The organism is Lysinibacillus sp. NPDC097214, from assembly GCF_050277945.1.
Classification (GTDB): domain Bacteria; phylum Bacillota; class Bacilli; order Bacillales_A; family Planococcaceae; genus Lysinibacillus; species Lysinibacillus xylanilyticus_B.
The window spans coordinates 115,344-173,014 of record NZ_JBNNSS010000005.1 but is presented as its reverse complement, the minus strand read 5'-3'; the positions used below and the strand labels follow the sequence as shown (position 1 = coordinate 173,014).

At 36.7% G+C, this 57,671-nt stretch carries 61 protein-coding genes (2 of these 61 cut by a window edge); 16 read left to right on the top strand and 45 right to left on the bottom strand.

All coding sequences use genetic code 11. The annotated features are described in order from the left end of the window. From ACQKMI_RS13390 to ACQKMI_RS13360, 7 genes are all read right to left on the bottom strand, one after another. Positions 1 to 129, bottom strand: partial view of a 2-isopropylmalate synthase gene (locus ACQKMI_RS13390; RefSeq protein WP_427489634.1) — the start only. Its footprint begins 1,410 nt before the window's first position; the window shows 129 of its 1,539 coding nt (coding positions 1-129); its start codon is at positions 127 to 129; its stop codon lies off the left edge, out of view. Further along, complete coding sequence (gene ilvC, locus ACQKMI_RS13385; protein ID WP_323646745.1) at positions 116 to 1,150, bottom strand: ketol-acid reductoisomerase; 1,035 nt, start codon at positions 1,148 to 1,150, stop codon at positions 116 to 118. Before ilvC ends, ACQKMI_RS13390 begins: the two co-directional genes overlap by 14 nt. 98 nt (positions 1,151 to 1,248) lie before the next feature. Beyond that, the gene (gene ilvN / locus ACQKMI_RS13380; RefSeq protein WP_427414530.1) at positions 1,249 to 1,764 is read right to left on the bottom strand and encodes an acetolactate synthase small subunit; all 516 of its coding nucleotides are present in this window, start codon (positions 1,762 to 1,764) and stop codon (positions 1,249 to 1,251) included. Further along, positions 1,761 to 3,527: a biosynthetic-type acetolactate synthase large subunit gene (gene ilvB / locus ACQKMI_RS13375; RefSeq protein ID WP_427489632.1), complete on the bottom strand. Its 1,767-nt coding sequence runs from the start codon at positions 3,525 to 3,527 to the stop codon at positions 1,761 to 1,763. Before ilvB ends, ilvN begins: the two co-directional genes overlap by 4 nt. A gap of 467 nt (positions 3,528 to 3,994) precedes the next feature. Then, on the bottom strand, positions 3,995 to 5,665 hold the full coding sequence (gene ilvD / locus ACQKMI_RS13370; RefSeq protein WP_427489630.1) for a dihydroxy-acid dehydratase: 1,671 nt from the start codon (positions 5,663 to 5,665) through the stop codon (positions 3,995 to 3,997). A 352-nt stretch (positions 5,666 to 6,017) separates the two neighbouring features. Continuing rightward, entirely contained in the window at positions 6,018 to 7,340 is a 1,323-nt protein-coding gene (locus ACQKMI_RS13365) for a D-arabinono-1,4-lactone oxidase (protein ID WP_427489616.1), read from the bottom strand. Then, positions 7,328 to 8,503: an amino acid deaminase/aldolase gene (locus ACQKMI_RS13360; protein ID WP_427489614.1), complete on the bottom strand. Its 1,176-nt coding sequence runs from the start codon at positions 8,501 to 8,503 to the stop codon at positions 7,328 to 7,330. The genes ACQKMI_RS13365 and ACQKMI_RS13360 overlap by 13 nt, the downstream gene beginning before the upstream one ends. 442 nt (positions 8,504 to 8,945) lie before the next feature. On the opposite strand from ACQKMI_RS13360, the gene ACQKMI_RS13355 reads away from it, so the two are divergent. Together ACQKMI_RS13355 and ACQKMI_RS13350 are read left to right on the top strand one after the other, a co-directional pair. Beyond that, positions 8,946 to 9,491 carry a cysteine hydrolase family protein gene (locus tag ACQKMI_RS13355; protein ID WP_427489612.1) on the top strand — a complete coding sequence of 182 codons (546 nt, stop codon included), beginning with the start codon at positions 8,946 to 8,948 and terminating at the stop codon, positions 9,489 to 9,491. Positions 9,492 to 9,703: 212 nt separating this feature from the next. Continuing rightward, positions 9,704 to 9,961 carry a GlsB/YeaQ/YmgE family stress response membrane protein gene (locus ACQKMI_RS13350; protein ID WP_323646755.1) on the top strand — a complete coding sequence of 86 codons (258 nt, stop codon included), beginning with the start codon at positions 9,704 to 9,706 and terminating at the stop codon, positions 9,959 to 9,961. A gap of 473 nt (positions 9,962 to 10,434) precedes the next feature. On the opposite strand, the gene ACQKMI_RS13345 is transcribed toward ACQKMI_RS13350, so the two are convergent. Next, positions 10,435 to 11,130, bottom strand: a complete 696-nt coding sequence (locus tag ACQKMI_RS13345) for a lytic transglycosylase domain-containing protein (protein ID WP_427489610.1) — start codon at positions 11,128 to 11,130, stop codon at positions 10,435 to 10,437. A 170-nt stretch (positions 11,131 to 11,300) separates the two neighbouring features. Between ACQKMI_RS13345 and mscL the strand changes: the two genes are divergently transcribed. Then, complete coding sequence (mscL, locus tag ACQKMI_RS13340; protein ID WP_323646758.1) at positions 11,301 to 11,690, top strand: large conductance mechanosensitive channel protein MscL; 390 nt, start codon at positions 11,301 to 11,303, stop codon at positions 11,688 to 11,690. Positions 11,691 to 11,770: 80 nt separating this feature from the next. Here mscL and ACQKMI_RS13335 read toward each other — a convergent pair whose 3' ends face one another. Then, on the bottom strand, positions 11,771 to 12,319 hold the full coding sequence (locus ACQKMI_RS13335; RefSeq protein WP_427489608.1) for a short-chain dehydrogenase: 549 nt from the start codon (positions 12,317 to 12,319) through the stop codon (positions 11,771 to 11,773). A 200-nt stretch (positions 12,320 to 12,519) separates the two neighbouring features. Between ACQKMI_RS13335 and ACQKMI_RS13330 the strand changes: the two genes are divergently transcribed. Together ACQKMI_RS13330 and ACQKMI_RS13325 are read left to right on the top strand one after the other, a co-directional pair. Next, positions 12,520 to 13,635, top strand: a complete 1,116-nt coding sequence (locus ACQKMI_RS13330; protein ID WP_427489606.1) for a methionine biosynthesis PLP-dependent protein — start codon at positions 12,520 to 12,522, stop codon at positions 13,633 to 13,635. Between the two features lie 2 nt (positions 13,636 to 13,637). After that, the gene (locus ACQKMI_RS13325) at positions 13,638 to 14,801 is read left to right on the top strand and encodes an aminotransferase class I/II-fold pyridoxal phosphate-dependent enzyme (RefSeq protein ID WP_427489604.1); all 1,164 of its coding nucleotides are present in this window, start codon (positions 13,638 to 13,640) and stop codon (positions 14,799 to 14,801) included. Positions 14,802 to 14,865: 64 nt separating this feature from the next. Here the strand turns inward: ACQKMI_RS13325 and ACQKMI_RS13320 are convergent, their stop codons facing one another. Then, complete coding sequence (locus ACQKMI_RS13320) at positions 14,866 to 15,294, bottom strand: NUDIX hydrolase (protein WP_427489602.1); 429 nt, start codon at positions 15,292 to 15,294, stop codon at positions 14,866 to 14,868. 68 nt (positions 15,295 to 15,362) lie between these two features. Between ACQKMI_RS13320 and ACQKMI_RS13315 the strand changes: the two genes are divergently transcribed. After that, positions 15,363 to 15,851 carry an N-acetyltransferase family protein gene (locus ACQKMI_RS13315; protein WP_427489600.1) on the top strand — a complete coding sequence of 163 codons (489 nt, stop codon included), beginning with the start codon at positions 15,363 to 15,365 and terminating at the stop codon, positions 15,849 to 15,851. Between the two features lie 45 nt (positions 15,852 to 15,896). Here ACQKMI_RS13315 and ACQKMI_RS13310 read toward each other — a convergent pair whose 3' ends face one another. Further along, entirely contained in the window at positions 15,897 to 16,235 is a 339-nt protein-coding gene (locus tag ACQKMI_RS13310; RefSeq protein ID WP_427489598.1) for a cupin domain-containing protein, read from the bottom strand. Positions 16,236 to 16,297: 62 nt separating this feature from the next. Continuing rightward, positions 16,298 to 16,630, bottom strand: a complete 333-nt coding sequence (locus ACQKMI_RS13305) for a hypothetical protein (RefSeq protein ID WP_427489596.1) — start codon at positions 16,628 to 16,630, stop codon at positions 16,298 to 16,300. A gap of 343 nt (positions 16,631 to 16,973) precedes the next feature. Between ACQKMI_RS13305 and ACQKMI_RS13300 the strand changes: the two genes are divergently transcribed. From ACQKMI_RS13300 to ACQKMI_RS13285, 4 genes are all read left to right on the top strand, one after another. Further along, the gene (locus tag ACQKMI_RS13300) at positions 16,974 to 17,456 is read left to right on the top strand and encodes a CcdC family protein (protein WP_427489594.1); all 483 of its coding nucleotides are present in this window, start codon (positions 16,974 to 16,976) and stop codon (positions 17,454 to 17,456) included. Between the two features lie 402 nt (positions 17,457 to 17,858). Continuing rightward, positions 17,859 to 18,056, top strand: a complete 198-nt coding sequence (locus ACQKMI_RS13295; protein WP_427489592.1) for a hypothetical protein — start codon at positions 17,859 to 17,861, stop codon at positions 18,054 to 18,056. Between the two features lie 359 nt (positions 18,057 to 18,415). Further along, entirely contained in the window at positions 18,416 to 19,342 is a 927-nt protein-coding gene (locus ACQKMI_RS13290; RefSeq protein WP_427489590.1) for a serine hydrolase domain-containing protein, read from the top strand. Continuing rightward, positions 19,339 to 19,503 (top strand): hypothetical protein, encoded by a 165-nt coding sequence (locus ACQKMI_RS13285; RefSeq protein WP_427489588.1) that lies wholly within the window; start codon positions 19,339 to 19,341, stop codon positions 19,501 to 19,503. The genes ACQKMI_RS13290 and ACQKMI_RS13285 overlap by 4 nt, the downstream gene beginning before the upstream one ends. A gap of 226 nt (positions 19,504 to 19,729) precedes the next feature. Here ACQKMI_RS13285 and ACQKMI_RS13280 read toward each other — a convergent pair whose 3' ends face one another. The 9 genes from ACQKMI_RS13280 to ACQKMI_RS13240 all read right to left on the bottom strand — a co-directional run bounded on the left by ACQKMI_RS13280 (position 19,730) and on the right by ACQKMI_RS13240 (position 25,416). Continuing rightward, on the bottom strand, positions 19,730 to 19,882 hold the full coding sequence (locus ACQKMI_RS13280) for a YpzG family protein (RefSeq protein WP_075807286.1): 153 nt from the start codon (positions 19,880 to 19,882) through the stop codon (positions 19,730 to 19,732). A gap of 99 nt (positions 19,883 to 19,981) precedes the next feature. After that, entirely contained in the window at positions 19,982 to 20,767 is a 786-nt protein-coding gene (locus tag ACQKMI_RS13275; protein ID WP_427489586.1) for a nucleotidyltransferase domain-containing protein, read from the bottom strand. 27 nt (positions 20,768 to 20,794) lie between these two features. Then, positions 20,795 to 22,444 carry a sensor domain-containing diguanylate cyclase gene (locus ACQKMI_RS13270; protein ID WP_427489584.1) on the bottom strand — a complete coding sequence of 550 codons (1,650 nt, stop codon included), beginning with the start codon at positions 22,442 to 22,444 and terminating at the stop codon, positions 20,795 to 20,797. A gap of 125 nt (positions 22,445 to 22,569) precedes the next feature. Continuing rightward, positions 22,570 to 22,749 (bottom strand): hypothetical protein, encoded by a 180-nt coding sequence (locus tag ACQKMI_RS13265; protein ID WP_427489582.1) that lies wholly within the window; start codon positions 22,747 to 22,749, stop codon positions 22,570 to 22,572. A gap of 57 nt (positions 22,750 to 22,806) precedes the next feature. Continuing rightward, a complete protein-coding gene (locus ACQKMI_RS13260; RefSeq protein ID WP_427489580.1) occupies positions 22,807 to 23,055 on the bottom strand; it encodes a hypothetical protein in 249 nt (82 codons plus the stop codon). Beyond that, positions 23,048 to 23,551: an RNA polymerase sigma factor gene (locus ACQKMI_RS13255; protein WP_427490105.1), complete on the bottom strand. Its 504-nt coding sequence runs from the start codon at positions 23,549 to 23,551 to the stop codon at positions 23,048 to 23,050. The genes ACQKMI_RS13260 and ACQKMI_RS13255 overlap by 8 nt, the downstream gene beginning before the upstream one ends. 7 nt (positions 23,552 to 23,558) lie before the next feature. Further along, entirely contained in the window at positions 23,559 to 23,939 is a 381-nt protein-coding gene (locus ACQKMI_RS13250) for a group-specific protein (protein WP_427489578.1), read from the bottom strand. Between the two features lie 8 nt (positions 23,940 to 23,947). Further along, on the bottom strand, positions 23,948 to 24,697 hold the full coding sequence (locus ACQKMI_RS13245; RefSeq protein ID WP_427489576.1) for an ABC transporter permease: 750 nt from the start codon (positions 24,695 to 24,697) through the stop codon (positions 23,948 to 23,950). Beyond that, the gene (locus ACQKMI_RS13240; RefSeq protein ID WP_427489574.1) at positions 24,694 to 25,416 is read right to left on the bottom strand and encodes an ATP-binding cassette domain-containing protein; all 723 of its coding nucleotides are present in this window, start codon (positions 25,414 to 25,416) and stop codon (positions 24,694 to 24,696) included. Before ACQKMI_RS13240 ends, ACQKMI_RS13245 begins: the two co-directional genes overlap by 4 nt. A 271-nt stretch (positions 25,417 to 25,687) precedes the next feature. Here ACQKMI_RS13240 and ACQKMI_RS13235 point away from each other — a divergent pair, with 271 nt between their 5' ends. Further along, a complete protein-coding gene (locus ACQKMI_RS13235; protein ID WP_323646788.1) occupies positions 25,688 to 26,275 on the top strand; it encodes a hypothetical protein in 588 nt (195 codons plus the stop codon). 378 nt (positions 26,276 to 26,653) lie between these two features. Continuing rightward, complete coding sequence (locus ACQKMI_RS13230; protein WP_427489572.1) at positions 26,654 to 27,214, top strand: hypothetical protein; 561 nt, start codon at positions 26,654 to 26,656, stop codon at positions 27,212 to 27,214. 337 nt (positions 27,215 to 27,551) lie between these two features. On the opposite strand, the gene ACQKMI_RS13225 is transcribed toward ACQKMI_RS13230, so the two are convergent. The 10 genes from ACQKMI_RS13225 to ACQKMI_RS13180 all read right to left on the bottom strand — a co-directional run bounded on the left by ACQKMI_RS13225 (position 27,552) and on the right by ACQKMI_RS13180 (position 39,091). Next, positions 27,552 to 28,400, bottom strand: a complete 849-nt coding sequence (locus ACQKMI_RS13225; RefSeq protein WP_427489570.1) for a MerR family transcriptional regulator — start codon at positions 28,398 to 28,400, stop codon at positions 27,552 to 27,554. A gap of 1,143 nt (positions 28,401 to 29,543) precedes the next feature. Beyond that, on the bottom strand, positions 29,544 to 29,627 hold the full coding sequence (locus ACQKMI_RS13220; protein ID WP_427490103.1) for a hypothetical protein: 84 nt from the start codon (positions 29,625 to 29,627) through the stop codon (positions 29,544 to 29,546). Positions 29,628 to 29,994: 367 nt separating this feature from the next. Then, positions 29,995 to 31,287 (bottom strand): alpha/beta hydrolase, encoded by a 1,293-nt coding sequence (locus tag ACQKMI_RS13215; protein ID WP_427489568.1) that lies wholly within the window; start codon positions 31,285 to 31,287, stop codon positions 29,995 to 29,997. A 13-nt stretch (positions 31,288 to 31,300) separates the two neighbouring features. Further along, positions 31,301 to 32,380 carry a DUF1648 domain-containing protein gene (locus ACQKMI_RS13210; protein ID WP_427489566.1) on the bottom strand — a complete coding sequence of 360 codons (1,080 nt, stop codon included), beginning with the start codon at positions 32,378 to 32,380 and terminating at the stop codon, positions 31,301 to 31,303. A gap of 7 nt (positions 32,381 to 32,387) precedes the next feature. Beyond that, a complete protein-coding gene (locus ACQKMI_RS13205; RefSeq protein ID WP_427489564.1) occupies positions 32,388 to 32,765 on the bottom strand; it encodes a GntR family transcriptional regulator in 378 nt (125 codons plus the stop codon). A gap of 460 nt (positions 32,766 to 33,225) precedes the next feature. Next, entirely contained in the window at positions 33,226 to 33,603 is a 378-nt protein-coding gene (locus tag ACQKMI_RS13200) for a carboxymuconolactone decarboxylase family protein (RefSeq protein ID WP_427489562.1), read from the bottom strand. A gap of 211 nt (positions 33,604 to 33,814) precedes the next feature. Further along, entirely contained in the window at positions 33,815 to 35,188 is a 1,374-nt protein-coding gene (gene argH / locus ACQKMI_RS13195; protein WP_427489560.1) for an argininosuccinate lyase, read from the bottom strand. 286 nt (positions 35,189 to 35,474) lie between these two features. Next, positions 35,475 to 36,665, bottom strand: a complete 1,191-nt coding sequence (locus tag ACQKMI_RS13190) for an argininosuccinate synthase (protein ID WP_427489558.1) — start codon at positions 36,663 to 36,665, stop codon at positions 35,475 to 35,477. Positions 36,666 to 37,379: 714 nt separating this feature from the next. After that, positions 37,380 to 38,135 carry an SDR family NAD(P)-dependent oxidoreductase gene (locus tag ACQKMI_RS13185; RefSeq protein WP_427489556.1) on the bottom strand — a complete coding sequence of 252 codons (756 nt, stop codon included), beginning with the start codon at positions 38,133 to 38,135 and terminating at the stop codon, positions 37,380 to 37,382. Between the two features lie 8 nt (positions 38,136 to 38,143). Continuing rightward, positions 38,144 to 39,091, bottom strand: coding sequence for an MBL fold metallo-hydrolase (locus ACQKMI_RS13180; RefSeq protein WP_427489554.1), 948 nt, complete (start codon positions 39,089 to 39,091; stop codon positions 38,144 to 38,146). A 533-nt stretch (positions 39,092 to 39,624) separates the two neighbouring features. Here ACQKMI_RS13180 and proC point away from each other — a divergent pair. Further along, the gene (gene proC, locus ACQKMI_RS13175) at positions 39,625 to 40,431 is read left to right on the top strand and encodes a pyrroline-5-carboxylate reductase (RefSeq protein WP_427489552.1); all 807 of its coding nucleotides are present in this window, start codon (positions 39,625 to 39,627) and stop codon (positions 40,429 to 40,431) included. 46 nt (positions 40,432 to 40,477) lie between these two features. Further along, on the top strand, positions 40,478 to 41,488 hold the full coding sequence (namA, locus tag ACQKMI_RS13170) for an NADPH dehydrogenase NamA (RefSeq protein ID WP_427489550.1): 1,011 nt from the start codon (positions 40,478 to 40,480) through the stop codon (positions 41,486 to 41,488). Positions 41,489 to 41,659: 171 nt separating this feature from the next. Here the strand turns inward: namA and ACQKMI_RS13165 are convergent, their stop codons facing one another. The 4 genes from ACQKMI_RS13165 to ACQKMI_RS13150 form a co-directional block, all read right to left on the bottom strand. Continuing rightward, positions 41,660 to 42,013, bottom strand: coding sequence for an immunity 51 family protein (locus ACQKMI_RS13165; protein ID WP_427489548.1), 354 nt, complete (start codon positions 42,011 to 42,013; stop codon positions 41,660 to 41,662). A gap of 268 nt (positions 42,014 to 42,281) precedes the next feature. Further along, positions 42,282 to 43,142, bottom strand: a complete 861-nt coding sequence (locus tag ACQKMI_RS13160; protein WP_427489546.1) for an alpha/beta fold hydrolase — start codon at positions 43,140 to 43,142, stop codon at positions 42,282 to 42,284. Between the two features lie 176 nt (positions 43,143 to 43,318). Then, complete coding sequence (locus ACQKMI_RS13155; RefSeq protein WP_427489544.1) at positions 43,319 to 44,086, bottom strand: MerR family transcriptional regulator; 768 nt, start codon at positions 44,084 to 44,086, stop codon at positions 43,319 to 43,321. Next, on the bottom strand, positions 44,061 to 44,987 hold the full coding sequence (locus ACQKMI_RS13150; RefSeq protein WP_427489542.1) for a DUF2268 domain-containing protein: 927 nt from the start codon (positions 44,985 to 44,987) through the stop codon (positions 44,061 to 44,063). Before ACQKMI_RS13150 ends, ACQKMI_RS13155 begins: the two co-directional genes overlap by 26 nt. A gap of 322 nt (positions 44,988 to 45,309) precedes the next feature. Between ACQKMI_RS13150 and ACQKMI_RS13145 the strand changes: the two genes are divergently transcribed. Next, on the top strand, positions 45,310 to 46,335 hold the full coding sequence (locus tag ACQKMI_RS13145) for a DUF2332 domain-containing protein (RefSeq protein WP_427489540.1): 1,026 nt from the start codon (positions 45,310 to 45,312) through the stop codon (positions 46,333 to 46,335). A gap of 445 nt (positions 46,336 to 46,780) precedes the next feature. Here the strand turns inward: ACQKMI_RS13145 and ACQKMI_RS13140 are convergent, their stop codons facing one another. The 4 genes from ACQKMI_RS13140 to cdaS form a co-directional block, all read right to left on the bottom strand. Then, positions 46,781 to 47,839 (bottom strand): LLM class flavin-dependent oxidoreductase, encoded by a 1,059-nt coding sequence (locus tag ACQKMI_RS13140; protein WP_427489538.1) that lies wholly within the window; start codon positions 47,837 to 47,839, stop codon positions 46,781 to 46,783. A gap of 14 nt (positions 47,840 to 47,853) precedes the next feature. After that, positions 47,854 to 48,795 (bottom strand): ring-cleaving dioxygenase, encoded by a 942-nt coding sequence (locus ACQKMI_RS13135; protein ID WP_427489536.1) that lies wholly within the window; start codon positions 48,793 to 48,795, stop codon positions 47,854 to 47,856. Positions 48,796 to 48,847: 52 nt separating this feature from the next. Further along, positions 48,848 to 49,291, bottom strand: coding sequence for a MarR family winged helix-turn-helix transcriptional regulator (locus tag ACQKMI_RS13130; protein ID WP_427489534.1), 444 nt, complete (start codon positions 49,289 to 49,291; stop codon positions 48,848 to 48,850). Positions 49,292 to 49,390: 99 nt separating this feature from the next. Continuing rightward, positions 49,391 to 50,011 carry a sporulation-specific diadenylate cyclase CdaS gene (cdaS, locus tag ACQKMI_RS13125; protein WP_427489532.1) on the bottom strand — a complete coding sequence of 207 codons (621 nt, stop codon included), beginning with the start codon at positions 50,009 to 50,011 and terminating at the stop codon, positions 49,391 to 49,393. Between the two features lie 291 nt (positions 50,012 to 50,302). Between cdaS and ACQKMI_RS13120 the strand changes: the two genes are divergently transcribed. After that, positions 50,303 to 50,743, top strand: coding sequence for a hypothetical protein (locus tag ACQKMI_RS13120; protein ID WP_427489530.1), 441 nt, complete (start codon positions 50,303 to 50,305; stop codon positions 50,741 to 50,743). Between the two features lie 637 nt (positions 50,744 to 51,380). On the opposite strand, the gene ACQKMI_RS13115 is transcribed toward ACQKMI_RS13120, so the two are convergent. From ACQKMI_RS13115 to gcvPB, 6 genes are all read right to left on the bottom strand, one after another. After that, the gene (locus tag ACQKMI_RS13115; RefSeq protein WP_427489528.1) at positions 51,381 to 53,033 is read right to left on the bottom strand and encodes a M20/M25/M40 family metallo-hydrolase; all 1,653 of its coding nucleotides are present in this window, start codon (positions 53,031 to 53,033) and stop codon (positions 51,381 to 51,383) included. 29 nt (positions 53,034 to 53,062) lie between these two features. Further along, complete coding sequence (locus ACQKMI_RS13110; RefSeq protein WP_323646844.1) at positions 53,063 to 53,785, bottom strand: amino acid ABC transporter ATP-binding protein; 723 nt, start codon at positions 53,783 to 53,785, stop codon at positions 53,063 to 53,065. After that, positions 53,760 to 54,455 carry an amino acid ABC transporter permease gene (locus ACQKMI_RS13105; protein ID WP_323646845.1) on the bottom strand — a complete coding sequence of 232 codons (696 nt, stop codon included), beginning with the start codon at positions 54,453 to 54,455 and terminating at the stop codon, positions 53,760 to 53,762. Before ACQKMI_RS13105 ends, ACQKMI_RS13110 begins: the two co-directional genes overlap by 26 nt. 325 nt (positions 54,456 to 54,780) lie before the next feature. Next, positions 54,781 to 55,611 carry a transporter substrate-binding domain-containing protein gene (locus ACQKMI_RS13100; protein ID WP_427489526.1) on the bottom strand — a complete coding sequence of 277 codons (831 nt, stop codon included), beginning with the start codon at positions 55,609 to 55,611 and terminating at the stop codon, positions 54,781 to 54,783. Between the two features lie 21 nt (positions 55,612 to 55,632). After that, entirely contained in the window at positions 55,633 to 56,379 is a 747-nt protein-coding gene (locus tag ACQKMI_RS13095) for an SDR family NAD(P)-dependent oxidoreductase (RefSeq protein WP_427489524.1), read from the bottom strand. Between the two features lie 20 nt (positions 56,380 to 56,399). Further along, a protein-coding gene (gcvPB, locus tag ACQKMI_RS13090) for an aminomethyl-transferring glycine dehydrogenase subunit GcvPB (RefSeq protein WP_427489522.1) crosses the window boundary here: on the bottom strand, positions 56,400 to 57,671 show its 3' portion. 306 nt of this gene lie beyond the right edge of the window; 1,272 of the gene's 1,578 nt are visible here — the last part of the coding sequence; its start codon lies beyond the right edge, outside the window; its stop codon occupies positions 56,400 to 56,402.

The window sequence follows — 57,671 nt, the reverse complement described above, 5'->3', positions numbered from 1 at the left end:
TTCAATAATTGTCACTCCTAGGCGCTCCAGTTGCTTGGCGATTTCAATCTTCTCTGCGGTGTTTAGATTAATCCCAGCAGATTGTTCACCATCGCGAAGTGTTGTATCGAAAATATCAATTTTTCGCACTTGTCGCCACTTCTCTCACAACTTTTTCTTTACCTTCGTTGATGAATGGCATCATCGCACGTAATTTAGCACCAACTTCTTCGATTTGGTGATTTGCACCAGCTTCTTTGAATTTTGTATAGTCTGGACGACCGTTTTCGTTTTCTTGAATCCAGCGACGAGCGAATGTACCATCTTGGATATCCGTTAATACATCTTTCATACGAGCTTTTACAGAATCGTCGATAATACGTGGTCCTGCTACATAGTCACCCCACTCAGCTGTATCTGATACAGAGTAACGCATTGTTGCCATACCACCTTCAAACATTAGGTCAACAATTAATTTTAGTTCGTGAAGAGTTTCAAAGTACGCTAATTCTGGTTGATAACCAGCTTCTACTAATGTTTCAAACCCTGCTCTTACTAATTGTGTAGCACCACCACACAGTACTGCTTGCTCACCGAATAAATCAGTTTCAGTTTCTTCTTTGAATGATGTTTCAAGTAAACCGCCACGAGCTGCACCGATTCCTTTACCGTAAGCTAGAGCTAAATCTTTTGCTTGACCAGTTGCATCTTGATGAATTGCGAATAAGCCTGGTACACCAGCACCTTCTTGGAATTGACGACGAACTAAGTGTCCTGGACCTTTCGGTGCAACTAAAAATACGTCCACATCTGCTGGTGGTGTAATTTGACCGAAGTGAATGTTGAAGCCGTGTGCAAACATAAGTGCTTTACCTGCTTCAAGATGTGGAGCAATTTCAGCCTCATATACAGCTTTTTGACGCTCATCCGGAAGTAAAATTTGAATAACATCTGCTTCTTGCGATGCTTCAGCAACAGTCTTTACATCTAATCCATCCGCTTTTGCTGCATCGAAAGATCCGCCTGGACGTACTCCTACTACTACATCGAATCCTGACTCTTTAAGGTTAAGTGCATGTGCATGACCTTGTGAACCATAACCGATGATTGCGATTTTTCTCCCTTTTAATACGTCCTCGTTGATGTTTTGATCATAATACATAGTAGCCATTGTTTGTTTCCTCCTAATTTTTGGTTTGTTTTTTTAACTCCGGATGCCAGTAAACCACTAAGGGCTATGTATCCAAAGCTATCCATTTTATATGCAAACTATTTTAAAATAGAGAGCTGCGTAGTTGAGATTTTTTGTGTTTCACGAACAGATGCAGTAGCCCCTGTACGCGTTAATTCTTTAATACCATAAGGTCGAATTAGTTCAATAAAGGCATCAATCTTATCTGGATCCCCTACTACTTGATAAGTGACAACATTTTTCGCTGTATCAATAATTTGTGGACGGAATGGTTCAACAATTGAATTCATTTCCAGGCGTAAATTTGGTGGTGAAATTACCTTTACAAGTGCTAACTCGCGTAGCACGATTGATTTATCTGTAATGTCATTGACCTTTAACACATCAATTTGCTTTGATAATTGCTTCACTAGCTGTTCAATTTTACGCTCATCCTCTACGTTTACAACAAAAGTCATTTTCGAAGAGTTTGGCTGTTCAGTATGACCAACTGTGATTGATTCAATATTAAATTGACGCTTCATAAGTAAGCCTGTTACACGGTTTAAGACACCACTTTGGTTAATCACTGTTACTGTAATTACTCGTTTCAATTCTTTTTCACCCCAATCATTTCATGTAAGCCTTTGCCTGGTGCTACCATTGGGTAAACACATTGAAGTTGTTTTACACGACAATCAATTAACACTGGCTCATCAGAAAGTAGTGCCTCACGGAAAATACTCTCCGCTTCATCGATTGTGTTAATTCGATAGCCCTTCAAATCATATGCATCAGCTAATTTAACAAAGTCTGGTTGGATCGGCATTAGTGAAGATGAATAACGCTCCTCATAGAATGTTTCTTGCCATTGGCGTACCATTCCTAAACAGCTGTTATTTAAAATCACAATTTTTACCGGTAAGTTGAATTCTTGCAGTATAGAAAGCTCTTGCGCAGTCATTTGGAATCCTGCATCACCCACAATAGAAACAACTTTTTTGTCTGGCTTCGCAAACTGGGCGCCAATTGCAGCCGGGAAGCCGAAGCCCATCGTACCAAGTCCACCAGACGTTACCCATCCATGATCATTGTTTAATCGATAATATTGAGCAGCCCACATTTGATGCTGACCAACATCTGTCGTGACAATTGCATTACCTTCTGTAATTTTATGCACAAGCTCTAATGCTTCCTGCGGTAAAACTTCTTTGTCCCCCAGCTCCTTGCTGTACCATAATGGATATTCCTTTGTATGATTATTTAAGAATGTTAGCCAGTCTGTTGTATCCGGACCATCGAAGTCTTTTTTCAATAATGCTTTTAAAGCTTCTTTGGCATCTGCAACGATTGGAATATCTGTCGGCACGTTTTTTCCAATTTCCGCTGGATCAATATCGATGTGTACGATTGTTGCATGTGGAGCAAATGTTGCCAAATTACCAGTTAAACGGTCATCAAAGCGAGCTCCGATATTCAACAATAAGTCTGATTTTGTAATAGCTGTATTCGCTGTTACAGTTCCATGCATGCCTGCCATACCGATGAATAATTCGTGCTCTCCATGGATTGAACCAAGTCCTAGTAAAGTGTTTGCTACTGGAATTTGATATTTTTCAGCGAATGCAGTTAACTCTTCTTTGGCATCTGCAAAGAGTACACCTGCACCAGCTAAAATAACTGGATTTTTGGCCAACGAAATCGCCTGTATAGCCTTTTGAATTTGTAAATAATTTGGTTTGTACGTTGGTTGATAACCTGGTAAATATATTTCTTCAGGTGCCTGTGGTGGGTTCTCTACATCAAATAACATTTGAGACACGTTTTTCGGGAAATCCACTACAACAGGGCCCTTTCGACCAGTACTTGCAATATGGAAGGCCTCTTTAACAATACGCGGGATATCATTAACATCCTGCACCTGATAATTGTGCTTCGTAATTGGTGTCGTAATGCCCATAATATCGGCTTCTTGGAAAGCATCAGTACCAATCACAGCTGTTGAAACTTGACCTGTGAATACAACTAACGGAATGGAATCAATCATCGCATCAGCAATACCCGTTACTAAGTTCGTTGCCCCCGGGCCACTAGTTGCAATAACAACACCAGGTTTATTGGATACACGTGCATAACCTTCCGCCGCATGGATTGCACCTTGTTCATGTCTAGTTAAAATATGGCGAATCGGATTTTTATACATAGCATCATAAATTGGTAGTACCGCTCCACCTGGGTAACCAAAAACAATTTCAACACCTTGTTCATGTAGTGCCTGCACTAATACGTCAGCACCATCTTTCGCTTGATAGGTTTGTTCAGCTTTTGCTGATGTTGCTAATTCTTCTTTTTCATCGATAGAAACATTCGTACTCATCAAATATGCCTCCTTCTTTTCATTTAATTTCACATCAGTAATGCGCATCAGTGAAGTATTACTAGCTAGTTCTCTCCTTGAAAAGAGATGGCAGACTTTTTTTAACGTCGTTAAAAAAAAATAAAAAGCCTTTTTCTCCACACGCAAAGAACTACCTTACGTAGGGATGAAAAAGACTTTCCATGGTACCACCCTTTTTTATAGCAAATAATTGCTACCTCGTGAATAAATGTCAGCATTCATGCACCAATGCGAAATAATTCGCATCCAAAATGGTGTCATAAATCATCTATTCATTAATAACGAGCACTTTCGATTATGCCCGGAGCTATCTAATGGCGAACACGCGTTTAATAGCTCGCTCCGAGGGGATGTCGGATCTAGTTGTATCGCCGGCTTCCAGCACGACCGGCTCTCTGGTAGATACAAGGCTCTAGAACCTTTAACCTCATCAACGCTTTAACTTTTTAAATTTTCATAACGCCACCTGTAGAGGCGTTTGTTACTAATTTAGAATATCTTGCTAGCCAACCACGCTTAATTTTCGGTTCAAAGACCGGTAGTTTTGCATGACGTTCCGCTAATACTTCATCTGAAACTTCTAAATTGATTGTACGATTTGGTAGATCAATTGTGATCACGTCACCGTTCTCTACTAAAGCGATAGGACCGCCTTCTGCTGCCTCTGGTGAAATATGTCCGATTGAAATACCGCGAGATGCACCGGAGAAACGTCCATCTGTGATTAACGCAACCTTTGTACCTAGACCGCGACCTTGAATCGCAGACGTTGGTGCAAGCATTTCAGGCATCCCTGGGCCTCCTTTTGGTCCTTCATAGCGAATGACGACTACATGACCCTCTTCAACCGTTCCATTATCGATATTTTCCTGTGCCGCTTCTTGTGATTCAAAGACGATTGCTTCGCCCCTGAATACTTTGATAGAAGGGTCAACAGCTCCTACTTTAATAACTGAACCTTCTGGCGCGATATTACCAAATAAAACCGATAAACCACCAACTGGGCTATAAGGGTTATCTTTCGTACGAATAACTTCAGCATTTGTAATTTGATAATCCTTTACAAGCTCGCCCATTGTCACGCCTGCAACTGTTGGTCGATCTGGGTGAATAGCACCTGGAATAGATACCAATTCATTAATAATGGCACTAACGCCACCTGCTTTATTTATATCATCCATTGAAACATCTGAAGCAGGCATAATTTTCGCTAGATACGGAACACGCTCTGCTACTTTATTAATATCTTCAATGTTATAATCGATTTCAGCTTCATTGGCGATTGCTAATGTATGGAGGACTGTATTTGTCGAACCACCCATCGCCATATCAAGTGCAAATGCATCATCAATTGCTTCTTTAGTAATAATGTCACGAGGCTTGATGTCCTCTTTAATCATACGGACTAATTGTTTAGCAGCTTCTTTAATAAGCTTATGGCGCTCTTCAGAAGTAGCTACGATTGTTCCATTACCAGGTAAAGCTACTCCTAGCATTTCCATTAAGCAGTTCATAGAGTTTGCAGTAAACATTCCTGAACATGAACCACATGTTGGGCATGCATTATTTTCAATATCTAACAGCTCTTCAGATGACATTTTGCCTGATTTATGAGCTCCTACACCTTCAAAAACTGAAGTTAATGAAAGTTGCTTGCCAGTAGCAGAAGTACCTGCCTCCATTGGACCACCAGATACGAAAATTGATGGTACGTTCGTACGAACTGCTGCCATTAACATACCAGGTGTAATTTTGTCACAGTTTGGAATATAGAATACGCCATCAAACCAGTGTGCATTAATAACAGTTTCAGCAGAGTCCGCGATAATTTCACGGCTTGGTAACGAGTAACGCATACCAATGTGCCCCATTGCAATACCATCATCTACACCGATTGTGTTAAATTCGAATGGAATTGCACCTGCTTCAATAATGGCCTCTTTGACAATATCAGCAAATGTACGTAAATGAACGTGACCTGGTATAATGTCGATATAAGAATTACAAACCCCAATAAATGGCTTGCCTAAATCTTTCGCTTTTACTTTGCCTGTTGCATATAAAAGACTTCGATGTGGCGCACGATCTACGCCTACTTTAATCATGTCACTTCTCATTTTAAACGCCCCTCATTTATTGCTATGTTCGTTGCTATATACGAAATGTTCTGTCTATTTTATTTTTGCGTATATGTTAATCGCCTAAGACAACTAACTGCTGTAACGAACTTTTTAAATTGTTGTTATCATAGTACGAAAAAAAGGTCTCGTCAACAGTATTTTTTGAATTGTCTAAACAATTTAAAAAATCTACAAAATTTGAAATCGTTTTCATGCTGATTAATTGTCGTTTTTATCTCGCTTCTGTGAATATTTTGACATTTCGTTCAAATTTTAATTTTTTTAATAATCAACCAACATTTTTGCCAAATCTTTCAAAGGCGACGAACTGCAATGAAGGAGATAGCGCTTATAATGTAAATAATTTTCTTAAGTAACCTGTCAAAAACACATTATCAGGATCATATTGACTTCGAATAGCTAAAAACTTTTCGATATCTGGGTATAGCTCATATACATAATTAGCAGTTAAATGACTTAGTTTGCCCCAATGTGGTCGTCCCTTATATTTCTTCATCATCGTATGGACCCATTCAAAATAAGGCCCTTCCTGCATTCCTTTATACATATGAAAGGCAATAAACGCCGATTCTTGCCCTTGGGTAGGGCTTAAAAAACCTGCTTCACCTGCTGTCGTCCGACATTCTAATGGAAAATGCACATTAAAAATTCCACTTTTAAAGGTTGCGTGGATCTCCTCCATACATGACTCAAATTGCGTTAACGGAATAGCATATTCACTTTCTTGGAACTTTACGCTACGTGGAGACGGATAAATTTCATAGCTAATCCCCATTTTCTCCCCTTCGACAACATTGGCTGCTGCTAAGTTACTCATAGCACTACTAAACGATGGCTTCCATTTACAAAGCTCTGACATAGCAAAAAAAGCACCGTTCTCTACTATTTGAAGTTTCAATGTTTCAATTCTCTTACTCCATTCACTCTGATAAACAGGCGCTATAGCGTTCATACGCTTCACTTGAATTGTTTCACTACCAGGGAAATAAAACCACTCGACATGTCGATACTGTCGAATATCTTCGGCAAACATCGCCAGCCCATTTGCTAAAGTATCTCTTGTGCTTACAAAATGTAAGCTGTAAAGAGGGATTACCTTGATTGTTACTTTCACAAGCACACCAAGCATACCTAATGAAACATGTAAAGCTTCAGATAAATCATCCATTCCTCTCATATGCTCCCTATAAGTACCTGTACCATCTACAAAACCCCACCTTGTTACTGCTGAGGATAACGACCCGAGTGTTACACCCGTTCCATGGGTACCTGTTGACACTGCTCCTGCAATGGTTTGCTCCTGTATGTCTCCCATATTTATTAGGGCAAAGCCATGCTTCGCAAGTAATGGTCCTATTTCAGATAAATACGTTCCAGCCCAAAGAGTCGCTTCTTGTTTCTCCTCATTCACAGCAATAAGCCCACGCATATTATGTAAAGAAATTGCTATATGCTCAGGCATCGCAACAGCGCTAAAGGAGTGAGCTGCACCTGTGACTCGAACCGTTTTTCCTAATTCACGTGCATGACCCACGATATTTGTAACCTCTTCAATAGATCGAGGTAAGTACATTTCAGATGGATAAGAGATTACATTACCTGCCCAGTTTGTCCACTTCTCCCCATTTTTCCATTTATCTATAGAAAACATTGTCCATCCCCCCTATAGGTTGTATAAGCTCCTATATACTTGTCCCCTCTAACTCCATGTAGTTTTTGAAATCTTTCACAAAGTTCTCCAGCCTTAGCATGCCGGAAATATAGCGTGTCCCCTACATGAACTTTTTTATGTTTTACCTTAACGGGTGTCTGAACTTCTCCTGCGCCTTCTAGGTTAAGATATGAAAAAAAGGTTGGTTCATAGAATGCCGGTAATCGATCAGCACTAATTGCCCCAGACGCCGTATAGCCTCCGCCGTGACAAACAACAATATTTTTTTCGGGCCTTCTTGTAACACTTAAAGCAAATCCAGCTGCCTTTTCTAGCTGTAAATGCGTAAATTGGTCAAATAAAGCTGGTGCATAAAATGCAGAGCCAACCGTAATTTCTGTTACCTCCTTCTGATGTGCCGTGTATGTCATACTTCCCGAACCACCACCATTTACAAAGTGCAAGCTTGGAAAATAGGCTTTTATATGAGCAATGGCTAATCTACGAAACTGGGTAACTTGCTTTTTAGCTTGCAATTGCATTACTTCAATAAACTTTCCTTTCACAGCATTAGCTGGACGATTACCAACTCCTGCAATTTGAGCCTCGTAGCCCATCGCTCCAACCACCTCAATAAATGCTTGATTTTTAATATATTCGAGGAATGGTGTTAGTAACTCAAGTGAATGAAGCGAAGAGCGCTTTGTACCAAAATAAAGCAGCTTAAAATCAGTGGATACATTAATATCAATACATACGCGCACACGAACGCCTAGCTCTCGCCCTAGTTCCGCCAAAAATCGGACATGTTCCCACTTATCGACCATAAAAGTGACAGTTTTTTCTGCCTTTACGAAGTGTAATAACTGTCGAACAGCAGCCTCTTCCATCACCGGATATCCTAGTAGTAAATCGTCAAAATGCTGTTGAAGTAAAAAGATTGTTTCTGCTGCAGTAAATGTCATAAACCCCTTCACATTGGGGAGATTATTTTGTAAATAGCGTAATATCTCTATAGAACGAATCGATTTCGTAGCAATACGTATATTTTTCTGCCCACAGGAGTCGTGTACAGTCGCAATATTGTGATCCAGTGCATCAAAGTCCAACCAAGCAAATGGACGCTCTAGTTCATGGAACGCTCGATCAAATCTAGTGGTCATCCTATCACTCCTTTGTTTGTACTTTGTCTTTGACATTTACCGTAGAAATTCCTTTTAATATGTTTTTTCTATGCAAATTGTATCAAGACAAATAAAAACAACCGTGGACATATAATAAAATTTGCCTTCACGGTTGTTTTAATTATGGACAAGCATTTAACTCACCTTTCTATTTTTTAAGAGATTACGAGGAGAATATAAAATCCGCTGCTAAGTTTAATAACACTAGCAGATGTAAACCTGCAATAAGAAATCCTTGGCGATTTAAACGTTTCATAGCTGTCATATTCATATAGACCACTCTCCTTTTTTCACATTATACGCTCAGAAAAATCAATTTTCAAACTATTCGTAATATTAAATTTGATTCATTTTTCTGACAAACAGGCCCAAATATGGCATGATAAAAGGTGAAATTATACCTATAGGGAGAGTGAAAAGGTTGAAAAAGGCTTTATTAGTAATTGATTATACGTATGATTTTGTCGCTTCTGATGGAAAACTAACATGTGGGGAGCCCGGTCAAGCATTAGATAAAAAAATTTCATCCTTAATTCAAAAATTTATTGCTGACAAAGAATTTGTTGTTTTTGCGAATGATCTACATGAGGAAGATGATCCATTCCACCCTGAAACTAAACTATTTCCTCCTCATAATATACGCGGCACTAAAGGACGCCATTTATACGGGCAAGTTGGTGAACTGTATAACCTTCACAAAGATAAAGTAATGTGGCTCGACAAAACACGTTATAGCGCATTTGCCGGAACCAATTTATCGATTTTATTGAATGAACGAGGGATTAAAGAAATTCATTTAGTTGGCGTTTGTACTGATATTTGTATTTTACATACAGCAGTTGATGCATATAATTTGGGCATTTCAACGGTTGTTTATGCAGATGGTGTTGCAAGTTTTGATGCTACAGGTCATGAATGGGCATTGCGCCATTTTGAACACACTTTAGGTGCAACAGTTGTTAAGTAACCCATTTCGCATTGGCGTAATTGTAGTTAACTTCGCTACAGAAAACACTTACAGATGTTTTTGCGCGAAGCAAAGGCTTCAGTATCATTTAAATGAGATAAAAACGTATTGTGAATTTGTAATAATTACTAAGAAGCAAGACGCGTAATATACTCCATTCCGGGCATAACTAAGTAATCGCCATTATATCTTAGTTTAAGGAGATGAAAAAAATGATTAGCTTCATTTGGTATTTAATCATCGGCGGAGTATTAGGTTGGTTAGCTGGCGTCATTTTAGGTAAAGATGTACCTGGCGGCATAATCGGAAATATTGTTGCAGGGGTTGTCGGTTCGTGGATCGGTAGTATGGTTCTTGGCAACTGGGGTTGGCGAGTTAGTAATTTTTACGTATTCCCAGCATTAATTGGTGCCGTCGTGCTGATCTTCATCGTAAGCATTATTTTAAAGGGTATGCGTAAAGCAACCTAAATATGTAATAAAGAGCCATCATTTTTGATGGCTCTTTACTTGTTGTAAAAAAACAGATCAAGGAAATGATGAGATCATTAGCTCCCGCTTTCTTATGGGAGTTGAGTCCTGAAATGTAATGTTTGGTTTCGCTTTAATGAATGAGTTGCCAGGAGGTAAATGTTGTGGTTGATTTTCGTTACGACTGGGTGACTCCTTGGGGATCAGCAATAGAGGAACGAAGGCTAAAACCATCACATCCTGTGATGACGCCTTCGTGACCAACATCGTGTTGGCCCGAGACCCTGGAGCGAGCAGCGCGAGTGAAGCGGCTCATCGGACGCCCCCAGGAAGCTCTGCTCTGCGCGAAAGCGTAGCGTCAGCGGCAAATGTTTTATCTGTGCGAAAGCGTAGCGTCAGCAACAAAGCGCCCAGTCGGAACGGAAATCAACCATTCATTTTGCCGAAAGAATAAAGCCATTATTTACGAGCCGTTACTCTTCTTTATAAAGGACTGCTTCCTTTAGCTCATCATGATAGTCATTATATAAATTGAAATAATGTAACACCTTTTTAACATATTCATCACTGTGATTGTACTTAAAAACAGCTTGCTCTATATGACCATCTGCTGCACCATTTTTCGATAAATAATTGGCGGCACTAAATATAGCGTCCTCAATATCATAAGGATCTGCAATGCCGTCGCCATTAGCATCTATGCCATATCCACCATATTTTTTAATGGCTTCTAAATTCATTAATTCAGCCTTCGCTATATCCCCTTTTCCTAATCCCGAACAGGAAGGATGTTGCCAACCAACAAATGTGCAAGGCATAAATTGCATCGGACCTTCAGCCCCAGCTGATGAAACGAGCGATTTCATTGTAGAAAAGCGTGTTTCAATTCGATGATGGGCGGCAAGCAACGTCCAAGGCACACCGTATTTCTCTTCCGCTGCTACATAGATGGGAATATATTGCTCAGGAATGTTCATATCGAAATTTTGTTGAATTTCTTCTAGTTCTTTTTGCTTTGCTAATTTTTCAAATATAGTTAATGTTTGAAGTTCCTTCCATGCAAAAAAGGCGAAAACACAAACAGTTATCGCTATTGGTATTAATAAAGCTATCATGCCTAATTGAACGGAAGGTGATAGCATCGGTTTTGTCTTCTTTTTTTTCGCCATATGTCACACCTAATCTATTATACTATTTCTATTTTACCAAACTTACCGTTTTATGTAGTACATTTTTCTGATTATAATTACCCCTATTTTAACAGTTGAAAAGATAGGGAAAAATATAGTAAAATATAATTCGGTTAATTTTTATGGATAATTATAGGGAGGAATTTGTTTTGTGGAAAGACTTTAAAGAGTTTGCTATGAAAGGCAATATTGTCGATCTAGCAGTGGCAGTAGTAATCGGTGGTGCTTTCGGTAAAATTGTTACCTCCTTAGTTGAAAATATCATTATGCCATTAGTCGGTGTCTTAACTGGTGGTATTGATTTAACAAAAAGCTTTGCTTTTGGTTCAGGTGATGCTCAAATAAAATTTGGTGTATTTTTACAGTCTATTCTTGACTTTTTCATTATCGCCTTTGCAATTTTCATGGCATTACGAATTATGACCAAACTATCTCGTAAAAAAGAAGAGGCTGTTGTGGAAGAACCAGCACCAGAGTTGGATTCTAAAGAAGAGCTTCTAAAAGAAATTCGAGATTTATTAAAAAAAGAACAAGCTTAAACCATATTTAAAAAGGATTTGTCTACTTACCTCGGATATGCCGCGGTAAGAGGCAGATTCTTTTTTATTGAAGAGAATTTTTATGATCGCATGTTCCAGGGTTCAAATACGCCCACATGTTTTTCCGGTATTTCTTGTTTTATTGCATCAATAATTCCTTGGGCAATTTCATTATTTGTTAGCCATCTCGAGGAGTTGTTCTTTTCTATGACAAATCCAAGTTTCACTTCTCTGTATACTATATTAGAAGGTAAATAACTTTTTGTACGGTCATTTTTTATGAAAGAGCTACTTCCTTTTATATGGTATAAAATCATATTTTTTGTAGTAGGAATTACTTCTAAAACTGACTCCCAAACTCTTTTATCAGAGCCATGAATCCAAGCAATAATACAATCAAATGATCCATTTGTGTGCTGAGACTCTATTAATGCCAATTTAAAGCTATTGTAATTCGTATAATCAACTAATAAAGGTGACAATTTCGAATCATTTTTAACTTCATTTATCAAATTTTGCATTTTCTTTTGTTGTCTCCCGATAACGGTTACATGATTACCTTGCTGTATAAGCCATAAAGAAACATCCTTTAGCATTCCTGTTCCACCTATTACTAACCAATTTTTCATTTAATTTTCCTCCCTCACTTATCTCCTACTATTCCTAGACGATTTAATTTAAATAATCTCTCTAATTTTCTGAAATTACCTTGTCCTTCTTAAGTATACATGTTAAATTGGTAACAATTATTTAGAATATTGGGACAAGAAGTTCTAGTCTTTTAGATATTTTGACTCCCCGTTATTATGATGAAGAAAAGAGTGACGACATGACAAACAGCAGAAGTATTGAAACAAAACTTGTACAACTTGGGAATTTAAGTGATCCGATAACAGGTGCTGTCAACCCACCAATCCATTTATCGACAGCTTACAAACATACAGGTATCGGTGAATCCACTGGTTTTGATTACACACGTACAAAAAATCCAACTCGTGCCCTATTAGAAGCAGGAATTGCTGATTTAGAAAGCGGAGATATGGGCTTTGCCTGTAGCTCTGGTATGGCGGCCATTCAACTAGTTCTATCCTTGTTTAAACCAGGTGATGAATTAGTGGTGCCTGATGATTTATACGGTGGTACATATCGACTTTTTAATTTCTTTGAAGAAACATATAATATTAAGCCTGTCTACTCAAAATTTGAATCGGTTGAACAGGTAGAAGCATTAATCAACGACAATACGCGTGCTCTATTCATTGAAACGCCGACTAATCCGCTTATGCAAGAATTTGATTTGCAAATATATGCGGAATTAGCTCACAAACATGGGGCATGGTTAATTGTCGATAACACGTTCTATACACCCTATTTCCAACGTCCAATCGAATTAGGTGCAGACATTGTCCTTCATTCGGCGACTAAATATATTGGCGGACATAATGATGTGTTAGCTGGTTTAGTTGTCGCTAAGGGAGCTGAATTAGCGGAACGCATTGGCTTTATTCATAATGGTAGCGGTATGGTATTAGGTCCAATGGATTCCTGGTTACTTATTCGTGGATTAAAAACATTGCATCTTCGATTAAAGCAACACGATGCAAACGCAAAAGCAATTGCTGCCTATTTAGAGGAAGAAGAGCTTGTAACAGACGTACTCTACACAGGAAAAGGTGGTATGCTTTCATTCCGCTTGAAAAAGGCCGAGTGGGTTGACCCATTCCTTCGAAACTTGAAGTTAATTACATTCGCTGAAAGTCTTGGTGGTGTTGAAAGCTTTATTACGTATCCTGCTACTCAAACACATGCGGATATGCCTTATGAAGAGCGCATTGAACGTGGTGTATGTGACCGATTACTCCGCTTCTCTATTGGAGTTGAAGAGGCTGAAGATTTAATTGCGGATTTAAAACAAGTATTCGATATCCTTAGAAAAGAGGCTTAATGATGAAGCAGCATATTGAAACAAGCCTAATTCACGCAGGTGTTCGTGACGGCTATGAAAATAAAAAAGGTGCAGTGAATGTGCCTATGTATTTATCCTCTACTTTCCATCAGGAGCGTATCGATGAATTCGGCGAATATGATTATGCACGTTCTGGCAACCCTACGCGTGATGCATTAGAAAAAGCAGTAGCAGAGCTTGAAGGTGGTGTACGAGCACATGCATATTCTTCTGGAATTGCCGCTGTATCTGCGGCATTAATGTTATTATCTCAAGGTGATCATATGGTCATTACGGAGGATGTTTATGGAGGAACATACCGCTTCGTTTCAAAGGTCTTACCACGCTTCGGTATTTCTCATACTTTCGTCGATTTCACAGATTTAGCGGCTGTAGAAGCAGCCATTACACCAGCTACAAAGCTACTATATATGGAAACACCGTCGAATCCAACACTTGGTATCACAGATATTCGCGGAGTAGTAGCACTTGCCAAGCAGCATAATTGCTTAACGTTTTTAGATAATACTTTCATGACACCTTTACACCAACGTCCACTTGAGCTAGGTGTTGATGTTGTTATTCATAGTGCTACAAAGTTTTTATCTGGACACTCCGATATTATCGCAGGATTAACAGTCACTGCTGACGAAATGATTGGTCAGGATCTTTACTTTATCCAAAATTCATTCGGCAATATATTAGGTGTACAGGACTGCTTTACTTTATTGCAAAATATGAAAACAACAGATGTGCGTTTTAGTCGATCTACTGAATCGGCACAAAAGATTGCGGAGTTTTTAGACACAAATGCTCTTGTCGAGCAAGTATACTACCCAGGGCTTGCATCGCATCCTGGTTATGAGATTCATCAAAATCAGACCACGAGTGCAGGTGCAGTACTATCCTTCCGCCTACCAAGCTATGAAGCTGCAAAAGCACTTGTAGATGCGATGAAAATTCCAGTGTTCGCTGTCTCTCTCGGTGGCGTTGAATCGATTTTATCCTACCCTGCTAAAATGAGTCATGCAGCTATGGAGCCTGAGGAGCGTGCAAAACGTGGTATTACTGATGGTTTATTACGTTTCTCAGTAGGGCTCGAGCATGTTGATGATCTGATTGCAGATTTCGCTCAAGCATTAGAGGTTGCCGCAAAGGCAATATAATAGAACAACCGCGTTTCCGAAATTTAGGAACGCGGTTTTGTTAATCTTGTACCTTCTTGATGATTCAGTTGTTCACACGTGCTAGCACTCGATATAAATAATCTCCATGTCCCTTCGCTAGTGTTACTTCTAGTTCATCTGATATCCAGTAAAATGAAAATTCTAAGCCTGCCTCGTTTACACCTGTCGGACAATGCTTCCACGAATCTCGGTTTTCATTTGTCGTTATATGATAAAAATAGCGCTTTTGTAATACCCCTGAATGATGATTAAAATAATCTTGGGCAATTAACCCTTTAACGACTAAATTGGCTAACCCTGTTTCCTCAAACATCTCACGAGTTACAGCTTCTAGCGGTGTTTCCCCTTCCTCTACCGTGCCTTTAGGAATTTGAATCCCTGCTCCTTCTGTATTTTGCTCAAATACTAGCACTTGTAACTGACCCTCATGCTCTCTCGTAATATAGCCAAATGATTTTTCAACAACTTGCATGAAGTCATCCCCTTTCTCGTAATTAATGTTACAATAAATAGAAAAATTGGAATTGTAGGTGAATAGTATTGAGTTCAATTATACGACATATGCAAAAGAATGACATCATTTCTGTGCAAGAAATTGCCAAAAAAAGTTGGCACCAAACATACGAAGGAATTATCCCTCACGAGGTTCAAGATCGTTTTTTACAAGTTGCTTATAGTAGGGACCGATTGCTAAGTCGTTTGGAAAATAGTCTATTTTTAGTTGCTATACTTGAAGAATCGATCGTAGGCTTTGCGAATTTTTCAAATGTTGTAGATCGAGAGGCAGAGCTATTCTCAATATATTTACTTCCTGAAACTCAGGGCAAAGGTATTGGTACAGCCCTATTACAAGAAGGGATCAAAGCGCTTCCAGATTTAACGTCACTTTTAGTTTGTGTAGAAAAGGAAAATACGATTGGTATGAACTTTTACCATGCAAAAGGCTTTAAAAAAATAGAGGAATTTGACGAGTTATTTGATGGCCATTTATTGAAAACAGTTAAACTTGGCTTAACACTAACTGCTTAGTGTAACGGCGTTAAAACTCACTCCGTTACACATTTTATATGTAATCTATGCAAGATGGATTTGCTCGGATTGGATGACAAGTGCTGTTAAGCCTGAATGACTCCCAGATTCATGCGCCTCTCCTGTTTGCCAAAGAACACCTTCCCCAGTCTTTATATTTACTTTCTCCTGGTCCTCACCACAAACCCATCCTCCTCCCTGAATAACAATAAATAACTGTGGTACAGGCGCCTCATGCATCCCAACAACACCACCAGGCTCTATATAAATGAAGCCAATATTGGCAGGCTCTACCGACTTCATGATTTTCGTATAGAAAGCATCTATCGATTGATAATTATTGATTTGATTGGCACATTCTTGTGTGAAATTATATTTTTTCAAGGTATTATATTTTCCTTTCAAATTTTTACTACTATCCTATTTTTATTGTGTTTGACTATTGCTTATATTATAAATTGATTTCGTCCTTCTGATGTAAAGTAATCAATTTCTTCTTGAATATCTGGATTGTATTCGAGGGGTTCTATCGTCACTGTTGTACCTTTTTCATACTCACCATATTCTCTAATATAAGACCTACTACTAGAGTCATCTTTAATATTAACAAACATTTCATAATCTAATTCACCTTCAAAATGCAATACACAGTACACTACATATTCGTTTTCATAACAAGTTTTACATAAACCTTCATCATATGGATCACAATCTTCATCAGAATCAAAAGCAACATGCTGTCCACATGCTTCACACTCATATTCTGCAACTAATGACATATCGAATTCCTCCTCTATGTTTATAAATTAATTAAATAAAATTTGTGTTAAAGATTATATCGGATTAATTACAAATAATTGAAGATAAAATAATAATTGGTTTATTTATAACGTGGTTGATTTCCGATTCGACTGGGCGTTTTCGGAGCGTCCGATTTCCACTCCAATCTATTAAGAGATAATAAAGATCTTTAATTTACAATAAAGTCCTTTATAAAAAAATAATAAAGTTGTTTAATTCTCATTGAACTAAAGGTGCAATTTGGTTGTATAAGGGAAACATGGTTTTTATTGTAATCTATGTAATAATAGATGTATTAAAACATAATTCAGGGAGGTTTTTATGCAAACTGCAATACCAGCTAATTCTATGTTTCTAATTATTGGATTGTTCATTTTAGTTCGTAGAATCCGTTCTATGTACAAACCAACCAAAGGCAGAGGAGTGCGAATAATTCTTCCTCTTCTATTTTTAACACCAGGATTTTCATTTTTTCTAAACGTTTCTGGGAACGTCACTTACCTTCAATTATTTATAGCAATTTTTTTAGGAGTGGGTTTTTCTATTCCTCTTATTTTATGGTCAGATTATGAAATACGAAATGATGGTTTAATTTATGCTAAGAAAAGTCCTGCTTTTATAATTACTTTCGCCATTATGATTGCTTTACGTTATTATTTTCGACAACATATTTCTACTATCGAACCAGGTACACTCAGTATGCTAATTTTCTTACTTGTTATTTGTTATTTAATTCCTTGGAGAATAGCTTGCTATATAAAGTATAGAAAGGTTCTTAAACTACAAAATACAGTCAGTTTGTAGAACTTCGTATATCTCTAACACCCTCCAAAATGAAACAAGAAGTATAAGTTTGTGAATAAATGCACTTAAACTCCCATGAAAGAACTGGAATCATCTTTCATTTTCTGTGGTGAAGTGCTGATTTTTGCGCTTCATGGATGGCTAACTGGGAGCTTTTGTGAAAGAAGAATTGATTGATTTTAAGGTTATGATTGTGTTTGAGTTATTCAATTAAAGGGCGTGATTGTTGAAGAAACAAATGATTATTTGCTGTGGTATTAGTGGTGGAAAATTTAATGTTGTAGTAGCAAATGTGTTCATATGTTGTACAAAAAGGATAGATACAAGCAGGTATAATTCCTGTTCATCTCATGTAATTTATATAACCGATAATGATTGAGTAATCACAAAGGAGCCGATTATATGATTACCTTTTTAGAAAACGCAATGAATTTAGCATTTATAATAATTGTTATTTCTAGTGCTATTTATTGTAGGAAACTTAAACTTACGAAGTGGAAAAGAAAACTTTCTAAAGGCGAAATGACAATGTATATTCTGACTGCAACCGCACTACCTATTTATGGAATTCTCTATTTAGTCTTTCTTTTTGAAAAATAAAAAGAGTTTTCATTAAGGTTTACGATTACCTATTTGTCAGATATACATAGTGATAAAAGGAAGGGGTAGAACGACACTCCTGGTTATTTGTTTATCTTTTCAATCAGCAACTTTTCCACTTGTGTTTCAATGTCTGATTAGCGTAACGAAGTACTACATCATCACCAGCCGTTGCAACTTGGACGTCACTAAAGTAGTCATCCACTGGTTGCCAACCTACTACTCGGATACGAAGTTGTGTAAGGCTGTTTTCGAAAAGATTGTTGCTATTTAACTAACGGAGCAGGTTAGCATAATAAAGAAAGAAATAAGTTATAAAAAGAGAATATTTAGTATAGTTTTTGAAAGGGGTTAGAGATATGAGTAAAATATCTTTTTTTGAGTTAGAAAAGAAACTTAAAAGTATTAGAATTGAAGCATTTGTCATTTATAAAGGGAATACACGGATATTCGAATACTTGAAGAATAAAAAGGTTATAAAAAAGCCGTCAAAGGTTTATTCCATTACAAAAAGCATTGTTTCTATATTAATTGGAATTATGGTAGATAAAGGTTTAATTAAAAATATTCACGAACCCATACAAAACTATTTTCCAGAAATATTAGAGTCTAATGATCCGCAAAAGAAAGAAATTACAATATTTCATTTACTGACCATGACTTCGGGTTTAAAAATAGGAAATTTCCAAGGATCGAAAAATTGGGTTAAATTCATACTAGGACAACCAATTATACATAAACCAGGTTCAACTTTTCAGTATAATTCAGGAGACTCTCATTTACTAAGTGCGATAATACAAAAAATTTCTGGAATTCCTACCGCTTCATTTGCTGAAAAATATCTATTCCGTCCATTAGGGATAAATAAATACACTTGGCAAAAGGACCCACAAGGAATTCATGGGGGTGGTTTCAGTATTTCATTAAATCTAGAGGATATGGTGAAGATTGGATTATTATTTTTAAACGAAGGGCGATTTAATTCAAATCAGGTGATTTCATCCAACTGGCTCCTTCAAGTAAAAAGACCATATAAACAAGTTGAAACCACAAAAGACGGAACATATGGATATGGTTATCAGCTATGGACTTATGAAGATACTAATACTAACACCCCGATTGATTATTACTATGCTAACGGCTTATTTGGACAATATATATTTATTGTTCCTAAGTTAAATATTATGGCTGTGGCAAAAAGCCATATACAAAATGAACAGCAATCTGCACCGAGACTTTTTTTCGAAGAGCTATTAGGTAGTTGGCAGGATGAGGGAGACATATGAGCAAGCCAAACTTCGGTTCCTCCTCTTCTGATATCATACTAATTTCTTCTTTAACGACGGGTGCTTTACTTCAAGATGGGATTCACGGAAGAATTGTAGAAGAATGTTTGAAGACTATTATTGTTTGCAAAGGGAGAATAAATATTGTAGTATCCATTTGATTGTATTACCGAATATTTGTTGATTCCATTCTAAACTGTAACGATGCTCTTATATTTTTATCTCAAAATTAAATAACTATATTATCACATTACACAATCAACTTTTATTAAATAAAAAATACCTCTAACTTTTAGGTGTTTATTCCAGTTAAAACTATGTGGTTTATGAAAATAAAAAAACCCAGAATATGTTCTGGGCTTGATGACACTTACTTTTCTAGCATGATTAAAACTGTCGGGCTCTTGCTTCACTTCTCAAGATACGGTTATGGAGAGTAATCTCCGTTTCACCATTTACTTGAGATTTTGAATGCTTAATCCTTGACCAGTTGCGGTGGATTTTTTGAGATTTTGGGTCTAAGTGTTCGAACCTACTCATTCGTGCCATCCTCCTCATCAATATAGATTTCATAAGTGAAACCTTTTTTAGTATGACCTTGCGATTAAAAATTATTCAGTTTTCTATCATCTATCACCATTATCCCCACACTTCTTGCAATGTACTTCTAAATAACGCATCTAATTTTTGTGTAGGATCATCGATTTTAACGTGGAGATTTTTACAGTATGTCTCTATATGCTCTATTTCTTTATCTAAATACTCATTAATACTTTTAATTCGCGGCTCCAAATTTAGTTCATCACCAGCCATTTTTCTCTGTAAAAGTTGCTGAATTTCGGTTTTTAATGGACCCTCAGAAATGATTTCATTTAATAATTCCTGAAAATCAATTGGTGGAACTGTATTGTTTTTCTCTATCCATTTACATGCTAAAACTGGTCTAAGGACATAGAAATATTTTTTTATTTTCACTTCTGAGCTCTGTAAATACTCTCGATAATTGTTTTTAGCCATATTTAAATAATGATACAAACATGCATTTGGATAAAATACTTCTCTTTCCAGTAACCGTACATTGTCAATAAATGAATATTGTTGGTCATACACAATATTGCTTCGTAACCATTCTAATAGAGGTGGATTACTTTTGCGAAATAGCTTTAAGGCTTTTGTTATTTCCCAACCACTAATATCCAACAAATCATTAATAGGTACTTCAATAACATCCCTCTTAGCACCAATACCTTGAGGATCAATTGAAAGATACCACTGAGGTTGATGTATATATATGAAACGCACATCATAATCACTATCCTTGGAAGGAAATCCCCAAGCTCGACTACCTGATTCTACAGCATATAATATTTTTACTTGATACTCACTTTCAATTTCTTTTAATTTACTTAGTATTATTTCCTTCATGTAAATACCACTTTCTAAATAAGTCTTTTAAAGCATCTGGCTTGTATCAACTTTACCTGTATGATCACATACTCTCAGTTGGTTTCGACCGCTTTCCTTTGCAATATAAAGTGCTTGATCCGCCTTGTCAAGTAGCTCGTAAAATGTTGAAATGTTTTTAGAATGACCGTACCCTGCGATGCCAATACTCACTGTCACATTAATCTCAACATCATCCGCATGATAAGGATGATGTTCAACATGCTTTCGAACTCTTTCCGCTATCTTTACTGCGCTCTCTAACGTTGTATTTGGGGATAAAATGACAAACTCCTCTCCCCCATACCTTGTAATAATGTCGATTCTTCGCACAGAATTTGTAATGATATTTGCTACGTGCTTTAGGACTTCATCACCGATTAAATGTCCATATGTGTCATTGACCTTTTTGAAGAAATCAATATCAATCGCTATACATGAACAATAGTTTTGTTCTTCTAAACATTTCTGAAAAACAAGCTCCCCCTGCTCAATCAAATAACGCCGATTGTACAGCTTCGTCAACTGACAAGTAATCGATAATTCTTTCAGTAAGATGGTATCTGTTTTCACCTTAGCGCTCATTTCGTTGAAGGACGAACAAAGCTCCTGAAAATCATGCGCATAAGGTGCCAGCTGTTGTTCATCTATTTGATAATCATAAAAACCTTGTTCTACCTTTCTAACGCCTGTAAGAAGCTGCTGGATTGGTTCTTCAATTTTTTTAGAAAGATGTAACATCATTTTAATCGTAAAAAATGAACCTGCTACTAAACATAAGGTTATCAATAAAATTCTAATGATTAATGGTTTATACGCTTCTAACAGGCCCATTTCTGATATGATAAACCATTTCCCTTCATTTATAGGCTTACTTTTTGCAAGAACCCGCTTATTATTCGCATCTTTATAAAGCTCTAGGTCACTTTTTTTAGCTGCGCTCAGGATATGTTCATCCACTAAATAATTACCAGAAGACCGGTGTTGTTTATGATTAAATTCTGTGAGCATAGTACCTTCCTGATCGATAATATAAGCTTGACCTAAAAAGCCAACTCTTGATTCATGTAGCAGTTGATCGATTGTGTCTAAATTTACAGCGCCAAAAACTACACCATTAAATTGTTGTTGTGCATTAAGAATCGGTGAAGCAAATGCAAGTATAGGCTTCTTAGTAACTTTACTAATTAAAATATCTGTTATATATGGTTGTTTCGTTTTTTTAGCAACCTGAAAATACTTACGATAATCCTTTACATCCATTCCAACACCAACACCAGTTGCACTATATTCAGTAACTGTATCAAATTGTACGATGCCTTCTTTATTTACGAATATTAAGTCTGTAAAATCTGTTTTTTCTTTAAAATCTTGAAAAAAAGCCTGCGATTTTTCAAGATTATAGTCCTTTACAAAATCTAAATTAGCAATTGTATGTATATCACTGGATCGTTCTGATAACCAGCTTTCAAAAAAATATGTTTGAGCATCCAAATATTGCGTCATCTCTTCATTTTGATGCTGAATCGTTTGCCGATATTCAATATAAAGCGTTGGAATAAAAATACATAGACCAATAATAAAAGTAATCCATACAAGCGCTCGATGAAGCTGACCTTTTATCGTGTTCGGTCGTAGAAAATTTTTCAAAACCCTCAAAGCACTAACCTCCAAATTAATCTAAACATTTCCTAAAAATGGGCAATAAATAGTATTTATTCATTAAAAATACCACAACCGAATGATTGTGGCAGTGAGAAATTTAACTTCTTACAGCAAATGTTTTATGTAACGTAAGTGAAACGGCAGTTATAGAAGTCTCCCACCTCTATAGGCGGTGAGATAGATGCGGGTTTTAATTTACTTTCCAGCGGGTGTCCATACATCCACTGAAAGGAGGAACTCAGTCTAAGAACGCCACGTCCTGTGGCAACGACTGAGTGACCAACATCACGTTGGCCCAAAGCCTCCGGCGGATATCACGCAATTATGCCGAGGCATAATTGATTAGTTGATAAAATTTATTGCAATAAAATTTGGAGAATTGTAATAAATACAGCCGCAACTATGGGCACTATTTTTAAAGAGGTGTAGCCGACTGAAGATGTACATATTGGCTCTAACGGATCCTTCGTTGGTGACGCTAAATATTGAAGAAAACGTTGCCAGCGACTTTTCTTGTAGGTCATTAGCTGCTTAGGAATCTCCACTTTATCTTGATCTAAGCTGTCTTTTAACCATTGCTCCTTTTGAAATTCATCCTTAAGCATCGAAATCCTCCTTTAGCTCTTCCTTTAAAGTCCTTATCGCATTATGTAGCCTTGATTTAACTGTGCCAAGTGGAATGGACAAAATTTGTGCAATTTCCTCCTGTGGCAAATCATGATAGTAAACAAGCAAAATTACCGCTCGTTGCTTTTCGGGTAATTGAAGTATCGCTTCTTGTATCGTTAATTTCTCGTCAGCAGTCATCCTATGACTTGACGTCGGTACTAAAAACGGGAAGAGCGTGCGCCATTTTTTCCGCCGATTCAATTTATTAATCATTAAGCGATAGGCAATTTGAAATAAAAAAGCTTTCACCGTTCCCTTTTGTTGATCAAAATCTTGTTTTATATATTGTAAACGCTCAAAGGTATCTTGCACAATATCAATGCTTAGCTGATCTTCCCGAGTATAGCGAAATAAAAAGCAGTACAATGGCTCATACAAACGACTATAGAGCTGTTCAAATCCCTCGACATCGCCGTTTATATAGGCCTCCATCCACTCCTCATTGCTCATCATCTAGCTCATCCCCCCAATGAGCCTTAATGGCCTTCAATGTCACGGACACACGTGAAACTAAATATACGACTGTTACAATGACCCATGCTTGCGATTGGTTTGTAAAAAACTGCACATATGGATTTTCGATTGTTTTGCCAGAAGACACGAGCATATTTAATGCCTGCACACAAAGTATCGTATAAATAGCTAAGACAAGCGTTAATGTATCAAACACGTTCCAGCGTAAAAAAACAGTTGATTTTTTATAGTTAATTTTCCCATTTTCACGCACAGTATATTTTAACCCCATGGCAATAGCAATCACTATGATTACTACCATCATGATGCCGCCAACAATAAGAGACACTAACCATCCAATTTCCATCAAATCACCTACTTACTTGTATATACTTTTTTAGCGATGGCTGCTAGTACCAAGCTAAGAATTGTTAAAATCATAAAATACTGATATTGCGGAAGCCAAGTTTCGCCTATTAAATTTAAAGACACTTGCAAGCTATCAAATAAATAGAGCATTGGGTTCCAGATTAAGAAAATAAAATAATCCTGGGGGTTTTTTCCCGCTAATGTTAAAAACATCGATGTCATTTGTATCGAAAACATAAATATCAACATAATCGGTTGCAACATACTTGTTGCCACTTTTTCATTTTTAAATAGACCTGCCAATATAAAACTCAATGGATATAACGCCAGTAACACAAAGTTACTCATTAAAATAATTAGCAAAAATGAAGATAATGAAATATCAATAATAAAAGAGTAGCCAATGATTAGTAACACTAAGAATAGATTTAATAAAGTAAAAACACCGATTCCCATCCCTATAAAGTAAGTGTGTGGCTTAATATCTGTACGCTGCACCCATTGGAGGGTTTTATTGGCTTTCATATCTGCTAAATAGATTGTAGCACTAGAAAAACAAAAGAAAAAGATTAACATTATTATAGAAATCGGTAAAAACTGACCTTTAATCAAAAAATTAAATGATTCTTCAGTCATCGCGCTTTTAGCAAAAAATGATATACCCAAAAAGATATAAGCTGGCAACAAATTCCCAATAGTCATTCCTAGGCTACGAATATTTTCTAACATATACATGCGTGCAATTTGTTTCATCATCCCGCTCTTCCTCCTAAAATTTGGCCTGTCACTTCATAGTAGAGTCCTTCGATTCCCGGCAATTTCGCCTCAGTGTATTTTCTATAGAGCTCATCCTGTGTGCTATTTTCAATAAGCTTCCCGTCTTTTAAGATCACTACATAATCAAATAACGGCTCTAATCCTGCCACTTCATGACTAATAATGATAATCATTTTGTTACGTTGACGAATTTCATCTTGTAAGTAAAACATCAATTGCTTTTTCTTCGTTAAATCTAAATCAGCAAACGGCTCATCTAAAATGATGATTGGTTTATTTAATAAAAAAGATAGATAGATTGATACTGCTTTTCTCTGACCGCCTGAAGCATTTTTCAATAAGATGTGGTCATAAGTCGGTAACCCTAATATTTCATATAGCTCTCCCAAATCAACCTTATTGTTCGTCAATTTAGTAAAAAGAGTGATCACTTCACGAATTTTCAGATGCTGATAACTCGAAAAAAATTGGTACTGCAGCGCAACTTGCTCTTGTACATGTTGAGACGTCTCATTGAATACAATGGTACCTCCATCAGGTTTTACATCTCCAGCTATACATTTTGATAATGTAGATTTACCCGCTCCATTCTGACCTAATAATAAATAACAATACCCCATTTTAAATGTAGCCGACACACCATCCAAAACGTTCACACCATTATATTTTTTCACAATATCCTTCACAATAAGCTCCAAAATAATCCCTCCTTATTTTTATGTTCACTGACTATACAAACGGCAATTGGAAAAGGTTCATTTTATTTTTAAAAAAATGAAATAAAATTATATGTTTCCATATAATAATTTTTATATATAAAATACATAATTATTGGGAATTAAGTAAAGATAAAGGAATATCATCTTAATATGGCTCTGATGAAAGAAGTTTGATGAGCGGTTGGGGAAGAAGTTTTTATTTTGTTTTCCTGCACGATTAATAATACTAACTTAAAAGGGAGTTACCTAAGTGCGCGATTTTGAAGAACTTAAGTATTTTTTAGAACCTCATTTTGGTTCGAAGATAGGCTGGGAGCTAATCGAATACGCTGTTATTGAACATCGACAATTAAGTAAAAAAGAACGATCCAAATTCAAAAAAGAACTTTTATATATGAAACAACTGTTAGAACAACATCAATATGAAAAAATACAACAAATTATTAAGAAGAATAATTTAGAAAATACAAAGCTTTACAATATTGATAAAATGCAAAAATTTATTGATAAAGTTTTACCTATTATTGAGAAATATGAATTTAAAAAAGGTATCCCTTATGTCCCCTTTAAAGCTTTAAATTATTTGTTTGATACAATTATTACTCCACCTAAAACAAAATTATCTTTCGATTTTATTGCTATAGATATTAAAAGAGAAGGAGATACATTTATACATCATATCTTGCAAGATTTAAAATATGTAGAAAAAGCGTTTATGGAGAAAGATGAAGCTAACATTCAAAAGTTACTACAACTTTCCAAAGAAAAAGGGGTTACTATTTTTGAATCACAACATCGAGATGAATTTATCCAAGTAGTAACGAACGAATTAAGTTAAGAAACAAGTGTGTCTTAAAAGAGAATTCACTAAATAAAACGGCCACTAAATTTTTTTTCTATTAAATTACGCTTTAGTAAATGGCAACACCGAGACTTTTGGGTACATGCAAAAAGACCTCTCACTGTGTTTTATTAGAAGTCAAGAGATACAGTAATGTATTTAAATACATTACTATTTTAAGCTGAACTAATTTTTGGATTAGTTCAGTTTATATTTGTGATAAAAGATAAAATTCAAACTAAAAGTATATTATTTGTGAGGTCTTAAATTATGAATGATTGAACTATAGGGGAAGAATAGTAGTCAAGAATATGACGAATGAACAATTATTTAATAAAATGGATTATAGATTAACTACTTTTGTAGGAGGACACTATGGTAAACTTAACAGAATATCTGTACAAAAAGACAGAACCGATTATTGGAAGTTGGAATGAGGAAGGAATATACGCATTATCTTTTTTTGTATATACAAATGAAGATAATATCCCTAATTTTGTAATCAGTTATAATACTGAGGAAGATTGTGAGTATAGTCCACAGCTCAGCGAGCAGAGATGGAATTACGCCTTTTGGAGACAAGATGAAAATGAAATTATTGGTGATGAAAAATCAACAAATATTTTATTACAATGGTTTAAGGAAAATGGCGTAAAAGATATTGGGTACGAGGACGAAACATTAATGTTTGATGAGGATTATAATTATATAGGAAAAGGACCAAACGGATATTATGAGTTATTACAGATAGTTTCTAATGTAGCAAAAATATTACACGACAATAAAGTTATTATTAATACTTTTAAAAGAGAAATACCCATAATTATTCACGATTTGGAATACTCTTGGTTTTCAGAAGAAACAACAAAAAATGGAAACCCTAATGGAATAGCCGAGATATTCTTGGAAGCATTACGCCAAGAATTTCCAGAGTGAATTCTTGTATGTATTGAACAATTTACTTTCGATATGTTTCGGGAAAATTCATACCAATACATTTATTTACACCTCACAGAATGCTGATTATTGTAAATTTATATAATCATTTATTATATCAATAGAAATGAAACAAAATAAAAAACGTACACCACTAAATTGATTTTAGTAATGTACGTTTTATAATATGTGCAATATTTTAGACAAGTTATGCTGTAATAAACTATCAGTACATTTACTTACAGAGTAGAAAGGTCTTTTCTACTCCCTTCAGGAATTAACCACGCATTTCCCTTGCTAAATACAGAATAAAGTCTCCATCTACTGGAGAGTTTAGCTAGTTTCTTATTTTCACAAACACTTTTGTCAAAAAATCATTTGGATGTAACTCAATATTTGGTTTGATATTAATTGAGTTTACTACTTCGGATGGGATTAGCCCCTTTATGTATTGCTCCATAAACATTCCTTCTGTCTTAAGGGATTGCTCCGTAAGCCATTCCTGCAAGCGACTATAGCCAAAATTCAACTCTGAATACGGTCCCTTTATATTTATACAAGCATACCTGCCTTCCGGTATTACTTTAATATACTCCGCCAGTTGAGTTGCTTTTATTGGCACCAATAGTTCAACATCTGCTACATTTTGCTTCTTGTCCTGTTGATGAAAAATTGCAGTAAGCTTCCCTTCTATCTCAAATTGATAGGCATAAATTCGTTCAAATAATTTTTGTACTAGCCTATCCATTTCAATAATATTGATTTTTTCACGGATGGAAAGCACCTGTATTTTTGGTCGTTTTTCTATGTAACAACTTGATAATGTTGGCTTTGGATTAAATATCTCAGCGTTCTTAATAGAATTTTTTACTTGGACAATATTTTGAATTTGTTCAGCGATTATTTCTTGTTGATGCTCTAATTCCTGAACTTTTTTATGTAATCTTAGCTTTAAATCTTGCTTATCATTTTTCCCTTTTAGAACCTGTTCAATTTCTTTTAATGAAAAATGACAGTCTTTTAGAACCTGAATAGTATTCAGCTCTTTCATTTTATCGTAATCATAATAACGATAGCCTGTCACTTCATCTATAAAAGATGGCTCGAGTAACCCAATATCGCTATAGTAACGAATAGTTTTTACTGGGACATTACACAGATTCGAAAATTTCCCAATGCTGTACATAAGAACACCTTCTTTTTAATTTAGTTGAATTCGATTCATCGTGCTATTTCATTCAACTTGAATGAATTGAATTATATCTCTCCTTGCTTAGTTATTGTACGATAAAATGGTAGTAATTGTTTCAAAATATAATGAACGTGAGGTTGATTTAAGCGTCCAATGAACCGCCCTGCTCTGAGTCTCATCGCTCTTATCAATGAATAAACATTGTATACGTTTTAACAACGATCATCGATAACTTGCCCACATACAGAAGGTGAAAGGATGCCTAAAAACGAAAAGAGTATGCTCATGATTTTTTGATTTTGAGCATACTCTTTTCGTTATTTTCTAATCTGTTTCGTATGTGCATTACTTTGTTCCCGCGCGGATTGGTCTTCTTCGCTCGGGATTTGCCCTTGCTTTCGCGGGTTTTCCTTGCTTCCGCGGGTATTTACCCTGCTTTCGCGGATTTCCCCTGCTTCCGCGGGTATTTGCCTTGCTTCCGCGGGTATTTACCCTGCTTCCGCGGGTATTTACCCTGCTTCCGCGGGTATTCGCCTTGCTTCCGCGGGTATTTACCTTGTTTCCGCGGGTATTCATCCTCTTCGCGCGAGATCTACCCTTTTCGCGGGTATTCATCCTGCTTCCGCGGGTATTCACCCTGCTTCCGCGGGTATTCGCCTTGCTTCCGCGGGTATTTACCCTGTTTCCGCGGGTATTTACCTTGTTTCCGCGGGTATTCATCCTCTTCGCGCGAGATCTACCCTTTTCGCGGGTATTTACCCTGCTTTCGCGGATTTCCCCTGCTTCCGCGGGTATTCACCCTGCTTTCGCGGATTTCCCCTGCTTCCGCGGGTATTCATCCTCTTCACGCGAGATCTACCCTTTTCGCGGGTATTCCCTGCTTTCGCGGGTATTTACCTTGCTTCCGCGGGTATTTACCTTGTTTCCGCGGGTATTCATCCTCTTCGCGCGAGATCTACCCTTTTCGCGGGTATTCATCCTCTTCGCGTAGTTCACCTTGTATAGAAACTTATTTTTTAAAACGATTACGTGTACTGGTTTACACAAGTGTGAAAATAGTAAGACCTATAAAGAGAACGAGCCTGATGATAAATGCCCATCCGTTTTAAATAGCTCGTTCAGTCCCCATAATAGTAATCAAAAACAGTAGACGGACATCACTTTGCCCATAAATATCGCAAGTGCTTTTTCGTTATATTTCTCTTTCTCACTATCGGACATCGTATTATAGCCCGCTAATCAATTATGCCTTGGCATAATTGCGTCCGGAATCGGCTTTGTGCTTAGACCTGCACGAGGGCCGACACGATGTCGGTCATTTCTGTAATGCCACAGGACGTGGCGTTTTTACCGATGCAGGTCAGTTAGCCGTTATCGCATGGATGCGATGATTTTAGGCTAACATCCCCTAAGAACTCCTTTCCGATTCTGTGACATCCGCCGGAGGCTTTAATTTCTTTCAGCAGTTGTTTGGACACCTGCTGAAAGAAATTAAAAATGCACCTTTTCCTTGTGATATAACAATTGCAAAGATTAGGAACGGAGTCATTATGATAAACCAAACAATGACATTCATGATGATTAGTCTCTACTTTTCATTTAAAATAAACTGCTGAATGGCTGGCAGCAATTCTTTATGAAGTGGTAATGATGGGTCTGAATACGTCGCTAAATTTTTCGCGCGATCTGCTGGAGCATTTTTTAACACATGATTCATTCCATCCATATATACAAGCTTGGCATCTGGTTTACCTTTCTTTAACGCTTCTGCATCAGTTGCAACTACTTGTATGTCGGTTGTTCCTTGAATAATTAAAACTCGGCTATTCACTTTCGCTAATTCATTTGCAGGGTTATATTTTAACCATGAAATCATATACGGTTGAATGGAAGAACGGAAAAGAGATTGTAATTCTGGCGAAACGTCCTTCACTAGCTCGCCTTTTTTCAAAGATGCAAGAGTATCTGTCGATTCTTTTAGAAGCTCTGGTGATAATTGAGCTTTTAATTGCTCTAACAAAATTTCATCTATTGGTCTTCCAGCACCAGCTATGGAAACGAAGGACTCTACATTTGCTTTTTGTGCTGCTAGCAAACCAATCAGTGAGCCTTCGCTATGTCCAATAATATGAACACTTGAATAAGCTTTATCAGCTAAAAGGGTATTAATTACTTGAACTGCGTCATCTACGTATTGGTCAAAAGTAATATCCTCTTCCTTTGTTAGGAGGGACTTGTTATCGCCAAGCCCACGTTTATCATAGCGAACCGTAGCAATACCGTCTTTTGCTAATCCTTCTGCAATCATTTTTAAGCTATTATTTTTACCAGCTATGGCTGAATTTCCATCCTTATCAGTTGGACCTGAGCCTGCTATGATAAGTGCAACTGGAGATGGCTCCTTGCTGGCCTTTTCAATTGCCACTGTTAACTCACCATCTTGAACGGGAATCTTTAACGTTTCATACGTAACTGGTTGTTCTGGTTGTTCTTTGAATGGTTTTAAGACAAGTGGGAATTTACCACCATTTTGTTGAAATGTTGCTTCAATTTGTCCATCTTTTAATGTGCCGTTAATTTCAATAGCCGAGCCATTTAAGTTGATCGAAACACTCACTTGATCACCATCGTATTTAATGCTTTTAAATGGATAATTGGATAGTCCTTGTGCAGGTACTGATAATTTCCCGCTATCTTTCTGCAATTCAACAATAATTGGAAGTGCTCCGTTTGGTATCTCAATATTCCCTTCCCATTTATCTACTAGCTGTTCATTCATTTTATTGTCCCCTTTCGTCTCTTTCCCCTTTGTGTTGTCTTCCTTCTGAGCGCATGCTGCTAATAATAAGAGTGCACAACATAAAAATAATAGTTTTTTCATAAAATCTCTCCCTCTATATGAAAATGACTAACAAGATTGGCAAAAATATGACAAGTAAAATGATATAGCTCCATTTATTCGCCAAATTCACAGTCCAACCAACACCGTGTTTCTTTTGCACTAATAATGAAGGGTCATTTTTATTGATGTAAACTATACCCCATTTCCAGTATCGATCATCTGCTGCAGCTGTTTCGTTTGTATGTAAATCATCAAAGTGCTCATTACTTTTACTTAACTTCCAAATGAAGAGGCTAAGCCCCCCTAAAGAGACGATCATAAAAACGATAAAAAGAGGGAAGAAGTAAGGAGCTGTTTGATCTTTTAAAATCACTGTCGTGTAATGTAAAACAACAAGAAGAATGGTCATACTATAATTAATCGCAGCTAAGTACCAGCTACCATATTTACGCTGTGTAAGCTCTCTTTTAACCGATGCTTCTTTCGCCTGTGCGCTTAATTGTATTTTGGCACTTTTCATACCTATACTCATGATGAAAAAGCTAATTTGTGTCCCTAGTAAAATAAGCGGCATTACAATAACTGAGATCCATGTTTTTTCAGTCCAACCGTCGACCTCACCTGCTGAATTCCAATGGGTTGCAAATACATCCGGGATGGCATTGTAATTCATAAAGGTAAAAGTGATCAATGCTAAAGTGATTATAATTGGTAATGTGAAAAATGTAGGTGAGAGTACTTCATCTCTATCTCGTATAGATAAATCCATCACATAAACAGTTTTGACATGTGCTTCCCAATTTTCTTGTTTTTTTAATTTTTTTGTTTTTATATGATAAGACATATAAAGAGCAGTTGATAGGAGTAGCATGACATATAGTAATATAAAGGAAAGTAAAACAAATCTCTCTTCCAGAATGGACGTAAATAGTAACAAAATTTGGCCTAAAAGAAATGTAGCTGCTATGCTCCCTACCAACATACTATAGTGCTTTTTAAATATTTGTAATTGCTGATGTTGCACATAGGGCTCTGGAATTGAAACGCCAAACACTGATGTTTTTCTCGTTAAATATGGTTTTACTGTTTCCAGAACTCCTACGAAGACAAAAATGCTTACAATAAAAAGCATATTTTCCCTACTTCCATTGTTTTAAAATTCGATGAATCAAACTTGTCATCTGATCTTTTTCGAGACCACGTGCAAATGCCTCTGCCATAATTGGCTTTAAAGCATTTTCTACTTTTTCAACTTCCGTCTCTTCCAGCTCTTTTTTTTGACCACCGATAATGATAGCCTTTGCTTTCGGCTTTAATTCGATTAACCCTTTATCTTCAAGTTCATGATAGCTTTTACTTACCGTACTTACATTAATACCCAAATCCGTAGCCATTGAACGAACTGAAGGTAATATATCACCGTTCTTAAGCTCTCCCTTAGCAATTAACTCAATTAACTGATTCGCTAACTGTTTGTAGAGCTGTAATTCACTGCTTGGATCTAAATGAATATTCATCTTACCCCTCCCATCTGTATCGCTTATCACCAAACAGAAATCTGTCATGCTTAGAGTAATACAGTTTTCTGAAAAAGTCAAATTCTCTAAATAAAGTGTGTATTTAACGACAGTTAAAAGAAATAAAAAAAGGACCCAGAAAAATTCTGGATCCAAGAACACTTATTTCTATTGATTATATCTGTATTGTTTTTTGCTTCTTCTTAAGCTACAGCAAAACAGAATATCCTCTGCCTCACCAAATGCTTAAGATTTTTTAGAAGCTCACCTAATACAACTGTGGCGGACTTTCCTGAGATTCCTGGTCTTTGGGTGTTTGACTACTCATTCTACATCCTCCTAATCACATTAGATTAATAAGTGGTTCCGTTCTTAATATGAACCGTTTCACAAGTGTTTATTCATGTAATGCGCATTTTTATTAAAGTGCCTTCATATAGCTTGAAACGACAAAGAAATTTTACGCTTCTTCATTAAAAACCTGTTGCGCTATAGTTAAAGCGTTTTGCACACGTGGAAAACCTATATAAGGCACTAATTGTAATAGTGCTTCCACAATTTCTGTTTGTGTCAAACCTACATGTAAACCACGTTTAATATGAGTTTTTGTTTGCGGAGCAGCACCTTGAGTTACTACGGCTGTAATGACGACAAGTGCACGGCTTTTTGCATCTAGCCCTGGTCTTGAATAAACTTCCCCATAGGCAAATTCTATAATCATTTTGCGTAAATCTGGTGCGATGTCAGCTAGTGCATCTGCCTCAATCATTCTTGCCGCTTCTTCCTTTGTCACATACTGTTTAATTGTTTCGTACCCCTTTGAAAAACGCTCATTCATTGAAAATCCCTCCCATTATCCTTTCATTACACAAAAACCCCAATTCCGCGTCTCCAGAATTGGGGATTGTCCTTCACATATGTAAGGGTCTCTTTTTTCGTTTCACCCTCTGGCTCTAACAAAAAAGGAAAGTTTTTTTCATAGTGCCTCACTGGACAGCTTTAATGAATATCTATGCAAAGTCACAAGGACATGCACGCTAAAATAATGGTTATGCAAGACAAGATTTTGCTTTTTCGATTTGGATTATTACTTGATCAAATCCTGTACCACCTAATGAATGACGACGACGAACGGCAGCTTCAGGTGCTAATACATCGTAAATATCCGCTTCGATAAGTTCACTTTCTTTTTTCATGTCTTCAAGCGGTAAATCTAATAAGTAGATGCCCTTTTGAATACATGTGAATACAAGTTTTCCTGTCACTTCATGCGCTTCACGGAAAGGCATACCTTTTGTTGCTAGATAATCTGCAAGCTCCGTAGCGTTGGAGAAGTCAGAGTGTACTGCCTGGTGCAAACGCTCTGTATTGACAGTCATCGTGCGAATCATACCTTCAAAGATTTTTAGAGAACCAAGAATTGTATGGACTGTATCGAACATACCTTCTTTATCTTCCTGCATATCTTTGTTGTATGTTAACGGTGTTCCTTTAAGAACTGTTAATAAACCCATTAAGTTCCCGTAAACACGTCCCGTTTTCCCACGAATTAACTCAGCCATATCAGGATTTTTCTTTTGTGGCATAATAGAAGAACCTGTTGAGAAGGCATCATCTAATTCGATAAATTTGAATTCATCTGTAGACCACAATATAATTTCCTCTGCAAAACGAGATAAATGCGCCATTAATAATGATGAATTGCTTAAAAATTCAACGATAAAATCACGGTCACTTACTGCATCCATAGAGTTCGCATAAACCTCGCTGAAGCCTAAAAGCTCCGCGGATTTTAAGCGGTCGATTGGGAAAGTTGTCCCCGCCATGGCACCTGCACCTAATGGCAAAATATCGATACGTTTAAGCGACTCCGTAAAACGTTGTTTATCACGTTCTAACATCCAGAAATAGGCCATTAAGTGATGCGCAAATGAGATTGGTTGCGCACGTTGTAAATGGGTATAGCCTGGAGCAATTGTTTCCACATGCTCCTCTGCCTTTTCTAGCAATGTCTTTTGGAATGTCTCCATTAAACCGATTGCTTCCTTCACACGTTTTTTCAAGAAAATATGCATATCCGTTGCTACTTGGTCATTTCGGCTACGGCCTGTGTGAAGCTTACCACCTACAGGACCAATTAAATCAATGAGCATTTTTTCCAGATTTAAGTGAATATCTTCATTAGCAACTGTAAATTCAAGCTCACCTGCAATGGCTTTTTCTTGTAATTGTGCAAGTCCACCGAGAATTGCCTCTACGTCAGCTGCAGGTAAAATTTCTGTTGCACCAAGCATCGTAACATGTGCTACGCTACCTTCAAGGTCTTCTAGAACAAGCTGTTGGTCAAAGCCAATCGATGCGCCGAACTCGTCCACCCATGCTTCTGCTGATTTTTGGAAACGTCCGCCCCAAAGTTTTGTCATAACAGCTCACCTTTTCCTTCATTTCTTTTTTATCAATTTTGCCTCGGCATAATTGCGTCCAGAATCGGCTTTGTGCTTAGGCCTGCAGGATGCAGGTCAGTTAGCCGTTATCGCATGGATGCGATGATTTTAGGCTAACATCCTATGTGAACTCCTTTCCGAATTCAGTGACATCCGCCGGAGGCTTTAACTTCTTTCAGCGGGTGGTTGGACACCCGCTGAAAGAAGTTAAAAAGGTGCAGCATAGCACAAAGCTATCCTACACCTTGCTTGTCAAAATTAGTTTTTATTTATTTACAGAAGAGTTAACCACTGTTGGCAGACCCCATAATTCGATGAAGCCTACTGCTGAAGCATGGTTGAATTGGTCTTCTTTAGAGTATGTTGCTAGTTTTTCACTATAAAGTGAATTTGGAGATTTACGCCCTTCCACAATCGCATGACCTTTATAAAGCTTCACGCGTACAGTTCCGTTCACAAATTTTTGTGATTCAGCAAGGAATGATTCCAGTGCTACACGTAATGGAGAGAACCATAAACCATCATAAATTAATTCAGATAATTTTTTCTCAATGACTGGTTTGAAGTGTGCTAACTCTTTTACAAGTGTTAAATCTTCAAGCTCTTTGTGAGCCGTTAATAGCACTTTTGCCCCTGGAATTTCATATACTTCACGTGATTTAATACCAACTAAACGGTTTTCTACGTGATCGATACGACCAACACCGTGTGCACCAGCTACTGCATTTAGCTCTTGGATTAAATCAGCAAGCTTCATTTCTTTACCGTTTAAAGCTACTGGCTTACCAGCAATGAATTCAAGTTCTACGTACTCCGCTTCATCTGGAGCATTTTCCACAGCAACTGTTAAACCATATGCTTCTTCTGGTGGAGATACCCATGGATCTTCCATTACGCCCGCTTCATTTGCACGACCCCATAAGTTTTGGTCGATAGAGAACGGTGAATCTAACGTTGCAGGAATCGGCACATTATGTTCCATTGCATATTCGATTTCCTCATCACGGCTCCAGCCCCACTCACGTACAGGTGCTAATACTTCTAGGTCCGGATTTAACGCTTTGATAGAAACTTCGAAACGAACTTGGTCATTCCCTTTACCTGTGCAACCATGCGCTACTGCGTCCGCACCTACTTGGTTCGCAATTTCCACTAATTTTTTTGAAATTAATGGACGAGAAAGTGCCGATACTAACGGATATTTTTGTTCGTACCAAGTATGAGCTTGTAGTGAGATTAATGCATATTCTTCAGCAAACTCATCCTTCGCATCTACCATATATGATTCAATTGCTCCTACTTGAAGAGCTTTATTTTTTACGAATTCAAGGTCCTTACCTTCACCAACGTCAAGGCACACTGCAATAACATCCCAACCTTGTTCTTTTAACCACGGAATTGCTACAGAAGTATCAAGACCTCCTGAATATGCTAATACTACTTTTTTATTTGCCATAAAAAATGCGCCTCCAATTAATCTATAAGATATGTATGTTTATACATTCAACTAAAAGTTTATACACGAATAGTATCATGTTATAAAAATAAAAACAAGTGTATTTTTATAAATTGATAGACTTTTATGTTTATTGTAAAAAGTGTGTCATTCCAATACTTTAAGTGCTTGTACAAACGATGAATATTTTTACTCGGAAAAACGATTTTTTACTCGCAACGTGAATGTATATAGTATAAATTTCGGGATAGTACATGGCTCTTCTGCAAAACGAGGGGTTCGCATATCCTAACGCCCACAGCGAACTTTCATCACCTAGTTGACGGACTTGCCCGGCATAAAAAAAAAGTTGTCTCAGCAAGGTAATCTTTGTGAACTGTTTTAGTGTCGAGCCCCAAAACAGAATCGCTAAAGCTCCTTTCGTTCGTTTTATAGGAATACTTTAAAGATTTATCGAAACAAAATCGCTCTTTATCGAAACTATTTGAGCTTTTATCGAAACAAAATCTCATTTTATCGAAACTTTTTGGGCTTTTATCGAAACAAAATCTCATTTTATCGAAACTTTTTGGGCTTTTATCGAAAAACAAGCTCTTTCTATCAAAGAAATCAATCACACGTTTTGGTGTAGAGCCATAAAAAAACTGTAGACACACTCAATTCTTACTTAAGTATGTTTACAGTTTGATTAATATTATTTTATTGAGTTTTTCTTTACTTTTTATTAAAAAATGATTTACCTAAAAATTCAACGGTTGCAGGTGCCATTGCATATAGCTTGCTTGTTAAGCCCATGATCCATGGTAAATTAACTTCTCGGACAGGGCGCTCGATTGTTTTTATCGTAGCTTGTGCCACTTCATCAGCGGTTAATAAAAACCTTCCTAAAGACTCTCGATAGCCACTTTCATCACTTGCCTTGTCTAAAAATGGTGTATCGATTGGACCTGGATGTATCGCTGTGACTTTCACATTATACGGAGCCAGTTCCATGCGAAGCCCATTCGTAAAGCCTACAATCGCATGCTTAGTAGCAGCATAAACACTAACCTTAGGTGTCGCTACCTTTCCTGCTTGTGAACCGATGAAGATGAGCTGACCTTGCTGACGTTGTATCATAGGGGTCGCTAATCGTTTTGCTAAATACATCGGTACAGTGACATTTAACTCAACCATTTGTCTAATAGCATCATCTGATAAGTCAGGTGCCATGCCAAATTTACCTACACCGGCAGATAGAATAGCTACATCAAGAGGCGGTAGCTGAGCACATACTTTATCTATTGTAGTAATATTAGTTAAATCTGCTTGGATCACGTTTGCGCCTACACGCTCTAAAGCTTTCAATGCCACTGTATTGCGTCCTGTCGCATAGACCGAATGCCCTTGCGCTACTAATAATTCTGTAATTTTTAGACCAACACCACTTGTTGCACCGGTCACGAAGATAGTCTTTTTATTCACGCTCATGTTTACACCTACTTCCTTTGAAATAAATAAATACCTTCTTCAGTTTTTGTAGATGTAATCAAATTGTTGGCCTCTAAGTAATCTAAATAGCCGAGCGTTTTAGACAGTGTCAGACCAAGCTGACGTTGAAAAACTGCTGGGTAAAAACGCTTCGTTACTTGTACAGCAGTTAATGATTCATCACCAAATAATTCGCAAACCTTCAAAGCTTGTTGATGCTGGCGTTCTAATCGTTTATCAATTAAATCAGGAATATTCTGCAACTCTGCACCATGTCCTGTATACATTGTTTTAACTGGTAATTGTCGTAATATTTCTAGCGATTCATTATATTGTAGTATTGATTTCGTACGTCCTAATGTACGGTCTAGTGGTGGCTCAATTAACGGGTTTGGCGTTATTTTTTCAAGCAATAAATCTCCACCTATTACATGATGCGTTTTTTCATCCCAGAAGATTAAGTGGCTTTGTGCGTGTCCTAACGTTTCAATAGCCTTTAATCCAGGATGTCCTGGTACTTCATCCCCATCGTTAAGAATTTGTGTTAATGGTCGTTCACCTACAAGCTCTATTTCACGGCGGACATGTACACTCGGCTGGATATATTCTTGAGGAACACCGTGCTCAAATAAGCGTTCACTGTAAAACTGCACATGGTAACGTAAAAAATCCTCGTCATGACTAAGCCATTTATCGTTATAGGCATGCCCTAAAATTTCTGCGTTTGGAAAGGCATCCACCCAACCTGCATGATCTGGATGATGATGGGTTAACACAACCTGTTCAATATCTCTCATGTCATAGCCCGCTGCACGAATACCCCATTTTAGCGCATCATAGGCTTCCATTGTTTTTGGACCAACATCAAAAATTGTCAATGCATCGCCTTTGACAACAAATGCATTTACATCTCCTACATCATAGGGTGTTGGTATTTCTATTTTATATGTAGACAAAAGCTGTTTCCCCCTTTTATGCAACTAGTGAATACTGATTCATTCTATTTTACAAGTTTTTCTTCTTTTCGTCACCCTTCTGTTGACAGGTTGACGTATTACCAATATAATTTTGAATAATCTAATTATTTTTATGCGTTGATGAAGCCAAGTACGTAATTGGTGAAGGTGTCTTAGAGAATGTTACATTTGCTGAAAGTAACATCACCCACTCCCATTACCGAACCTACTTCTGAGCAGTTATGAAAACATAACCGTTCCCCTTGCGATAAAAGGGCTATGAGTTGTGCCAATTGGCAAACAAAGGTGGTACCGCGGAAACAACAGCGTTTTCGTCCTTCTATATAAGGACGAGAGCGCTTTTTTTTATTTTCATTCAGCAAATGTTTTGGTAGCGAAAGCGTAGCGGCAGCTATAAATGTCTTTTGTACCGAAAGCGTAGCGACAGCAACAGATGTTTTCTGTAGCGAAAGCAAAGCGGCAGCTACAATTACGCCAAGGCGAAATTGATTTTGAGAACTGGAGGTTTTATTATGAAAAAAATACTATTTATAGGTGCCGGCTCTATGGCAGAGGCCTTGATACAAGGCTGGATTAAAGAAAAAGTATTTACTGCGCAAGAAATTTACGTCACCAATCGCTCAGACAAAGACCGTTTACATTTTTTACACGACACATATGGTGTCAATTGCAATATTGACCATGATATTTATCAGCACGCTGATTTAATCATTTTAGCGATGAAGCCAAAAGATGCCATTGCAGCGATGCGTGAGCTAAAATCTAAAATTACAGAACAATCTGCCGTTCTTTCTATTTTAGCCGGTATCGCTATTACTACTATTATAGAACATTTAGGTGCTCGCCCAGTCGCACGCGTTATGCCTAACACTTCTGCTACTATTGGGATGTCTGCTAGTGGAATTGCATTTAATGACAAAGTGACTGCAGAACAGCGCTCCATTTTCTTACAGCTATTAGAGGCGGTTGGTTCAGTAATTGAGGTGGATGAAGATCAATTACATGCTGTCACTGCACTTTCAGGGAGTGGCCCAGCTTACATTTATTATTTAATGGAGGCATTTGAACGGGTGGGTACAAAGGTGGGTCTCTCAAAGGATATAGTACGACTATTAATGACGCAAACACTTGCTGGTACTGCAGAAATGCTAAAGCAATCCGTCGATGAACCTGATGTATTACGCCGTAAAGTAACAAGTCCTGGCGGTACAACAGAAGCTGGAATAAAGGCTCTTGAACAATATCAATTTAATGAAGCGATAGAAGCATGTATTAAAGAAGCAGAAGCTCGATCTCGTTCACTTGCAAATAGTAAATAATGGGTGCAAAATAAAAGTATATCACTAGGGATTAGGGGGCTTTATGTTGGCTAAATTATTCGAACCTTATCAATTACAAACTATCTCTTTAAAAAATCGTGTTGTGATGGCACCAATGTGTATGTACTCGGCACAGGATGATGGGCTTGTCACACCATTCCACCAAGTACATTATGCAACCCGGGCTGCTGGTCAAGTTGGTTTAATCATTGTCGAAGCTACTGGTGTTGTACCAGAAGGTCGTATATCTAGTAACGATCTCGGAATTTGGGATGATGCTCATATCGAAGGTTTAAGTCAATTAGTTCAAGGAATGAAGGCTTACGGAGCAAAAACCGGCATCCAGCTTGCACACGCTGGACGTAAAGCAACTGTAGATGGAGAAATATTTGCACCATCAGCCATTGCATTTAGCGATGCTTATAAAACGCCGACTGAGATGACAATAGAAGACATTGAATATGTAATAGACGCATTTAAGCAAGCAGCTATTCGAGCAACTAAAGCAGGCTTCGATGTTCTAGAAATCCATGGAGCACATGGCTATTTAATTAGTGAATTTTTATCACCAGCAACGAATAAACGCAATGACCAGTATGGTGGCTCTCAAGAAAATCGTTATCGATTATTACGTCAAGTCATCGATGCTATTCGTAGTGTTTGGGAAGGTCCTTTACTTGTGCGCGTTTCCGCTGAAGACTATGCAGAAGATGGTACTACAATGGATGACTTTATCGTCTTCAGTCGCTGGATGAAATCACAGAGTGTCGATTTAGTGGATGTTTCTACAGGTGGTGTTGTGCAAGCTCGTATAAATGTTTTTCCAGGCTACCAAGTACCTCATGCTGAAGCGGTTAAGCATGGTGCTGATATCCCAACAGGTGCAGTCGGCCTTATTACGACTGCCATTCAAGCAGAGGAAATTTTACAAAACAATCGTGCTGACTTAATCTTCCTAGCACGCGTTCTTCTGCGCGAGCCCTATTGGTCACTTCATGCTGCTAAGGAATTAGGAGAAGAAGTGCAACCTCCAGTACAATACGTACGTGGCTGGTAAAAATAACGGGATAGCGGCTATTCACTATAATTTTAAAAAACAGCTTGTTGATTTATGTTAACAAGCTGTTTTCATTCCATAAAGAGGATTTTGTTTAATTTCTTCATTAATTGTCTTCACTAACGCATGTTTCGCCCCAAAAAAATTTTAAACAATCTGAAAATAAACCGTTTAATCCAATTCTGCACGAGAAAATAAATCCGTAATAGTAGATTCATCTTCACACGTATTTTTAAATAAAATAGCAAACTTCTTTAATGCTTTTTTATCGAAGGAATATGCACAAAACATGCTAGCTTCGGAATCAAACTTGACGATACCCTTTAGTTCGGGCATCTCTTCTTCAAGAAAGACAATCGCCAAGGATTCCCAATCATAACCTCCTCCTTCAAATCCCTCATCAGAACGTGTATCAAAAATCTCTTGCTTATATTCCCCAACATCTAAGCATAACGACGCAGAGCCCCTATCATGATCCACCCAAAAAAACGGAGCTATTTTCTGTTTATTATTAATAAAATCCATCTTAACCCACCACCAAAATTAAAATTTATAGACCGATTGACTTTTAAATTACTACATTTTGAGCAATAGCATTAATACCGTACTTTTCTAATTCAGTAAAGAGATTATCAGCATTTGCTTTAATGCCCTCTCTATATTTTGATGGTATCTTTTTTTCACACCTATTTAACCATTCGTTAAAGGTTTCTCTTGGCCAGCCTGTCTTGAAAAAGAATGACCGATACTACCATTAGAAGGTTCCGGAAAAAATGATCAGACTTTAGAGTTACTAAACATTTAAAAAATCAACGATCATTTTCTTTTCTAGATCTGGCATCATATGCATGTGTCCGCACCCTTTTAACATATGAGCCGTGTTATTTGGTATGATTCTTTGGGCTCTTGGTAATACTTTTTTCGCTGGAAATAAACAATCTTTTTCTGCTGCCATAATAAGCGTCGGTGCTTTACACTGTTGCATTAAATGTTCACTCACATTGGATGGCATCCCTACTTTTGTTTTTACATGATCAAAACTATCTTTCACCATATCTAAAGTATCTTTATCAAGAATTTCTTCTTTAATAGCCATAAATAAGGCTGTTTTTTTTATATATTTTTCTTTCTTCGTTAATTTATATTTGAGTAGTGGTATCATCATTTTTACAGTACTGATTGGAAAGGCATTGTTAATCCCTGATGGCACAATTAATACGGATTTTTTTACTTTCTCTGGTGCGGTACACATCAGTTTTGCCAGAACTCCGCCTCCAAATGAAGCCCCAAAACAAGCTATTTTATCAAATCCAAGCGCTGTTATAACATCACTTGCCCACTTTCCATAATCATAATTGCGAGGAGAGAGATTAACCTCATCACTTTTTCCAGGGTGGCCGATAATATCAACCGCATAGATATGAAAATCCTTAAGCAGAAATCTGTATATTAATAAATTATAGGCAGTCGTACTATTCCCTCCATGAAATACTAACAATGGTTCACCCGATAGATTGCCAGTTTCAATGATATGTGTTCTTCCAAAACGACTATGAACGTAAACATCCTTACATGAATATTCCAATTTCTTCAATTGAGCATCATAAAGGTTTAGTGACATTTCTCTTCCAAATTGTGTTTTGTATATACTCATTTAACCCTCTCTTATTAGTTATCTAATTCATTAAATTAATTATCGTGCAGATCTTCCAACCACCAACCACCCCATATAATAAAGTTGTTTAAAAGCAAATAAAGTTATTTAAAAAGATGGTGTAAAATTTCAATTACACCACCTTTTATTTATATGTTGTATTAAAAAGTATGAAATTAATGCTTCTGTTGATTGATATAATGTATAATAGCGTCATATAAAAATTCAGCTAAGTCTTCATTACTAAATTGATTAATATAATTTTTGAATCGATTATCAGATTTATACGTATTTGCAATACATGTCAACATTTCAGAGTCACATACAATAGATTGTTCTAGATAACTTTTCCACACTACAATTAATTGCTGTACTTCATCAGAAGTAGGTGATTGATTTATATAAGAAGCAATTTTTCTAAATACTCTTTCCATTTTTTGTTCGAATTCATGAAATAAGCTCGCTTTTTCACTAGGAGAGAGTTTTTTCAGTTTCCCCTCAAATTCTTTGTATTCTTCTGTTTCTCCATAGATGAATTTTGCTTCATGAGCATATTGTTCTTGTAATGGTAAAATGGATGAATTATTAAAAATATTCAAATTGTAGATATCCTTTCCAGATACATATTCATCCACCGCAGTAATAATTGTTTCTAAACGTTGTTTTTTTAACAATAAAGTTTGGTTATGCTTCTTTAATAATTGTTGCTGTTCTTCTCTCGTAAGTTTCAAAACATCCGCAATTTCCTTTAGAGAAAATTCCATTTCCTTAAAAAATAGAATCGTTTGAAGCTTTGCTAAACTGTTCCTATCATAGAGTCTATAACCATTATCTGTTAAGTAGATTGGCTTTAATAAATTTATTTTATCATAATATTGTAAGGTTCTTCTTGTTATGCCTGTGATTTGGACAATATCTTTAACTGTTAATAATTGTTTCTTCATCCCAAAATCCTTTTATTTCATCTAATATTAGATTAGCCGGAGTTATTGTGGCTTCAAAGATATTTTTACCTGTTTTTTCCAAATAATATTTAATTAAATAATATCCACAGGCATAACCAGCAGCATAAGACATATTGACTGGCATATAGTTTTGAAGTTTTGCTAATTCGTCACCGTAAAGATACGGTGCAATTTTATCAAATCCTGTTAAATGTAATTGTTCCTTGAGCACAGGTTTAATATGTCTATTAAGCATTTCCATAGTTGTTTTCGATACCCAAGGACCGAGTAGATCTTCCCCATAAATAGAAGTAGCAAAGTTTTCCGCTATCCCTTCACTAACGATTAATTCACCCAAAGTAACAGTATGGTCCCACTGAATAAATTGATATCGAACATTATGATTACATTCGTGTGCTAAAGCAGCTTTCATTCGAGGTATTGTGTATTCATTTGGCACAAGTGTACACAATAAAAAGCCAGGAATACCTCCATCACCACTATATCCTTCATTTAACATTAATGAAGGGCTTTTTGGATCCCCTAATAAAATCGTGAATAAGTAATCAGATACACGTGGGTTGATATCATGCTCTCTAAATAAATAAAGGCTTTTCCTAACAGCTTCTTTACACTCAGACCAAAAAGAATCAGACGAAATCATTTCTAATTCTGGTGTAATCTCATTTGTAATCTGATTAGGAGAAATGTTCATTATATTATTCATTGTAATAACATCAAAACCATTTGGCTCCTCAGCTTTAAAAGGAATATGTTGAATTTCCCATTTCCCCATAAACGGGGCCAACATTTCTTGTCTGTATAACTCAACCTTTTCCTCTTTTGGAGCTTGTAAAATTTTTCGATATATTTTATCTGATCGTAAGGGCTTTATATTCATTTCTTTCACTCCTTTTTTAATATAGTTAAAATTATGCACTATGACGTAGCGTTATAGTCAAGAAGATTACTAAAAATATAGCTTTAGGTGTTTTTTGAAATAGTAATAGGACACTTTCATTTATAATTACCTTAGCTTAGTTTGTATGTTGAACGTATTTGAAAATATCTCCAAAGCCGAATTTCAAACAACTTTATTATTATTCATCAGAATGTTGGAAAAATAAAAATTGCTCACTTCATTTACTATATTTAATTTACTAAATTATCCAATAATTATAAACTTAAAAGTAGATCGACTTTTACACAAAGGGGAGAATCGTATGTTAGCTAAATTAAGTAATCAATTCCGTACTTTTGCAAAAAATGAATGTGAAAACTCAAGTCCACTGTATGAACATTTAGCCAATAAGATTGCTGATGATGAAGAACTATTAAAAGTTGCGATATTTATACCTCAAGGACAACCTGTACCTAATTTATTATTAGCTGGTGTTCAGTATTTGCTGTCATCATCTAAAGACGATTTAGTTCATTTTTATCCATCTTTAACGTCATCACCCAAAGCAATAAATGAGGTTTTTCCTGTTTTTAAAACATTCGTTTTGTCCCATTCAGAAGAATTGAAGAATTTATTTCAAGAAAAACTTGTTCAGACTAATGAAATTCGCCGTTGTTCTTACCTTTATCCGATGATGACAGAAATTTATGAACGCCACAAAAAGCCATTAGCTTTACTAGAAATCGGTGCAAGTGCAGGACTTCAGCTTGGAATGGATCAATACAATTACTGCTATAATCAACAGCTTCACATAAACAATTCTAATAATGCTTTCGTTTTGTCCTCAGAAAATCGAGGACAACCGTTTCCAGCTTCTATTTCAAATGCTCCAGTTGTTTGTAAGCGAGTAGGCATCGATTTAAATCCTATTGATATTCATAATGAAGAAGAGCTCCGATGGCTCCAAGCATTAATTTGGCCAGAGCATCAAGAACGCAGACTTTTGTTAAATCAAGCGCTCCCTATTTTAAAAGAGCTCGATTTACAACTGATAAAAGGAGATGCCATTAAACTTATAAAAGATATTAGTAGTGATATTAATGAAGATGCGATGTTAGTTATTTACCATACACATGTGGCAAATCAAATACCTATGGAGTTACGCCTTGAATTAATGGAGCAATTAAAAGAGATCAGCATAGAACGACCTCTCTACCACTGTTATAACAATTTATTTGATGTGCAACTGCATCAAGATTTTATTGATCAAGGAGAAATAGAATCTATACGTATAATGGAACGCCCTGATGGCCATGCTCGATGGTTCAAGTGGTCCAACCAAAAATAAAAATGGTCACGAAAAAACGCTGCATGAGATTTCCTCTCATGCAACGTCATGTTGATTAAAAACTATTAAATCAATGAAATTAAGTTTTCTATTTTTAAAGTACGCCTTTCCAGCAAAACGAGGGGGTGATTTCCGTTCCGCTGGGTGCTTTGTTGTTGCTGTCGCTACGCTTTCGCACAGATAAAACAATTGCTGACGCTTCGCTTTCGCACAGATAAAACATTTGCCGCTGACGCTTCGCTTTCGCGCAGAGCAGAGCTTCCTGGGGGCGTCGGGCAACAGGATGTTGGTCACGAAGGCGTTATCACAGGACGTGATGGTTTTAGCCTTCGTTCCCCTCCCGCTTACGCTCCTGGGTCACATCTGTGACGCTAATCCCCAAGGAGTCACCCCGCTTCACTCCATTCAACCACTTCATTAAGCAAGTATCTTATGGCATATCACTCTAATTTTTCGCAGTATATTTTTTGATCGCAGGTAAAATATCGTTCCCTATAATTTCAATGTTTTTCATTAATTTATCGAATGGCACACCGCCAAAATCAATTTGTGCCATAAATCGTTGCATGCCATAGAGCTCGTATTGATATAGTAATTTTTCAATAATTTGTTCCTTACTTCCGACCATTAAGGCGTCTCGTGTATCTGTCGCTTCCGCAAATTGTTGCTTTGGATAACCGGCGCCACGAATTGCTTGGAATCCACCATTTAAATGTGGGTACATCCCTTCTAGTGCCTCGTTCGTCGTATCAGCAACATAAAATAGGCTTGCTGTAGCAATCGGTAACTCTTTCGGATTGAAGCCACTTCGCTCAGCTGCTTCTCTGTAGGCATCAACTGATGGCTTAAAGTTCACAGCGGGACCACCTAATGTCGTTAACATCATTGGAATGCCCATATAGCCTGCTTTAATAGCACTAGCAGGGGGGCCACCGACAGCTCGCCAAATTGGCAACGAGCCATTTTTAGGTTGTGGCATAATTTGCGCATTGTGGAGTGGCGCACGGAATTGTCCTTCCCAAGTAACAAGCTCGTTGTCATTTATTTTTTTCAGTAGCTCTAATTTTTCTTCAAAAATTTCTTCATAATGCTTTAAATCAATGCCTAGTAATTGATATGCACCTACTCGAGAGCCACGACCAGCAACTATTTCTGCACGTCCATCAGAAATTAAATCAATTGTTGCAAAATCTTCATATACACGTACCGGATCAGAGACACTTAGTACCGTCGCGGAGCTTGTTAATTTAATTTTTGATGTAGCTTGTGCGATTGCTCCTAAAACAACCGTGTGTGCTTGTGTAGTAAAGTACGATTGGTGACTCTCGCCCACACCAAATACATCAATACCTGCTTGTTCTGCAAGCTGACTTGCTTCAACTAGTTCTTGGATTCGTTGCTGAGCCGAAATTCGGCCACCTGTTAATGGATTCGGAATATGATCCCCTAACGAATAGAGGCCAAATTCGATGCCTTTCGATTGATCAATGCGGTATTTTTCCATGATTAAACCTCTCCTTAATCTAGTGGTTCTAAAATAGCTTCGATTTCTGCACGTCTTTCTTCTAGAAATGGTGGAAGATCAAGTTCTTTACCAAGATCCTCTACTGCCGAATCAACAGTAAACCCTGGACCATCTGTCGCCATTTCAAATAAAATTCCATTACGGTCTCTAAAATAAAGACTTTGGAAATAATAACGGTCCACAATGCCAGTACTATCAAAGCCCCGCTCCTTAATTTTGGCATCCCACTCTTGCAATTCTTCCACTGTTCCAACACGTAGTGCAAGATGATGGATACTACCACGGCCAGGTTTCTCGCTAGGCCCTTCTAATTCTTTAACGACGATTTCTCCAATCACTTCACCAGGGATGGATTGCAATACTGCTTCTATTTCACTTTCCGTAACAGCTGTGTAATTAAATAGCTCTTTTAATAAGCTTACTGTGCGTTGCAAATAACGAACTGTCATTTCAACTGTACCCATCCCTAAAATGCGATGTTCCCCAGGGATATCAGAGCCGTCCCATGGTTGCCAATGAGCTGGTGTTTCATGACCATGATTATTTAAAAGCACCATTCGTAACCCTTCATGGTCCTCAAAAAACAATGCATCTTTACCTGCATAAGTTGTTATTTCACTATGTTCAACATTTAATTCTTGAAAACGATCTTTCCAATATTGCAGACTGTCATAGCTTGGTACTAATAGTCCAATACGTGTAATAGCGTTTGTTCCTCGAACTGTTCTTCCTGCTACAGGCATTTCAAAAAATGTCAATTCTGTACCTGCAGCTCCTGTTAAATCTCCATAAAATAAATGATACATTGAAGGCGAGTCTTGGTTGACTGTCTTTTTCACACGACGTAAACCTAGAGTTTTAGTATAAAAATCATTATTACGTTTACCGTTTTTTGTTAGCATTGATATATGATGATGACCACTTAATTTGTTCATGAATATTCCCTCCTCATTTCACTTGACTAAGCAAGTGATGTTGTAAAAAAAATCACGCTGGCGGTAATTTTTTTTCACGACTATGCTTCTCTAATTTTGACATAAGTGTATTTAAAGTTTTCATTTCTTCTGTTGTGAATACTTCTTCAAAAAATGAAGATTGAAATTGTAGCTGACCTGGTGTTGCCGCATCAATCATCTGCTCGCCTTTAGCTGTGAGCGAAATTGTTTTGGTCTTCCAATTTTGCTTGCGTTCAATAAGTCCCTCTTTTTCAAGACGAGCAAGCATCCGAGACATCCCACCTTGCGTCACTGTCACTTTCTCTGCTAACTGCGATTGTGTTAACGGTGCATATGTCTTTATTTGTATCAGGACATCAAATTGTGCAGTCGTTAAGTCAAAGCGCTTTAAAAACTCATTGGATAGCTGGTTGCTTTGATTTGTAAAGCGCATCATCCGAATCCATGTCAGTGATCCGAGCGTGTGTTTTCGCATTGCTTCCTCCCCCTCTCATTCATCACTTTACCACGCAAGTGATAAACAAGCAAGGAAAATATCTCGAATTCAAGATAATCTATAGTGTGAAGACGCACACTATAGAATGCCATGCGTCGTAATTGGATATAAGTTTCCTTTAAAGGCAAAAGAAATTCTCCCTGTTTCTTCAGACACTACCATAACAAGCGCATCACTTACTTCACTTAATCCTAATGCCGCTCGATGTCTAGTGCCTAATTTCTTTTCCCCCGTATGTCTGTCTGATAGTGGCAGTACATTTGCTGCTGAATCAATTATATTTTGGCTTATTAAAACTGCGCCATCATGAAGTGGATTTCCAGGAAAAAAAATAGATTCCATTAGGGAATGCGTTACTTCTGCGCCAATATGAATACCCGGCCGGATAAGAGATGCCAGAGAATCCTCCCGTTCAATAACAATTAGTCCACCATGTCTCCTTTTAGACATATTTTGTACGCTATGCGAAAGCTCAGGATATTTTTCAGTAAACGGAGAAAGATAGCAATTTAAATAAAATGTTGCAGCTTTCATTTCAATCGCTACAAATTTTTCTTTAATTTTTTCAAAGTTCCCAAGAAGACAGTTTGCATCAGTATCCATCGCTTCTACATTTTGTTGTAAAGATTGAATGACTTGCAGAAGCTCTTCCTTTAATGTTTGTTTCATTGGTGACAAATCGCAATTAGTTGGATCCACAAAAAACACCCCGCTTTTCAAATTTATTATGTATTTTTTTAGTTTCTCTAGATGGAATTATTTTATTCGTCTTGTATTCATTTATTCATCTTATACAGTTTTCCCATCATGTATGATTTGTTGTAGATAGATATTTCATTATGCCAATGTAGCCTTCTTTAATCTTATAAACACAAAAAGAGGAATCGTGGAATTAACTTTACTTTTCGAAAAATTTTTAAAACTATTTAATGGTTTTTCGTACTATATCGTTGGCAGACATTATAAAAAGAAAGGCTGTTTTCGTAAACTTTGTTGCTATTTATAAAAAAAAATCCTTTAGGATCATGGTATAATTTAGAAAAAAAGGGAGGGAGTAATCTTATTAATTTTATAAAACCAGTGGACTTCATTTTTATTTTGGCTTTTACACTCTTATTCGTTTTAGACTATTTCCCTAATATTCCACTTGCAGACTCTATTCCAAAAGGTGTTCTTATCGCCCTAATTTTAGGACTTTTTATATTTAGTCTGATTTTCAAAAAGGACAGAGACATAAACAATAAAGAGATACTACAATGGCAAATTTTTTTGACCATCTATATCCTATTAATAATGGGGATACTTACGATTTTAGGAGGACAATCATCTTCTGGTATAGCCTTTGATAATGGAGTTTTCTGGATTGTCTTATTGATTTCACTGTTTGATATTTATTCTCAATATAAAAAATTCAAAAGGACAGAAGCATAGGTGTACAACTTATGTACTGTAAATATTAATTGTAAAATAATTCTATTTTTGGCAAGCACCAAGAAGCATTTGTTTGGCACGTTCACCAAATGCTTCTTGGTGCTTGCCAATTCGAACCATAGGAACCAGTAAAGGTAGTTATCCAAATATTTTAACCCAATAGGATGTAAGTGTAGTCGCCAAACAATGCCCACCTAATCAAACAGATGAGCATTGTTTGGCCTTATAATTATAAAAACTCACCCATATCATTAGTTGGCAGGTTAATATAGTGTTCCAAACTCTTTTGTTGTGATTTATCCCGACTGTTTTGCTATGGTTAAGATATCGATACCCTTTTGATACAAAGCGGTAATTTGGGTTTTGCGGAATTCGTGAGACGCAAAACAAAGCTAGATCACCTAGCTCGAATTAACAAAGAGTCATTTCAACGTCCGATTAGTTAGATGAAAAGGAGTAGAATTTACATCAATGATAGCTTCAACACAACTACTCAAACAATGAAAGCGATTCAGAGTGCATGAAAGACACCTACTAAATCAACCGTTTATAAATTTTAAAGAACGAATGCTTTACTACGAAATAGAGTAAAGCCTCTTCTTAATGCAGGAACAGTGATTATCATGGCAGATAATAGCTAATGTTCAAGTAACTTATCTATTACTAGTTTCGTTAAATTAGGCATTATTTCCATTGTATATTTTAATTCAGTTCTTTCGTATCTGTTATGTGCGTCATAACCATATGGTCCAATATTAATTGCTGGAATATTTAGGTCTCTAATTGCATTATAGTCTACAAAATGTTTTGTTCCCCAACTTGGGTTATTGTTAATAACTGATTTTATGCTTTCTTCATCGTCATTTATAGCTACACAGCTCATGTCACAAATATAAGGGAAATAATTTCTCTGTACGATTGGCTTATTATAATGTGGTTGGACTTTTGCAATAGCATAATCTAAAGCTACTAATAGATTTTTTTCTTTTTGATTTTTTCCAGTCACCTCGACGCGTGGTGAATAGAGTGAAGAATAAAAAATAATGATAGCAGGGCTCTTGTCCTTTGCCCATTTCCAGGTTTCTTCTACTACTCTCGCTGAAAACATGCGTACATCTAATTCTTTATTTTTTAATAAGTCTTCTTTAAATCTCTTCATATGCTCTTTGTAACTATCACCAGATTGAGAAACAATCGATTGTTCCAGTTCTTCATAGAATAACACCCTAGTTTCCCATGGTAATTTTGTATATTCCTGTTCGCTAATTTCACAATACCTTTTATAATGACTATTTAGATTTTTTACTACATTATTAAATGCAATTTCAGCTTGAATCTTTAGTTTTTCAAGAACATCTTTAGGAGACCATGACTGCACAAAGAAGTTATAATATACATATGAAGCAAGTGCTGTTTGAACTGTATAAGTTTCTTTAAAGTCCGTTTGCTTCAACGTTACTGGTGGCATAGGTGTTTCACCTAATGATTTATCGCATAGCTCCGGATTATAGGCAATTTGTCTAGTTAACTCTGCTGCAATATAGTTAGGATCAAGTCCTTCAAAGCTAGACCCAACATGACTTTCAGCTCCGGTAATATAAAAAGATGGAAGAAGTTTCCCAACACTGCCTTTATAAATATATCTATTTTCATCCTCTTCATACCTAGGAGCAACAAAATCAGAATTAATTAATGCTTCATATTCAAATCCATATTTCCCCTTAATTTTTTTCAAATCATTTAAACCCGATAATACCCCGTGCGAACTATCCTCCTCGTCACACTCAGCAAAGAACACAATATTGCCTTTCAATTCTTCAGGGTGTTCTGAATAATACTTTAATAGATAATAATTGCTTGCAACACCGCTTTTCATATCTAGTGTTCCTCTGCCAAATAACCATTCATTCGATTCCAAATGCTTTTTAACTAACGGAGGAACCTTTTCATGTTTTAATGCTTCTTGAAGATCATTAGGAAAACATGCTTTCTCTTTCAAGCTATTATAATCATCTATTCCTACCGTATCGGTATGTCCCATTAATACAACTGTTTTATCACTACTTCCTTTTGTACCTCTTACAAAAGCAAATACATTATATCTCTCAACCTCATCATCTACCGTTTGTGAAGTAAACACATAGTCTGGATTTTTTTGAAAGTATGGAAGGTTAGAAATCGTTTTCGCCAGTGATTTTGATATATCGATTTCTCCTTCGGTATTGACAATACTTTCAATATTGACAAGATCATTAGTAACTTTTAATACTTCATCATACGTTTTTAACATGAATACCAACCCCTAACTTAAGATAATAATTATAAAACCTGTTGTAAAAACCTAACTGTTCTCTCTTCCTTTGGGGTTTTAAAGAACACGGCAGGAGGTCCTTCTTCAATTATTTTTCCATCAGCTAACATAATGACTCTATCCGCAACCTCCTTTGCAAAGCCCATTTCATGCGTTACAATTACCATTGTCATACCATCTCTTGCTAAACTTTTCATTGTTTCTAATACTTCGCCAACTAATTCAGGATCTAGCGCCGATGTTGGCTCGTCAAACAGCATAACGCTTGGGTTCATAGCAAGTGCTCTTGCGATAGCAACCCGTTGCTTTTGTCCTCCAGATAATTGTTCAGGATAATAATTAGCTTTATCAGCAAGTCCAACCCTAGTTAATAACTCCATTGCATTTTTATTCGCTTCTTCTTTACTTTGTTTTTTCACCTGAATTGGTGCTTCAGTTATGTTTTGTAAAACACTTAAATGCGGAAATAAATTGAAGTGTTGAAATACCATGCCCATATTTTCTCTGACACTATTTAAATTAGTTTTTTCTATATCAATAATCTCATCGTTGATGCTTATAGTGCCCTCATCTAATATCTCTAAAAAATTCATACAACGTAACAAAGTGCTTTTTCCCGAACCACTGGCCCCAATTAAAACAACTACTTCTGATTTATTTATCTCGAGGTTTATATCTTTTAAAACTTTCAATTTACCAAATGATTTAGAAAGCGACTTCAACTTTATCATGCTTTTTCCCCTTCCCAACATCCAATCTGCTTTCAAGCTTATTAAACAATAGTGTGAAGATTAGAACTAAAATTAAATAATATACGCCTACTACAAAGTATGTTTCTAAAGGCATGTAATTATATGCTTGAGCCGATAAGGCATGGTTAAATAATTCTGAAACTGCAATATAGGCTACTAAAGAAGAATCTTTTAATCCAATAATGAATTGATTGGCTAATGAAGGAATTGCTCTCTTAAAACTTTGTGGTAAGATAATTCGTCTCATTGTTTTAAAATATGTCATTCCTAAAGATCGCCCTGCCTCCATTTGTCCCTTATCAATAGATTGAATGGCTCCTCGAAAGATTTCTGCAATATAGGCTCCGGAATGGATCCCAAGTGCAATAGCTCCAGCTGCAAAATCAGATAGAACAAAAATACTAGAAATACCGTAGTATAGGAACATAAGTTGTACGATAAGTGGCATACCACGAATAATAAAAATGTAAGCGTTAGCAACCATCTCTAATACCTTTATATTAGAAACCTTGAAGAAGGCAAAAATCAGCCCAATAACACAAGCAATTAATAGGGAGACAACTGTTAACTCAACCGTCAAAACAGTTGCTTTTAAAAATTCGACCCCATGTTTTTCGAATATAGATGCTATATTGACTAAAAACTCCATATAAATCACCTAACCTCTTTAAGTGTGTGGGTGTAGAAGGCGAACATTTATTTTGTCTAAACGTAAGATAAAATCTGTTTAATTATGAAAAGCGCAAGTGCCCTGCTTAGTTCCGATAAGTGCTGACAGTACATGGCGAAAGTATGCTCGCACAAAGATAGAAACCGAAATAATCTTAAGGAGGGCTTTGACGATGAAACTAGACACCAATTAAAATAAGTGAATTTTCAAACTATTTTACATAATCTCTTACCCAAGAACAAGTTTAATAGCCAATTCTAGTATGTTTCTATCATACTAGGTGCTTTCTATTTCCACCATTTGCTTATTCTAACAAATCTTTACCAAACCATTTTGTACTTATGTCTTTATAAGTTCCGTCTGCAACCATATCTGCAATTGCTTTGTTAATTGCTTCTAATAACACTTGATTATTCTTATTAATAGCTACTGCAATTTCTTCTCTTTTAAGTTCTTCTCCTAGTGTTTGAATTTCTAAACCAGATTCTTTCATCGCCGTAATACCTACGATTTTATCTGTAATGACTGCATCTAAACGTCCTGGAGGAAGGTCTTGTAATGCATAGATCTCACTAGGAAATTCTTTAATTTTATCTGTATATTTTTTTGCATCTTCAACGTAAGTACTAGCTTGCATAACACCAATAGTTTTTCCCTTTAAATCATCTAAAGATTTGATATCTTTGTTTTTACTTGAAATAAATACTGTGGCTCCAGAAATATAATATGGAACTGAGAAGTCAACCTGTTTTTTTCTCTCCTCGGTAGCTGTCATACTTCCAATAATTGCATCATATTTCTCTCCTCGTAACCCTTGGAGGATCGTTTCCCATGGATTTGTAACAGGGTTGGGATCAAGCCCAATTCGCTTTGCAATTTCTTTTCCAATTTCTACATCGAAACCAACTAATTTTTCATTTTCCTTATAGTTTAAAGGTTTTAGTAAACCACTCATTGCAAATGTTAACTTACCTTCATTCACTAATTTCATATCTGCTGTTGCGCTATTTCCTTCTTCTGCTTTTCCTCCGCTACTTGCAGATGTATCAGTTTTTACATTTGAATCTTTTTCTGAACACGCAACCATCAATGAAACGACTACCACCAATAAAAAATAGAATAGACTTCTTTTCATAAAAACCCATCCCCCTTGTGATTAAGCTAATTCTCCGCCATCAATGGCAATTGTTTGCCCAGTCATATAAGCTGATTCATCTGAAGCAAGGAAAGCATATAACGCCCCTACTTCTTTTGGATCTGCATGCCGTTTTAAAGGAATCCCTTCATTTACAACCGCTAACATCTCAGGTGTATACTCAGCCTTTTGCATCGGCGTTAATACATACCCAGGACATATTGTGTTAACTCGAATTGTTGGTGCCAGTTCTAATGCCATCGTTCTTGCTAAAAGATTAACACCTGCTTTTGAAGCGTTATAATCTGCATAGAATGGATGTCCCGTAACTCCGTTTGTAGATGCTGTCATGAGTATAACGCCTTTGCCCTGTTCAACCATGATTTTTGCGGCCGCTTGGGAAGTATAGAACACACCATTTAGATTAATATTTAAAACCTTATTCCATTGTTCTGGCGTAATATCAAGAAATTTAGAGCGAACGCTAATACCTGCGTTCGCTATAAAAACGTCCACTCCCCCTAAATCCTCTATAATATGTTTAAAGACATCATTTACACTTTCAGGGTTACTAACATCCACTACATACCCTTTCGTAATTCCAGGGTTTTCTTTTATCGATTTTTCAATACTTTCTTCATTAATATCTAAAATAGCTACTACTGATCCCTCTTCTACAAAACGTTGTGCTGTAGCTAATCCTATACCACTAGCCCCACCTGTAATAACAACCCTCTTCTTTTCTAAACTACTATGCCTCGATCCCATTCAAACACCCCCAAACAATTTTAACTTGTTATTTCTGCAGCATTTTTCACCTTTTCTTGATATACCCTCCATGAAGTACACCATTTAGCAGGATCATCTAAATAATCTGCTTCGATTAATTGATGAATTGTGCTATTTTGCGGTGCGTTTTTAACAACTTCTGGATTTTCATACGCTTCCTTCGAAATCTGCTCTAGCGCATGGATATATTCGTCTAAGTCTGCTTTAGAATAGGATTCTGTTGGTTCTAGTGTAAATGGTTGTGGCACAATATACGGATGATGACTTGTCCAATAATGCAAACCAAAGTCTGTCATACGACGTTGTACATCCTCTGTTGTTACACCTGTTTCTTTCTCCAGCTGCTCCCAACTATAACGAACCTGCTCCAAACGTTGTCCTTGTACATAAGGTACACTTGCGCCACGAATTTTCGATACTTTACTATATAAATAGTTATTATTTAGTACAGCGATTTCTGCCACTGCTTTAAGTCCCTCTTGTCCTAATGCTCTAACCCATGCATAAGAACGTAAGATAGTTTGTGCTACTCCGTGGAAAGCACGTACTTTTCCAATGGAGTGCTCTAATTGATCATTTAATACGTATTGATCACCATGTTTTTCGACAATGGGTCCTGGTAAATACGGTTTTAATTCCTCTGTTACTCCTAATGCACCCGTTGCTGGTCCCCCACACATGTGTGGCGCTGCGAATGTCTTGTGTAAATTAAAGAAACACATATCGAAACCTGCTTCTTTTGCACGTGTAATTCCTAATAACCCGTTTGCATTCGCTTGATCGTAGTAACAGATACCACCGGCATCATGTACAATTTTTGTGAATTCTTCAATTTTCGAATTGTAAATCCCTGTATCTTCTGGGTTAGCTACGACAAAGCCAGCAGTTCTTTCGGATACAACTTCTTTTAACTTTTCAATATCAGGGAATCCATTTTCATCTGGGTGTAGGGTAATAATTTTATAGCCCTTTACAACAGCCGTTGCTGCTTGAGATGGATGGGAGAAAATGGTTGTAATGATTTCATTACGTTGATCTCCCTCACCTCTAACTTCAAAATACTTACGTACAATCGATGCCATCGCAAACAATGCTTGTGTACCACCACTCGGTTGGAAAGAGAATGCATCCATACCTGAAATCTCACGCATCGCTAAATCCATATTATGAATGATTTCTAACATACCTTGTACGGTGTTAACATCTTGTAGTGGATGTAATTCCGTTATTTTGGTATTACGAATTAGAAACTCGTTAATTTTTGGAATGTA

Excerpts from the sequence above, each read along its gene's own strand:
- ilvC (WP_323646745.1), bottom strand. The coding sequence starts at position 1,150 with ATGGCTACTATGTATTATGATCAAAACATCAACGAGGACGTATTAAAA.
- ilvB (WP_427489632.1), bottom strand. The coding sequence starts at position 3,527 with ATGAGTACGAATGTTTCTATCGATGAAAAAGAAGAATTAGCAACATCA.
- ilvD (WP_427489630.1), bottom strand. The coding sequence starts at position 5,665 with ATGAGAAGTGACATGATTAAAGTAGGCGTAGATCGTGCGCCACATCGA.
- ACQKMI_RS13365 (WP_427489616.1), bottom strand. The coding sequence starts at position 7,340 with ATGTTTTCTATAGATAAATGGAAAAATGGGGAGAAGTGGACAAACTGG.
- ACQKMI_RS13360 (WP_427489614.1), bottom strand. The coding sequence starts at position 8,503 with ATGACCACTAGATTTGATCGAGCGTTCCATGAACTAGAGCGTCCATTT.
- ACQKMI_RS13350 (WP_323646755.1), top strand. The coding sequence starts at position 9,704 with ATGATTAGCTTCATTTGGTATTTAATCATCGGCGGAGTATTAGGTTGG.
- ACQKMI_RS13345 (WP_427489610.1), bottom strand. The coding sequence starts at position 11,130 with ATGGCGAAAAAAAAGAAGACAAAACCGATGCTATCACCTTCCGTTCAA.
- ACQKMI_RS13335 (WP_427489608.1), bottom strand. The coding sequence starts at position 12,319 with ATGAAAAATTGGTTAGTAATAGGTGGAACAGGAATGCTAAAGGATGTT.
- ACQKMI_RS13330 (WP_427489606.1), top strand. The coding sequence starts at position 12,520 with ATGACAAACAGCAGAAGTATTGAAACAAAACTTGTACAACTTGGGAAT.
- ACQKMI_RS13325 (WP_427489604.1), top strand. The coding sequence starts at position 13,638 with ATGAAGCAGCATATTGAAACAAGCCTAATTCACGCAGGTGTTCGTGAC.
- ACQKMI_RS13320 (WP_427489602.1), bottom strand. The coding sequence starts at position 15,294 with ATGCAAGTTGTTGAAAAATCATTTGGCTATATTACGAGAGAGCATGAG.
- ACQKMI_RS13305 (WP_427489596.1), bottom strand. The coding sequence starts at position 16,630 with ATGTCATTAGTTGCAGAATATGAGTGTGAAGCATGTGGACAGCATGTT.
- ACQKMI_RS13300 (WP_427489594.1), top strand. The coding sequence starts at position 16,974 with ATGCAAACTGCAATACCAGCTAATTCTATGTTTCTAATTATTGGATTG.
- ACQKMI_RS13295 (WP_427489592.1), top strand. The coding sequence starts at position 17,859 with ATGATTACCTTTTTAGAAAACGCAATGAATTTAGCATTTATAATAATT.
- ACQKMI_RS13290 (WP_427489590.1), top strand. The coding sequence starts at position 18,416 with ATGAGTAAAATATCTTTTTTTGAGTTAGAAAAGAAACTTAAAAGTATT.
- ACQKMI_RS13285 (WP_427489588.1), top strand. The coding sequence starts at position 19,339 with ATGAGCAAGCCAAACTTCGGTTCCTCCTCTTCTGATATCATACTAATT.
- ACQKMI_RS13280 (WP_075807286.1), bottom strand. The coding sequence starts at position 19,882 with ATGAGTAGGTTCGAACACTTAGACCCAAAATCTCAAAAAATCCACCGC.
- ACQKMI_RS13275 (WP_427489586.1), bottom strand. The coding sequence starts at position 20,767 with ATGAAGGAAATAATACTAAGTAAATTAAAAGAAATTGAAAGTGAGTAT.
- ACQKMI_RS13260 (WP_427489580.1), bottom strand. The coding sequence starts at position 23,055 with ATGCTTAAGGATGAATTTCAAAAGGAGCAATGGTTAAAAGACAGCTTA.
- ACQKMI_RS13255 (WP_427490105.1), bottom strand. The coding sequence starts at position 23,551 with ATGGAGGCCTATATAAACGGCGATGTCGAGGGATTTGAACAGCTCTAT.
- ACQKMI_RS13250 (WP_427489578.1), bottom strand. The coding sequence starts at position 23,939 with ATGGAAATTGGATGGTTAGTGTCTCTTATTGTTGGCGGCATCATGATG.
- ACQKMI_RS13245 (WP_427489576.1), bottom strand. The coding sequence starts at position 24,697 with ATGATGAAACAAATTGCACGCATGTATATGTTAGAAAATATTCGTAGC.
- ACQKMI_RS13230 (WP_427489572.1), top strand. The coding sequence starts at position 26,654 with ATGGTAAACTTAACAGAATATCTGTACAAAAAGACAGAACCGATTATT.
- ACQKMI_RS13225 (WP_427489570.1), bottom strand. The coding sequence starts at position 28,400 with ATGTACAGCATTGGGAAATTTTCGAATCTGTGTAATGTCCCAGTAAAA.
- ACQKMI_RS13220 (WP_427490103.1), bottom strand. The coding sequence starts at position 29,627 with ATGTCCGATAGTGAGAAAGAGAAATATAACGAAAAAGCACTTGCGATA.
- ACQKMI_RS13215 (WP_427489568.1), bottom strand. The coding sequence starts at position 31,287 with ATGAAAAAACTATTATTTTTATGTTGTGCACTCTTATTATTAGCAGCA.
- ACQKMI_RS13210 (WP_427489566.1), bottom strand. The coding sequence starts at position 32,380 with ATGCTTTTTATTGTAAGCATTTTTGTCTTCGTAGGAGTTCTGGAAACA.
- ACQKMI_RS13205 (WP_427489564.1), bottom strand. The coding sequence starts at position 32,765 with ATGAATATTCATTTAGATCCAAGCAGTGAATTACAGCTCTACAAACAG.
- ACQKMI_RS13200 (WP_427489562.1), bottom strand. The coding sequence starts at position 33,603 with ATGAATGAGCGTTTTTCAAAGGGGTACGAAACAATTAAACAGTATGTG.
- argH (WP_427489560.1), bottom strand. The coding sequence starts at position 35,188 with ATGACAAAACTTTGGGGCGGACGTTTCCAAAAATCAGCAGAAGCATGG.
- ACQKMI_RS13190 (WP_427489558.1), bottom strand. The coding sequence starts at position 36,665 with ATGGCAAATAAAAAAGTAGTATTAGCATATTCAGGAGGTCTTGATACT.
- ACQKMI_RS13185 (WP_427489556.1), bottom strand. The coding sequence starts at position 38,135 with ATGAGCGTGAATAAAAAGACTATCTTCGTGACCGGTGCAACAAGTGGT.
- proC (WP_427489552.1), top strand. The coding sequence starts at position 39,625 with ATGAAAAAAATACTATTTATAGGTGCCGGCTCTATGGCAGAGGCCTTG.
- ACQKMI_RS13165 (WP_427489548.1), bottom strand. The coding sequence starts at position 42,013 with ATGGATTTTATTAATAATAAACAGAAAATAGCTCCGTTTTTTTGGGTG.
- ACQKMI_RS13160 (WP_427489546.1), bottom strand. The coding sequence starts at position 43,142 with ATGAGTATATACAAAACACAATTTGGAAGAGAAATGTCACTAAACCTT.
- ACQKMI_RS13155 (WP_427489544.1), bottom strand. The coding sequence starts at position 44,086 with ATGAAGAAACAATTATTAACAGTTAAAGATATTGTCCAAATCACAGGC.
- ACQKMI_RS13150 (WP_427489542.1), bottom strand. The coding sequence starts at position 44,987 with ATGAATATAAAGCCCTTACGATCAGATAAAATATATCGAAAAATTTTA.
- ACQKMI_RS13145 (WP_427489540.1), top strand. The coding sequence starts at position 45,310 with ATGTTAGCTAAATTAAGTAATCAATTCCGTACTTTTGCAAAAAATGAA.
- ACQKMI_RS13140 (WP_427489538.1), bottom strand. The coding sequence starts at position 47,839 with ATGGAAAAATACCGCATTGATCAATCGAAAGGCATCGAATTTGGCCTC.
- ACQKMI_RS13135 (WP_427489536.1), bottom strand. The coding sequence starts at position 48,795 with ATGAACAAATTAAGTGGTCATCATCATATATCAATGCTAACAAAAAAC.
- ACQKMI_RS13130 (WP_427489534.1), bottom strand. The coding sequence starts at position 49,291 with ATGCGAAAACACACGCTCGGATCACTGACATGGATTCGGATGATGCGC.
- ACQKMI_RS13115 (WP_427489528.1), bottom strand. The coding sequence starts at position 53,033 with ATGTTAAAAACGTATGATGAAGTATTAAAAGTTACTAATGATCTTGTC.
- ACQKMI_RS13110 (WP_323646844.1), bottom strand. The coding sequence starts at position 53,785 with ATGATAAAGTTGAAGTCGCTTTCTAAATCATTTGGTAAATTGAAAGTT.
- ACQKMI_RS13105 (WP_323646845.1), bottom strand. The coding sequence starts at position 54,455 with ATGGAGTTTTTAGTCAATATAGCATCTATATTCGAAAAACATGGGGTC.
- ACQKMI_RS13100 (WP_427489526.1), bottom strand. The coding sequence starts at position 55,611 with ATGAAAAGAAGTCTATTCTATTTTTTATTGGTGGTAGTCGTTTCATTG.
- ACQKMI_RS13095 (WP_427489524.1), bottom strand. The coding sequence starts at position 56,379 with ATGGGATCGAGGCATAGTAGTTTAGAAAAGAAGAGGGTTGTTATTACA.